The organism is Xanthomonas sp. NCPPB 1826 (assembly GCF_056725285.1).
In genome coordinates this window covers 343558-400150 of the sequence record NZ_CM161521.1, presented here as the reverse complement: position 1 = coordinate 400150, position 56593 = coordinate 343558, and the positions used below count along the sequence as shown (strand labels likewise).

Annotated in this window: 51 protein-coding genes (2 of these 51 running past the window's edge); 31 read left to right on the top strand and 20 right to left on the bottom strand. The window is 66.9% G+C overall.

The annotated features are described in order from the left end of the window. On the bottom strand, positions 1 to 211 hold the 5' portion of the coding sequence (locus tag AC1PLA_RS01715; RefSeq protein ID WP_481105447.1) for an MFS transporter. The gene continues 1079 nt to the left of window position 1, outside the view; only the first 211 of its 1290 coding nucleotides appear in the window; its start codon is at positions 209 to 211; its stop codon lies beyond the left edge, outside the window. Between the two features lie 97 nt (positions 212 to 308). Here AC1PLA_RS01715 and AC1PLA_RS01710 point away from each other — a divergent pair, with 97 nt between their 5' ends. Continuing rightward, complete coding sequence (locus AC1PLA_RS01710; protein ID WP_481105446.1) at positions 309 to 1196, top strand: LysR family transcriptional regulator; 888 nt, start codon at positions 309 to 311, stop codon at positions 1194 to 1196. Positions 1197 to 2094: 898 nt separating this feature from the next. Further along, positions 2095 to 2760, top strand: a complete 666-nt coding sequence (locus AC1PLA_RS01705; protein ID WP_481105445.1) for a VOC family protein — start codon at positions 2095 to 2097, stop codon at positions 2758 to 2760. 18 nt (positions 2761 to 2778) lie between these two features. On the opposite strand, the gene AC1PLA_RS01700 is transcribed toward AC1PLA_RS01705, so the two are convergent. Together AC1PLA_RS01700 and AC1PLA_RS01695 are read right to left on the bottom strand one after the other, a co-directional pair. Then, the gene (locus AC1PLA_RS01700) at positions 2779 to 3585 is read right to left on the bottom strand and encodes a TatD family hydrolase (RefSeq protein ID WP_179464405.1); all 807 of its coding nucleotides are present in this window, start codon (positions 3583 to 3585) and stop codon (positions 2779 to 2781) included. Positions 3586 to 3817: 232 nt separating this feature from the next. Continuing rightward, on the bottom strand, positions 3818 to 4735 hold the full coding sequence (locus AC1PLA_RS01695; RefSeq protein WP_349780189.1) for a LysR family transcriptional regulator: 918 nt from the start codon (positions 4733 to 4735) through the stop codon (positions 3818 to 3820). A 127-nt stretch (positions 4736 to 4862) separates the two neighbouring features. Between AC1PLA_RS01695 and AC1PLA_RS01690 the strand changes: the two genes are divergently transcribed. The 7 genes from AC1PLA_RS01690 to gvpU all read left to right on the top strand — a co-directional run bounded on the left by AC1PLA_RS01690 (position 4863) and on the right by gvpU (position 14055). Continuing rightward, the gene (locus AC1PLA_RS01690; RefSeq protein WP_184352959.1) at positions 4863 to 5915 is read left to right on the top strand and encodes a Rieske 2Fe-2S domain-containing protein; all 1053 of its coding nucleotides are present in this window, start codon (positions 4863 to 4865) and stop codon (positions 5913 to 5915) included. Between the two features lie 17 nt (positions 5916 to 5932). Then, the gene (locus AC1PLA_RS01685; protein WP_481105444.1) at positions 5933 to 6892 is read left to right on the top strand and encodes a PDR/VanB family oxidoreductase; all 960 of its coding nucleotides are present in this window, start codon (positions 5933 to 5935) and stop codon (positions 6890 to 6892) included. 501 nt (positions 6893 to 7393) lie between these two features. After that, positions 7394 to 8965 carry an adenosine deaminase family protein gene (locus AC1PLA_RS01680; RefSeq protein WP_481105443.1) on the top strand — a complete coding sequence of 524 codons (1572 nt, stop codon included), beginning with the start codon at positions 7394 to 7396 and terminating at the stop codon, positions 8963 to 8965. Between the two features lie 86 nt (positions 8966 to 9051). Beyond that, positions 9052 to 10233 (top strand): nucleoside hydrolase, encoded by a 1182-nt coding sequence (locus AC1PLA_RS01675; RefSeq protein WP_481105442.1) that lies wholly within the window; start codon positions 9052 to 9054, stop codon positions 10231 to 10233. 4 nt (positions 10234 to 10237) lie between these two features. Next, positions 10238 to 11698, top strand: coding sequence for an AtzE family amidohydrolase (locus AC1PLA_RS01670; RefSeq protein WP_481105441.1), 1461 nt, complete (start codon positions 10238 to 10240; stop codon positions 11696 to 11698). Further along, the gene (ggt, locus tag AC1PLA_RS01665; RefSeq protein ID WP_481105440.1) at positions 11698 to 13278 is read left to right on the top strand and encodes a gamma-glutamyltransferase; all 1581 of its coding nucleotides are present in this window, start codon (positions 11698 to 11700) and stop codon (positions 13276 to 13278) included. Before AC1PLA_RS01670 ends, ggt begins: the two co-directional genes overlap by 1 nt. 321 nt (positions 13279 to 13599) lie before the next feature. Continuing rightward, a complete protein-coding gene (gvpU, locus tag AC1PLA_RS01660; protein ID WP_115510227.1) occupies positions 13600 to 14055 on the top strand; it encodes a gas vesicle accessory protein GvpU in 456 nt (151 codons plus the stop codon). Positions 14056 to 14358: 303 nt separating this feature from the next. On the opposite strand, the gene AC1PLA_RS01655 is transcribed toward gvpU, so the two are convergent. Together AC1PLA_RS01655 and AC1PLA_RS01650 are read right to left on the bottom strand one after the other, a co-directional pair. Then, positions 14359 to 16920: a S9 family peptidase gene (locus AC1PLA_RS01655; protein ID WP_481105439.1), complete on the bottom strand. Its 2562-nt coding sequence runs from the start codon at positions 16918 to 16920 to the stop codon at positions 14359 to 14361. A gap of 123 nt (positions 16921 to 17043) precedes the next feature. Then, a complete protein-coding gene (locus AC1PLA_RS01650; RefSeq protein ID WP_481106140.1) occupies positions 17044 to 17931 on the bottom strand; it encodes an alpha/beta fold hydrolase in 888 nt (295 codons plus the stop codon). 392 nt (positions 17932 to 18323) lie between these two features. Here AC1PLA_RS01650 and AC1PLA_RS01645 point away from each other — a divergent pair, with 392 nt between their 5' ends. Next, positions 18324 to 19223: a LysR family transcriptional regulator gene (locus AC1PLA_RS01645; RefSeq protein ID WP_184609868.1), complete on the top strand. Its 900-nt coding sequence runs from the start codon at positions 18324 to 18326 to the stop codon at positions 19221 to 19223. On the opposite strand, the gene AC1PLA_RS01640 is transcribed toward AC1PLA_RS01645, so the two are convergent. Both AC1PLA_RS01640 and AC1PLA_RS01635 read right to left on the bottom strand, forming a co-directional pair. After that, entirely contained in the window at positions 19212 to 20411 is a 1200-nt protein-coding gene (locus AC1PLA_RS01640; RefSeq protein ID WP_104561711.1) for an MFS transporter, read from the bottom strand. The two genes, AC1PLA_RS01645 and AC1PLA_RS01640, sit on opposite strands and share 12 nt — an antisense overlap. A 316-nt stretch (positions 20412 to 20727) precedes the next feature. Next, on the bottom strand, positions 20728 to 21621 hold the full coding sequence (locus AC1PLA_RS01635; protein WP_481105438.1) for a LysR family transcriptional regulator: 894 nt from the start codon (positions 21619 to 21621) through the stop codon (positions 20728 to 20730). A 433-nt stretch (positions 21622 to 22054) separates the two neighbouring features. Between AC1PLA_RS01635 and AC1PLA_RS01630 the strand changes: the two genes are divergently transcribed. The 8 genes from AC1PLA_RS01630 to AC1PLA_RS01595 all read left to right on the top strand — a co-directional run bounded on the left by AC1PLA_RS01630 (position 22055) and on the right by AC1PLA_RS01595 (position 28664). Further along, positions 22055 to 23326 carry an allantoate amidohydrolase gene (locus tag AC1PLA_RS01630; protein WP_481105437.1) on the top strand — a complete coding sequence of 424 codons (1272 nt, stop codon included), beginning with the start codon at positions 22055 to 22057 and terminating at the stop codon, positions 23324 to 23326. After that, a complete protein-coding gene (locus tag AC1PLA_RS01625) occupies positions 23316 to 24572 on the top strand; it encodes a pyridoxal-phosphate-dependent aminotransferase family protein (protein WP_481105436.1) in 1257 nt (418 codons plus the stop codon). The genes AC1PLA_RS01630 and AC1PLA_RS01625 overlap by 11 nt, the downstream gene beginning before the upstream one ends. After that, on the top strand, positions 24569 to 25459 hold the full coding sequence (gene puuE, locus AC1PLA_RS01620; protein WP_481105435.1) for an allantoinase PuuE: 891 nt from the start codon (positions 24569 to 24571) through the stop codon (positions 25457 to 25459). Before AC1PLA_RS01625 ends, puuE begins: the two co-directional genes overlap by 4 nt. Beyond that, positions 25456 to 25851 (top strand): oxalurate catabolism protein HpxZ, encoded by a 396-nt coding sequence (hpxZ, locus tag AC1PLA_RS01615; protein WP_481105434.1) that lies wholly within the window; start codon positions 25456 to 25458, stop codon positions 25849 to 25851. Before puuE ends, hpxZ begins: the two co-directional genes overlap by 4 nt. After that, entirely contained in the window at positions 25848 to 26339 is a 492-nt protein-coding gene (gene uraD / locus AC1PLA_RS01610; protein ID WP_016901424.1) for a 2-oxo-4-hydroxy-4-carboxy-5-ureidoimidazoline decarboxylase, read from the top strand. Before hpxZ ends, uraD begins: the two co-directional genes overlap by 4 nt. Then, a complete protein-coding gene (gene hpyO, locus AC1PLA_RS01605; RefSeq protein WP_481105433.1) occupies positions 26336 to 27757 on the top strand; it encodes an FAD-dependent urate hydroxylase HpyO in 1422 nt (473 codons plus the stop codon). The genes uraD and hpyO overlap by 4 nt, the downstream gene beginning before the upstream one ends. Then, complete coding sequence (gene uraH, locus AC1PLA_RS01600) at positions 27727 to 28086, top strand: hydroxyisourate hydrolase (protein ID WP_016901422.1); 360 nt, start codon at positions 27727 to 27729, stop codon at positions 28084 to 28086. The genes hpyO and uraH overlap by 31 nt, the downstream gene beginning before the upstream one ends. A 104-nt stretch (positions 28087 to 28190) precedes the next feature. Next, positions 28191 to 28664 (top strand): YehS family protein, encoded by a 474-nt coding sequence (locus AC1PLA_RS01595; RefSeq protein WP_016901421.1) that lies wholly within the window; start codon positions 28191 to 28193, stop codon positions 28662 to 28664. 623 nt (positions 28665 to 29287) lie between these two features. Here AC1PLA_RS01595 and AC1PLA_RS01590 read toward each other — a convergent pair. Beyond that, the gene (locus tag AC1PLA_RS01590; RefSeq protein ID WP_481105432.1) at positions 29288 to 31405 is read right to left on the bottom strand and encodes a methyl-accepting chemotaxis protein; all 2118 of its coding nucleotides are present in this window, start codon (positions 31403 to 31405) and stop codon (positions 29288 to 29290) included. A gap of 182 nt (positions 31406 to 31587) precedes the next feature. Here AC1PLA_RS01590 and hrpB point away from each other — a divergent pair, with 182 nt between their 5' ends. Together hrpB and AC1PLA_RS01580 are read left to right on the top strand one after the other, a co-directional pair. Further along, positions 31588 to 34089, top strand: coding sequence for an ATP-dependent helicase HrpB (gene hrpB / locus AC1PLA_RS01585; protein ID WP_481105431.1), 2502 nt, complete (start codon positions 31588 to 31590; stop codon positions 34087 to 34089). Between the two features lie 332 nt (positions 34090 to 34421). Beyond that, complete coding sequence (locus AC1PLA_RS01580; RefSeq protein WP_481105430.1) at positions 34422 to 34853, top strand: hypothetical protein; 432 nt, start codon at positions 34422 to 34424, stop codon at positions 34851 to 34853. Positions 34854 to 35259: 406 nt separating this feature from the next. Here AC1PLA_RS01580 and AC1PLA_RS01575 read toward each other — a convergent pair whose 3' ends face one another. Then, positions 35260 to 35832, bottom strand: a complete 573-nt coding sequence (locus AC1PLA_RS01575) for a pseudouridine synthase (RefSeq protein ID WP_166769441.1) — start codon at positions 35830 to 35832, stop codon at positions 35260 to 35262. 358 nt (positions 35833 to 36190) lie between these two features. After that, positions 36191 to 37045, bottom strand: coding sequence for a class I SAM-dependent methyltransferase (locus tag AC1PLA_RS01570; protein WP_481105429.1), 855 nt, complete (start codon positions 37043 to 37045; stop codon positions 36191 to 36193). Positions 37046 to 37277: 232 nt separating this feature from the next. On the opposite strand from AC1PLA_RS01570, the gene AC1PLA_RS01565 reads away from it, so the two are divergent. From AC1PLA_RS01565 to AC1PLA_RS01550, 4 genes are all read left to right on the top strand, one after another. Further along, positions 37278 to 38249, top strand: coding sequence for an aldo/keto reductase (locus tag AC1PLA_RS01565; RefSeq protein ID WP_104561038.1), 972 nt, complete (start codon positions 37278 to 37280; stop codon positions 38247 to 38249). A 116-nt stretch (positions 38250 to 38365) separates the two neighbouring features. Next, positions 38366 to 39394 carry an NADP-dependent oxidoreductase gene (locus AC1PLA_RS01560; protein ID WP_102253179.1) on the top strand — a complete coding sequence of 343 codons (1029 nt, stop codon included), beginning with the start codon at positions 38366 to 38368 and terminating at the stop codon, positions 39392 to 39394. Positions 39395 to 39467: 73 nt separating this feature from the next. Then, a complete protein-coding gene (dkgB, locus tag AC1PLA_RS01555) occupies positions 39468 to 40271 on the top strand; it encodes a 2,5-didehydrogluconate reductase DkgB (RefSeq protein ID WP_104561040.1) in 804 nt (267 codons plus the stop codon). 144 nt (positions 40272 to 40415) lie between these two features. Continuing rightward, positions 40416 to 40718 (top strand): hypothetical protein, encoded by a 303-nt coding sequence (locus AC1PLA_RS01550; RefSeq protein ID WP_039517581.1) that lies wholly within the window; start codon positions 40416 to 40418, stop codon positions 40716 to 40718. Between the two features lie 77 nt (positions 40719 to 40795). Here AC1PLA_RS01550 and AC1PLA_RS01545 read toward each other — a convergent pair whose 3' ends face one another. Beyond that, on the bottom strand, positions 40796 to 41200 hold the full coding sequence (locus AC1PLA_RS01545) for a hypothetical protein (RefSeq protein WP_039528967.1): 405 nt from the start codon (positions 41198 to 41200) through the stop codon (positions 40796 to 40798). Between the two features lie 218 nt (positions 41201 to 41418). Between AC1PLA_RS01545 and AC1PLA_RS01540 the strand changes: the two genes are divergently transcribed. Next, a complete protein-coding gene (locus tag AC1PLA_RS01540; protein WP_374151331.1) occupies positions 41419 to 42228 on the top strand; it encodes a DUF2884 family protein in 810 nt (269 codons plus the stop codon). A 253-nt stretch (positions 42229 to 42481) separates the two neighbouring features. Here AC1PLA_RS01540 and AC1PLA_RS01535 read toward each other — a convergent pair whose 3' ends face one another. From AC1PLA_RS01535 to AC1PLA_RS01510, 6 genes are all read right to left on the bottom strand, one after another. Next, the gene (locus AC1PLA_RS01535) at positions 42482 to 43183 is read right to left on the bottom strand and encodes an alpha/beta fold hydrolase (protein ID WP_349780171.1); all 702 of its coding nucleotides are present in this window, start codon (positions 43181 to 43183) and stop codon (positions 42482 to 42484) included. A gap of 283 nt (positions 43184 to 43466) precedes the next feature. Beyond that, on the bottom strand, positions 43467 to 43895 hold the full coding sequence (locus AC1PLA_RS01530) for an organic hydroperoxide resistance protein (protein ID WP_039515670.1): 429 nt from the start codon (positions 43893 to 43895) through the stop codon (positions 43467 to 43469). Positions 43896 to 44000: 105 nt separating this feature from the next. After that, positions 44001 to 44462: a MarR family winged helix-turn-helix transcriptional regulator gene (locus AC1PLA_RS01525; protein ID WP_047127839.1), complete on the bottom strand. Its 462-nt coding sequence runs from the start codon at positions 44460 to 44462 to the stop codon at positions 44001 to 44003. Between the two features lie 109 nt (positions 44463 to 44571). Then, the gene (locus tag AC1PLA_RS01520; protein ID WP_481105428.1) at positions 44572 to 45228 is read right to left on the bottom strand and encodes a hypothetical protein; all 657 of its coding nucleotides are present in this window, start codon (positions 45226 to 45228) and stop codon (positions 44572 to 44574) included. Between the two features lie 26 nt (positions 45229 to 45254). Continuing rightward, positions 45255 to 46349: a cell division protein ZapE gene (gene zapE / locus AC1PLA_RS01515; RefSeq protein WP_026064606.1), complete on the bottom strand. Its 1095-nt coding sequence runs from the start codon at positions 46347 to 46349 to the stop codon at positions 45255 to 45257. Between the two features lie 78 nt (positions 46350 to 46427). Further along, positions 46428 to 47090, bottom strand: coding sequence for an alpha/beta hydrolase (locus tag AC1PLA_RS01510; RefSeq protein ID WP_228880296.1), 663 nt, complete (start codon positions 47088 to 47090; stop codon positions 46428 to 46430). Positions 47091 to 47156: 66 nt separating this feature from the next. Between AC1PLA_RS01510 and AC1PLA_RS01505 the strand changes: the two genes are divergently transcribed. Continuing rightward, the gene (locus AC1PLA_RS01505) at positions 47157 to 48032 is read left to right on the top strand and encodes an EamA family transporter (RefSeq protein ID WP_014509391.1); all 876 of its coding nucleotides are present in this window, start codon (positions 47157 to 47159) and stop codon (positions 48030 to 48032) included. Between the two features lie 97 nt (positions 48033 to 48129). Further along, entirely contained in the window at positions 48130 to 49365 is a 1236-nt protein-coding gene (gene xopR / locus AC1PLA_RS01500) for a type III secretion system effector protein XopR (protein ID WP_481105427.1), read from the top strand. A 177-nt stretch (positions 49366 to 49542) separates the two neighbouring features. On the opposite strand, the gene AC1PLA_RS01495 is transcribed toward xopR, so the two are convergent. Further along, positions 49543 to 50868 (bottom strand): GTP-binding protein, encoded by a 1326-nt coding sequence (locus AC1PLA_RS01495; protein WP_481105426.1) that lies wholly within the window; start codon positions 50866 to 50868, stop codon positions 49543 to 49545. Between the two features lie 61 nt (positions 50869 to 50929). Here AC1PLA_RS01495 and AC1PLA_RS01490 point away from each other — a divergent pair, with 61 nt between their 5' ends. Further along, entirely contained in the window at positions 50930 to 51316 is a 387-nt protein-coding gene (locus tag AC1PLA_RS01490; protein WP_054592074.1) for a MerC domain-containing protein, read from the top strand. A 4-nt stretch (positions 51317 to 51320) separates the two neighbouring features. Here the strand turns inward: AC1PLA_RS01490 and AC1PLA_RS01485 are convergent, their stop codons facing one another. Together AC1PLA_RS01485 and AC1PLA_RS01480 are read right to left on the bottom strand one after the other, a co-directional pair. Beyond that, positions 51321 to 53039, bottom strand: coding sequence for an ExeM/NucH family extracellular endonuclease (locus AC1PLA_RS01485; protein WP_481105425.1), 1719 nt, complete (start codon positions 53037 to 53039; stop codon positions 51321 to 51323). Between the two features lie 395 nt (positions 53040 to 53434). Further along, positions 53435 to 53953 carry a c-type cytochrome gene (locus tag AC1PLA_RS01480; protein ID WP_016902056.1) on the bottom strand — a complete coding sequence of 173 codons (519 nt, stop codon included), beginning with the start codon at positions 53951 to 53953 and terminating at the stop codon, positions 53435 to 53437. A 281-nt stretch (positions 53954 to 54234) separates the two neighbouring features. On the opposite strand from AC1PLA_RS01480, the gene AC1PLA_RS01475 reads away from it, so the two are divergent. The 3 genes in view from AC1PLA_RS01475 to AC1PLA_RS01465 are tightly spaced (at most 25 nt apart) and all read left to right on the top strand, a layout consistent with a single transcriptional unit that may run on beyond the window. Next, positions 54235 to 54879 (top strand): DUF4198 domain-containing protein, encoded by a 645-nt coding sequence (locus AC1PLA_RS01475; RefSeq protein WP_481105424.1) that lies wholly within the window; start codon positions 54235 to 54237, stop codon positions 54877 to 54879. A 25-nt stretch (positions 54880 to 54904) separates the two neighbouring features. Beyond that, a complete protein-coding gene (locus tag AC1PLA_RS01470; protein WP_024939006.1) occupies positions 54905 to 55216 on the top strand; it encodes a DUF3649 domain-containing protein in 312 nt (103 codons plus the stop codon). Continuing rightward, positions 55213 to 56593, top strand: partial view of a PepSY-associated TM helix domain-containing protein gene (locus tag AC1PLA_RS01465; protein ID WP_481105423.1) — the 5' portion only. It continues 236 nt past the right edge of the window; 1381 of the gene's 1617 nt are visible here — the first part of the coding sequence; the start codon lies at positions 55213 to 55215; the stop codon falls past the right edge of the window. The genes AC1PLA_RS01470 and AC1PLA_RS01465 overlap by 4 nt, the downstream gene beginning before the upstream one ends.

The following is a 56593-nucleotide window of genomic DNA, read 5'->3' as shown; positions in this document are numbered from 1 at the left end:
GCGAGGCGGTGGCCGCGTCCACGCCAAAAGAGCGCGCAAACTCCGGCAGCACCGGCTGCACGCTGTACAGCAGCGAGAAGGTGGCAAAGCCGGCCAGGAACAGGGCCAGGCGGATGCGGCCGCTGGCCGGCGCATCGGCGGCGGCGGCGTTGTCGGCAAGGCCGGCGGTGGCGCCCGGCAGGCTGCCGGTGCGGCGATCAGGAGAGGACACAGGCGTAGCATCGAGACTTGGGACGGCGAGTATTCGCCTGCGCTGACCCCCTGTCCAATATATGATCCTGGCAGTTGCCATATGCAGAACAGATAGCATGGAACTTCGCCACCTGCGCTACTTCCTGGCTGTCGCCGAGGAGGGCAACTTCACCCGCGCCGCAGCGCGGGTCGGCATCGGCCAGCCGCCGTTGAGCCAGCAGATCCAGGCGCTGGAGCGTGATCTGGGCACGCCGCTGTTTCGGCGCACCCACAGTGGCGCCGAGCTGACCCCGGCCGGCGAGGCCTTCCTGGTCGAGGTACGCCGCGTGCTCGCCGATGTGGAGCGCGCCGCGGAAACCGCACGGCGGGTGGCGCGCGGCGAATCCGGCCGGCTGCGGCTGGGCTTCACCGCCTCGGCCGCGTTCAACCCGGTGGTGCCGCACCTGATCCGCGACTTTCGCCGGCAATGGCCGCAGGTCGAGCTGTTGCTGGAAGAAACCAACACTGCGGGGCTGCTGCTGGCCCTGGCCGATGGCCGCCTGGACGCGGCCTTCGTGCGCTACGGCCTGAGCACGCCGCCCGACCTGCAACTGCTGCGCTTTGCCAACGAACCGATGAAGATCGCCGTGCCCGCCGCGCATCGCCTGGCCGCCCGCAACAGCGCACCACTGGCCGCGCTGGCGGGCGAACCGTTCATCCTGTTCCCGCGCAGCTTCGGGTCCAGCCTGTACGACGAGATTCTCGCCGCCTGCCGCGCATCCGGCGTGACCTTGCGCATCACCCAGGACGCGCCGCAGATGTCGTCCATCGTCAACCTGGTCGCCGCCGAACTGGGCGTGTCGGTGGTGCCCGCCTCCACCGCGCAGCTGCAGCTGCCCGGCGTGCGCTATCTGGATATCGAAGGCCAGATGCCGCTGGCCCGGCTGGCCCTGGCAGTCGCGCCGGGCGCCCTGGACACCGCGCCACTGGTCCAGCATCTGTGGGCGCTGGCGGAAGTGCTGTGAGCCAGGCTGATCTCGAGCCGACAGCACCAAGGTTTTTGTAGGAGCGCACCCGTGCGCGATGTGGCTCTACCGGTAACGCCCTCGCGCACAAGTGCGCTCCTACACCTGCCAACAGATGGCCAGATGCCACTGGCCAGGCTGGCCCTGGCGGAAGTGCTGTGAGCCAGGCTGGTCTCGAGCCGAAAACACCACGGTTGTTGTAGGAGCGCACTTGTGCGCGATGTGGCTCTACCGGTAAGGCCCTCGCGCACAGGTGCGCTCCTACCGGCCAACAGAGGGCCAGACGCCGCTGGCCAGGCTGGCCCTGGCGGAAGTGCTGTGAGCCCGGCTGGTCTCGAGCCGACAGCACCACGGTTTTTGTAGGAGCGCACCCGTGCGCGATGTGGCTCTCCCGGTAACGCCCTCGCGCACAAGTGCGCTCCTACACCTGCCAACAGATGGCCAGATGCCGCTGGCCAGGCTGGCGCTGGCGGAAGTGCTGTGAGCCCGGCTGATCTTGAGCCGAGAGCACCAAGGTTGTTGTAGGAGCGCACCCGTGCGCGATGTGGCTCTACCGGTAAGGCCCTCGCGCACAGGTGCGCTCCTACACCTGCCCGGGCTGAAAGATGTTGGATTGGGTTGCCTGCCACCAGCGATGGCGCTGGTTCTCTTGAGCCGAGGTCTGATCCACGCGCCCTCCGCCGCACCCGAAGCCATCGATCCTGTGGAAGCACGCATGCCCGCAATGCTGTTTGCATGGCGACATCATCGCGGCCAGGGCCTTCGCTGCAGACAGCATGCACGTTGCCGACGCGCGCACGTGCCCTGCCGAATCCAGGTAACACCATCCGGGAACCGCTTGACCTCAACCGCGATTGAGGTCGTTCAATGCCTGCACCTTCCATCACCTGCGCCCGTCATGCATCTTCGCCATCTGTTGCTGCCCTGCCTGGACCCCGACCTCAGCCTGCGCTTCTATCGCGAGGTACTGCAGCTGCCGCAGCACGGCAACAGCATCCGCATCGGCTGGAGCAGCCTGGAATGCGTGCAGGCGCAGCAGCCGGTGGGCAGCGTGCATCTGGCGTTCAACGTGGCGCCGTCGCGCTTCGACGCCGCTGCGCAGTGGATCGGCGCACGCAGCAAGCTGCTTGCCGATCCACATGGCCGCCGGCAGTTTCAATTGGATGGCGTATGGCAGTCGCGATCGGTGTATTTCGCCGGCCCCGATGGCGCGGTACTCGAGTTGATCGCGCGTCGGGCGGTGCAGGTGGCCACCGGCGACGGCGCGTTCCACGGTGACGAGTTGCTGTGCGTGAGCGAGATCGGCTTACCCAGCAACGATGTCGCGGTGGTGACCAGCAGTGTCGCCCACCACTTCGGCGTGCGGCCGTTTGCGCCGGCGCTCGAGGGCTTTGCCGCGCTGGGCGACGATGATGGCTTGTTGATCGTGGTCGATCAGGCGCGGCGCTGGTTTCCGCAGCAGCGGCAGCTGCCGTGGGCAAGCGGCGTGCGGGTCAGCGTGGATGCACCGCAACCGGGGCTGCGCTTGCGCGATGCGCAGGGCTGGGAGTTGCTGGCGGCGTGATCGCCCACGCCGCGCAGGTCATGCCGCCGCTGCAGGCGCGGGCAGACGGAAGAACGCCCGCGCCGCCGCGGTGCTGTTGGCCGCGGTCAGCGCCACCTCCTCGCCACGATCGCGCGCGAGTTCTTCGACGATATGCGACAGGAACATCGGCTCGTTGCGGCGGTCCTTGGGCATCGGCTTGAGCGTGCGCGGCAGCAGGTACGGCGCGTCGGTTTCGATCATCAAGCGGTTGGCCGGGATGTTGCGCACCAGCTCGCGCAGATGCAGGCCGCGGCGCTCGTCGCACAGCCAGCCGGTGATGCCGATGTAGTAATCGCGGTCCAGGTAGTCGAACAGTTCTTCGCGGCTGCCGGTGAAGCAATGCACCACCGCCGGGCCGAGGCGGCCATCGAAGCTGCGCATGATCGACAGGAAATCGTCGTGCGCCTCACGCTGATGCAGGAACAGCGGCTTGCCGTTGTCGGCAGCCAGTTGCAGCTGGCGCTCGAAGGCCTTGTGCTGGGCCGGACGCGGGGCGAAATCGCGGAAATAATCCAGCCCGCATTCGCCCACCGCCACCACCTGCGGGTGCGCCTGCAGCGTGCGCATTTCGGCCTCGCATTCGGCGGTGAACTCCACCGCGTGGTGCGGGTGCACGCCGGCGGTGGCGTAGAGGAATCCGGGATGCTGCTGGGCCAGCTGCAAGGCCAGCGGCGAATGCTCGCGGCTGGCACCGGTGATCACCAATTGCGCAACGCCTGCGTCGCGTGCGCGTTGCAGCACGGCGTCGCGGTCGCGGTCGAAGGAGTCGTGGGTGAGGTTGGCGCCGATATCGATCAACTGCATGCTGCGGTGTCGTGTGGGGAGAGCCGGGCAAGTGTAACGAGTGGGGATTGTGTGCGCTTAGCGCTTCGCGTCCCTTCTCCCGCCGGGAGAAGCTGGCGCGCAGGACCGGATGCGGGTGCGAGCGGAGCCTCGCATGACCCACCACCCAATGTGGCGTCGCCCCGTCCCCTCACCCCAACCGCTCTCCCGCAGGAGAGGGGCTTTGCTCCCTTCTTCCAGGAGAGAGAGGGATTCAACCCACCACCGGCACCACCATCGCATCGATCTTCGCCGCCAGCGCCTGGATCGTCAGCAGCGCCGAGCGCGACAGCTGCCGCTGCGGGGCCACGCACAGCGCCAGCGTCATCGGCTTGGTCAGGTGGCGGCGGAACGGCACGAATGCCAGGCGGCCGTCGGCCACATCCGGCGCGGCATCCAGCCACGACATCAGGCCCACGCCGGCACCGGCGCGCACCAGCCCGCGCAGCGTGCGCACATCGTTGCAGTGGGTCAGCCGCTTCACGTCGATGTGCTGGCGTTGGTACAGCACCTTGGCATGCTCGCCGACGATCAGCGGGGCGGCCGGCAGCAGCAGGCGGTGTTCCAGCGTTTCGCTCAGCTGCAGCTCGGTGCGGGTGCTGAGCGGGTGGCCGACCGGCATCGCAATCCCCAACGGGATGTCGGCAAAGGCGCGCACCTCCAGGTCCACGCTGCTCACCGGGTCCAGCAGCAGGCCGATATCCACATCGGCCGAGGTCACTATTTCCATCACCCGCTGGTTGCGCGCGGTGGACAGGTTGAAGGTGATGCCGGGGTACTCCTGCACCAGCGCCGCCACCGCCTCCGGCACCACGCCCTCGCTGAGCGCGTCGATCATGGCGATCTCCACATGCCCGCGGCGCAGCCCCTTGAGCTCGTCGAAGCGCTCCAGGGTGCGGGCATAGGCCTTCTCCCAGCCGCGTACGTCCACCAGCAGCAGCTCGCCGGCGGCGGTCAGCCGCAGCCGCCCGGGCAGGCGCTCGAACAGCTGCGCGCCCAGCTCCTCCTCGGCCTTGAGGATCTGCCGGTCGATCGCCGAGGCCGACACGTGCAGCACGTCGGAAGCCTTGCGGATGCTGCCGCAGCGGGCCACTTCGATGAAGTAACGGGTGAAGCGGGAAAAGGTCAGCATGCGGCGGGGCTCGGTTGGCGTTGCATTTTTTGCAATGGCTTGGCTGAAAATCGATGTTTGATAACACACCCCCAGCTTCCTAGAGTCAATCCGGCACCGCTCCCGCCCTACGCCAGAGACTGGACCCATGGATGTCGCCGTCCCCGCCCTGCCACTGCACTGCACCTTCGAGGCCGCCGACTGGCAGCGCCTGGCCCAGCACTGGCACGCGGTGGCGCTGAGCAGCGAGGTCGGGCAGGCGCCGTTCAAGGCCACCCTGCTGGACGAGCCGCTGGTGCTGTACCGGCTGGGCGACGAATTGGTGGCCGCGCGCGATGTCTGCCCGCACCGCGGTGTGCCGCTGAGCATGGGCACCGCCGATGGCGGCGGCGTGGTCTGCGCCTACCACGGGCTGCGCTTCGGCTCGGGCGGGCGCTGCAACCACATCCCCGCCAGTCCCAGCCAGAACATCCCGGCCAAGATGCGCCTGCACACCTACGCGGTGGCCGAGCGCTACGGGTTGATCTGGGTGTGCCTGGCCAAACCGGCCGGCGTCAGCGCGGCCGAGGTGCAGATTCCGCCGATGCCCGGCTGGGACGAGGATGGCTTCCAGCAGATCGTCTGCCCGGCCTTCGACATCGGCGGCAGTGCCGCGCGCCAGCTGGAGGGTTTCATCGACGTGGCCCATTTCGCCTTCGTGCACACCGCCACCTTTGCCCAGCCGGACAAGCGCGAGGTGCCGGCCTACACCACCACCGAGACGCCGACCGGCTTCAATGCCGACTATCTGAGTTCGGTGGCCAATTATTCGGTGGACATGCCGCTGCCGGACGTGGACCCGGATTTCCAGTGGCTGCGCCATTTCGAGGTGCATCTGCCGTTCACCGCCACCCTCACCATCCACTTCCCGGTGCCGGGCAAGCGGCTGGTGATCATGAACGCGGCCAGCCCGGTGTCCAAGCACAAGACGCGCCTGCTGGTGCCGATCGCGCGCAACTTCGACACCCATCTGCCAGTGGAGGACGTGCACGCCTTCAACCTGCGCGTGTTCGAGGAAGACCGCGCCATGGTCGAGGCGCAGCGCCCGGAATACCTGCCGCTGGACCCGCTGCTGGAGGTGCATATCCCGGCCGACCGCAGTTCCATCGCCTATCGCCGTGGCCTGCGCAGCCAGGGCTATAGCGACTTCTTCCTGCGCTGACCGCCAAGGAGCACGCCATGCAGTTGCACGAGGTCCGCGTTGCCGAGGTCTTCGACCAGGGCCATCGCCAGCGCGCGATCCGGCTGGAGCCGGTCGGCGCGGAATTGCCGGCCTTCGAGGCCGGCGCGCATGTGGACCTGCATCTGCCCGACGGCATGATCCGCCAGTACTCGATCGCCAGCGCGCCGCATGTGCGTGACCACTATCTGCTGTGCGTGAAGCTCGCCGACGCCTCGCGCGGCGGCTCGCGGCATCTGTGCGAGCAGCTGAGCACCGGTGATCGCCTGCGCATCTCCACACCGCGCAACCTGTTTCCGCTGCATCCGGGCGAGCGCCACGTGCTGCTGGCCGCCGGCATCGGCATCACCCCGCTGCTGTCGATGGCCGAAGCGCTGGAAGCGCGCGGCGAACCCTTCGTGCTGCACTATTACGCGCGCCGGCACGCCGACGTGGCGTTCGGGCAGCGGCTGCAGCAGGGCTTCGCGCATGGCCAGGTACAGGTGCATCTAAGCGATGGCGGCGAAAGCCCGCGCGTGCATGTGCCCGAAGAATTGGGCCAGGCGCGTGCGCGCGACCAGCTGTACCTGTGCGGGCCGGCCGCCTTCATGGACCACTTCACGCTGCTTGCCAGGGCGCACGGCTGGACGACGGAGCAGCTGCACCGCGAACACTTCGCCGCCGCCGAGCCCGGCATCGCCCACGATGCCGACAGCGCCTTCGAAGTGGAGCTGGCCGCCAGCGGCCGCGTGGTGCAGGTGCCGGCCGACTGCAGCATCGCCAGTGCCTTGCTGGACGCCGGCATCGAGGTACCGCTGTCCTGCGAGCAGGGCATGTGCGGCGCCTGCCTGACCGGCGTCCTGGCGGGCACCCCCGATCACCGCGACAGTCTGCTCAGCGACAGCGAACACGCGCAGAACCGGCAGATCACGCTGTGTTGTTCGCGTAGCCGCTCGCCGCGGCTGGTGCTGGATCTTTGAGGCGGCCTGTGTGTGGCAGATGCCTGTGCAGCGCTGCTGCGAGTGCGGCTATTCACCCATGCCGATGGTCCCGCCGATGCGATCGCTAGGCACCGCAGATGACGATGCGTTGTGCCGCCGATCGTCATGACCTGCACGCCGCCGCAGTGCATCACCCGTACATCGCGTACCCGCTGCCGGAAAAGGCCTGGTCGCTGCAGCGCGCTTGTCTGCGCTGCGCTGGTGTGCAGCGTCAGGCCTGGTGTGCCGATGTGCAGAACGCTGCGGGAGATCCACAAGCGACGAAGCAGCGCTTGTCGATCCGCAGGCATTGATGGTGGCGCGGTGCCTCATGTAGCACCAAGGAGCCTTGCAACCTCACCCAGGCGTCCACCCAACAACACGAGCGTCAGCACCAGCAAAAAACCACTCCAGTGCTGGCCGTCCACCACGCATGCAAGGCATGCTTCGCATCTACCGGCGTGATTGCGCCATTGCCGTTCTTTCCGAGCTTTCCATCGCATGTCCATCGTTCATCGCAGTCTGATTGTGGCGCTATGCCTGTTGTTGCCCACCGCCGCACCGGCACGCAGCCAAGCCACCCCTGCACAGCAACGCGAGCAGCAGGTGGCGCAGCTGCTGCGCACCGCCGCCGATCAGCCTGCGCAGCTGCGTGCCTGGCTGCAGGCGATGCCCAAGGGCGGCGACCTGCATAACCATCTGTCCGGCTCGGTGTATGCCGAGGACTACCTGCAGTGGGCCAGCGAGGATGGCGCCTGCGTGCAGCTGGACGACCTGAGCCTGCGCGCGCCGCCGTGTGGCAACGGCCAGGAGCCTGCACGCGACCTGGCAACACGCAACGCCGCGCTGTATGGACGGGTGGTGGATGCCTTGTCGATGCGCAAGTTCCTGCCCAGCCCGTCGCAACCCACCGGACACGATCAGTTCTTCGGCACCTTCGGCAAGTTCGACGCGGTGGTGCGCGCGCGCGTTGCCGACACCGTGGCCGCAGTGCTGGAACAGGCCGCACGCGACCGCGTGCCCTATGTGGAAATCATCGCCAACCCGCCGCAGATGGATGAGGCAGCCAAACAGATGCAGTCCTTGCCCTGGAAGGGCGACGACGACGCGGCCAACCTGCGCGCCTTGCAGGATGCCTTGCCGCCGCTGGTGCAGGCCGCACAACGCGCGCTTGCCGACACCGATGCCCAGGTGCGCCGCGTGCTGCACTGCGACCAGCCCGATGCACGTCCCGGCTGCCAGGTCACCTACCGCTACGTGCCTTACGTGCTGCGCGTGTTGCCGCAGCCGATGGTGTTCGGGCAGATGGCGCTGGCGCATGCGCTGATCACCGCCGGCGGCAGCCGCGCGGTGGCGTTGAACATCGTCGCGCCCGAAGACAACCCGGTGGCGCTGGCCGATTACGCGCGGCACATGGCGATGTTCCGCTTCTTCGCCGCGCGCTACCCCGACGTGCCGCTGTCCCTGCACGCCGGCGAACTTGCCCTGGGCCTGGTGCCGCCGGCGCAACTGCGCTCGCACATCCGCCAGGCGGTGGATGCCGGTGCGCGCCGCATCGGTCATGGCGTGGACCTGCCTTATGAAGACGACGCCGACGGCCTGCTGCAGCGCATGCGCCGCCAGCAGATTGCGGTGGAGATCAACCTCACCAGCAACGATGTGATTCTCGGCGTCAAAGGCGCGGCACATCCGCTGGCGATGTATCTGCGCGCCGGTGTGCCGGTGGTGCTGTCCACCGACGATGCCGGCGTCTCGCGCGCGGACATGACCCACGAATATCAACGCGCGATGCAGGAACAAGGCATCGATTACCCCACCCTCAAGCAGCTCGCCCGCAATGGCCTCACCTATAGCTTCCTGCCGGGCACCAGCCTGTGGGATGCCGACGGTAACGCTGCGCAGGCCTGCGCCACCGCGTTGCAGCGCGAAACCGATGATGCTGCCTGTCGCGCATTCCGCCAGGGCAGCGAGAAGGCCCGGCTGCAATGGCAGCTGGAAACCGACCTGGCCCAGTACGAGCGCACGCTGCTGCAGGTAGGAGCGCGCCCGAGCGCGAACGGGCTTTACCGGTAACCCCCCGTCGCGCGCAGGCACGCTCCTACCAACGCCCTCGATCCATCGCCGCTGCAATGCCTTCAACCTTCCACGACAAAAACGCAATGACCGACCCGCACGCCACCACATCCAGACGCCGCGTCATTCTCGAAGACGACATCGACGGCTTCACACCCGCGCAGCTGCTGCTGTTGCAGTCGCCCGAGGTCGAGGTGCTGGGCATCAGCGCGGTCAGCGGCAACATCTGGCGCGACGAAGTGCTGGCGCATAGCTGCCGCCTGCTGGAATTGGCCGGTCACCCCGGCATCCCGGTGCTGCCCGGCCCGGTGCATCCGCTGCTCAACAGCGAACTGGCCACCGAGCGCTGGGAAGCGCTCTACGGCAAGCTGGTCTGGAAAGGTGCCTGGACCAGGCACTGGGTGGATGGCGACACCGTGCAAAGCGCGCCGCGTTATCACGCCCACGACGTGGTGCCCGACCTGCCGTTGGGCAATCCCAGCGTGGTGCGCGCGTCCGACGAGCCGGCCGCATTGTTCATGCTGCGCATGGTGCGCCAGTATCCGGGCGAGGTGAGCATCATTGCCACCGGCCCGTTAACCAATCTGGCGCTTGCGCAATCGCTGGATCCGGCCTTCGCCACGCTGGCACGCGAGCTGGTCTACATGGGCGGCAGCCTCAACCCGCGGCAGCAACGCAACAGCGTCAGCGCGCAGCAATTCGCACGCGAGTTCGTCAACTCGCCACGCCGCGAATTCAATATCCGCTGGGATCCGGAAGCGGCCAGCATCGTCATGCGCGCCCCCTGGCGCAAGATCACCATGGTGCCGGTGGACCCATCGACCGCGACCGAACTCACGCCCGACCTGCTGGCGCGCATGAGCGCGGCCGACACCACCATCGGCCATGCCTTGCGCCGCCGCGAACCGGGCTTTCCGATGTGGGACGAACTGGCCACCGCGGTATGGCTGCGGCCCGAACTGGCAACACGGACCGAGACGCTCTACGTCGACACCAACACCGCCTTCGATGCCGGCTACGGCGACATCCTGTCGTGGGCACCCGGCTATCAACCGGGTCTGGGCGAGCAGGCACAGACGGTGGTGCACGCGGTGGATATCGAGCCGTTCGAACAGCTGCTGGTAGACCATCTCACCGCGCCGCAACCACCAGCAGTCGGCTTGCCGCTCCCCCTTGTCCCCTCGGGAGAAGCTGCCCGATGCGCGGGTGAGGCTGCGGCACCCCAATCCCGACTCCCAACGAGCGAATCCCCGCTCCCAACCAGGTGACCCCATGCAACTCCCAGCGCAGTGGCAGGCCGGCATCGATCGCAATACCGAGGTCCTGCGTGGCCACGCGCAGCTGCTCGCCAGCTTCAACGCACCGCGCCCCGCAGCGCCGGACACCACCACGCCGCGCGGGCTAATCGGCTCCATCGTCAGCACCACCCGCAGCCAGCCCACCCTGGCCGCACGCCTTGCCACCCAGACGCTCACGCGCATCAACCAGGCCAACGACAGCCTGCGCGCGATCACCCGCCCGCTGCCCGCACGCGCCGCCGCCGATGCCGCGCGCGTGCAGGCCGCGCTGGCCGGCGGCAGCGACGGCGGTGCGTTGGCCGGCGTGCCGTTCGTGGTCAAGGATCTGTTCGACGTCGCTGGCCAGGTCACCACCGCTGGCGCCGTCATGCGCGCGCAGTGCGCGCCCGCCAGCCGCGATGCGGCCGTGGTGCAACGGCTGAGCGACGCCGGCGCGGTGCTGGTCGGCACCGCCAACATGGACGAATTCGCCTACGGCTTCGCCACCGTCAACGCGCACTACGGCACCACCGCCAACCCGCACGATCACCGCCATCTGGCCGGTGGCTCGTCGGGCGGCTCGGCCGCCGCGGTGGCCGCCGGGCTGGTGCCGTTCGCGCTGGGCTCGGACACCAACGGCTCCATCCGCGTCCCGGCCGCGCTATGCGGCGTGTATGGCCTGCGCCCCACGCACGGCGCGTTGCCGCTGGATGGCGTGTTCGGCTTCGTCGATGCGCTGGATGTGGTCGGCCCGTTCGCCAGCTCAATCGCCGACCTGCGCCGCGTCCATGAAGTCATGCTCGGTCACCCATTGGCATCGTGCAATGCTGGCAGCCTGCGCATCGCCCGCCTGGGCGGCTGGTTCCAGCGCAACCTCGACCCCGAGCTGGATGCCGGCCTCGGCACATTGCTGACCGCTTGCAACAGCAGCACCCTCATCGAATTACCCGAAGCAGAACGCGCCCGCGCCGCCGCCTTCGTGCTCACCGCCGCCGAGGGCGGCCACCGCCATCGCGCCGGCCTGAGCACGCAGGCCGAGCAGTTCGACCCGGCCACCCGCGACCGCCTGCTCGCCGGCCTGCAACTGCCCGCCAGCGCGGTGGCCGATGCGCACCGCTTCGCGCAGTGGTTTGGCGCCGCCATGCAGCGCCTCTGGGACGAGGTGGATGTGTTGATCGCCCCGGCCACACCCTGCGTGGCGCCGCGCATTGACCAGGACACCATCCAGATCGACGGCCTGCCGGTGTACGTGCGCGCCAACCTGGGAATCTTCACCCAGCCGCTCGGCCTGGCCGCCTGCCCGGTGCTGGCCGCGCCGTTGCCGCGCCCCGGTCGCCTGCCGCTGGGCGTGCAGCTGATTGCCGCACCCGGCCGCGAAGACCGCCTGTTCGCGCTCGCCGCGCAACTCGAACGCGACGGCCTGCTCGCCTTCAGCCCACCGGCGGAGACGCGCTGATGCTGCACACCTTGCGCGCACGCCGCGGCATGGTCGTGGCCCCGCACCATCTGGCCGCACAGGCCGGGCGCGATGTGCTGCGCGACGGCGGCAATGCCATTGAAGCCGCCGTCGCCACTGCCGCCTGCCTGGCCGTGGTCTACCCGCACATGACCGGTATCGGTGGCGACGGCTTCTGGCTGATCCACGATCCCGACGGCCGCGTGCACGCCATCGACGCCTGCGGCCGTGCCGCACAGGCTGCAACACTGGAGTTCTATCGCGGCCACAGCAGCATTCCGTGGCGCGGCCCGGGCGCGGCCAATACCGTCGCCGGCACCGTCGCCGGCTGGGCGCTTGCCCTGCAGCACGCAGGCGGCGGCCTGTCGCTGCAGCGCCTGTTGCATGACGCCATCCACCACGCCAGCGCCGGCGTGCCGGTGACGCTGGGCGGTGCGCACATCGCCACCAGCAAGGGGGCCGAGCTGCGCGTGCAACCCGGTGCCTACGCGGACATCTTCGAACCGCGTGGCACGCCGCTGCACGAAGGCGCACTGCTGTATCAGGCGCAGCTCGCACATACCCTGCAACGGCTGGCCGACCACGGCCTGGACAGTTTCTATCGCGGCGCACTGGCCGACGACATCGCCGCCGACCTGCAGGCGCTCGGCAGCCCGCTGCGCGCGCACGATCTCGCAAGCCACCGTGCCGACGCCAGCGTACCGCTCTCGGTCGCCATTCGTGGTGCGCGCCTCTACAACCACGCACCGCCCACGCAAGGCCTGGCCTCGCTGCTGATCCTTGCCTTGTTCGATCGCTTGCAGGTCGCACAGCCCGACAGCTATGCGCACCTCCACGGCCTGGTCGAAGCCAGCAAACAGGCCTTCCTGATCCGCGACGCACACCTTGGCGACCCCGACTGGATGACGCTGGACGCACAGGCGCTGCTCGATGACAGTGGCGCACTCGATGCGCTCGCTGCACGCATCGACATGCACAGCGCACTGCCCTGGCCGCAGCCCTCGCAGGCCGGCGACACCGTCTGGTTCGGCGCCATCGACGCGCACGGCCGCGCGGTCAGTTGCATCCAGTCCACCTATTTCGAATTCGGCTCCGGCCTGGTGCTGCCACGCACCGGCATCACCTGGCAAAACCGCGGCTGCAGTTTCCGCCTCGCCCCCGACGGCTGGAACGCACTCGCCCCGGGCCGCAAACCCTTCCACACCCTCAACCCGGCGCTGGCCACCTTCGACGATGGCCGCGTCATGGCCTACGGCACCATGGGTGGCGAAGGCCAACCCCAGACCCAGGCGGCGATCTTCTCCCGCTACGCGCGTTTCGGCGTGCCGCTGCAACAGGCCATCACCGCACCACGCTGGCTATTGGGACGCACCTGGGGCGAAGAGAGCACATCACTCAAGCTGGAAGACCGCTTTGATCCGGCACTGGTGCAGGCACTGCGCGATGCCGGGCATGCGGTGGACCTGTTGCCCGCCTACAGCTCGGCGATGGGACACGCAGGCGCGCTGGTGCGCGAGGCCGATGGCGTGATCAGCGGGGCAAGCGATCCACGATCCGATGGTGCGGTGGCTGGGTGGTGATGGTTGGGGCGTGATGATGATTGCTGCGCCTGCGTGGTGACGGGCAGACATCCCTGCCCGCCAATCAGGCGATCGGGTCAGAGCGTGCTTGCACCCCAGCACCGGCTAGCACGCAGGACCGAGAGTCCAGCCAGTTGCAGGCCGACAAGGTGAACATGTCATAGACTCTGGGCATGCTCTCCAAGGCGACGATGGCGGACTCAACCACGCCGTTCACCGGACAGGACGCACCTGCTTTCTTGGGCATGCATGGCGATGGGTAAGCTACGTCGCCGTGCTTATTTCGACAGACGCATCAACCCTTCCACCAAGGAGAGCCATATGACAGAGCAAGAAGACAACCAACCGAGCCTGGAAGACGTCAAGCTGGCGTTCGACGGCCAGAGCCTGGATTGGTATCTGCAAAAGCTGGTCGCAACCGTCAACAGCTCGAACGTGCAGTTCGGCATCACGCTGTTTGTCGAGGGCATCATCGTGTCCGGCCAGCTGGTCAGCGGAAAACAGTACTTCGAGGCGTTTGCGCAGGAATTCTCTGCCGCCTACCCCGGCGATGCCGAGGAAAAAGAGGATATCCGTCGTGCGTTTGCCAGCCACGCCAGCATCTACGACACCGAGGACGATGCGCAAAGCAGCCGGCCGCCGCAGTTCATTCACCTGATCGACTCGCGTTGCTTCTCGCCCGGCGGCCAGCCCCTGCCCAGCAACCGTGGCGTGCTCTGGCGCGGCAAGGTCAATGCCGTGTCCGGCTTCACCCTGGGATCGCTGTCGGCCGATTGAGCCTGACAAGTTCCGCGTTGGTGTGAGGTGCTCGTCATCTCACATCGGGTCAACGCGCTAGCGCAGCTGCGTCGCTGGAACATTGCCTCCGATAGCACGACGGGCAATCCTAACGGGCAGAGTAATGCCGATATGGTGCGTAGGTTGGCGTAAAGCGTGCACCGCAATGTGGCGGCCACTGCAGCCACTTGCCAAGCGGGGCCGGAGCGCGTTTTACCAAACATCATCTGCTTGCAAAGAACGCTCCAACCCCAAGCTGATGCCAATGCCAGCGTGAACTAACACGCTGCATTGGCACACCACTTACTGCTTTGGCTTGCTGCCCGCATCGCGCGGCGGCGCGTTTTTCACGTAGTGGTCGAACCACTCCAGCATCTCGGCCACCACGTCTTCAGTGGATTCGAGCGCGGTATACCAATGCGGTTCGAACGGCAGCAGCACCAGCCGCGCAGTGCCGCCGTTGCCGCGGATCGCCTGGAACAACCGCGGTGCCTGTGTGGTTTCGGTACCGGGGTTGGCGTCGTCCATGCCATGCACGATCAACAACGGTTCGTTGATCTTGTCGGCGTGGAAGAACGCGGACGCCTGTGCGTAGACCTCCGGTGCGGCCCAGAACGAGCGGCGCTCGTTCTGGAAGCCGAACGGCGTCAGCGTCTTGTTGTAGCTGCCGCTGGTGGCAGCGCCGGCGCGGAACAGATCGGTCTGTGCGAGCAGGTTGGCGGTCATCAACGCGCCATGGCTATGCCCGGTGACACCGATCCGCTGGCGATCCACCACGCCCAGTTCCACCGCCTTGTCCACCGCAGCGGTGGCGTCGTCCACCAGTTGCTGCAGGTAGGTGTCGTAAGCGGTCTTGGGGTCGCCCACGATCGGGAAGGCGGCATTGTCGATGATCGCGTAACCGGCCAGCAACAGCAGTTGGTAGGAGCGCAGGCGGGTGAAGTCGCGCTCGCTGGCGCCACTGACCTGACCGGCCTTGGAGGGATCGGCATAGTCCAGCGGATAGGCGTTCAGGATCGCCGGTACGCGCGTGCCTTCGGTGTAGCCGGGCGGCGTGTACAGGGCGTTCAGGATCGCCGGTACGCGCGTGCCTTCGGTGTAGCCGGGCGGCGTGTACAGGGTGAACGATAGCTCCACGCCGTCCTTGCGCTTGTAGGTCACCAGGCGCTTCTTGATCTGCCGCACCAGCGGGGTCGGATCCGGAAAATGCGTGACCGGCGTGGCGGTGGAGGCAAGGATCGCCTCACCCCTCGCCGCCGTCGGCAGCGCTTGGCCCAGCGTGCGCAGGTATAAATTGGGCGGGTCGGTCAGCGACTGGTGCCAGGTCAGCAGGCGCGAGGCATCGTCGCCGGCAAAACCGAAAAACAGCTCGTCTACGTTGGCATCGCTGCGGAACAGCCGCTGGCTCTTGCCGGTGGCCAGCGTATAGCGATCCAGAAACGGCCGATCGCCTGCCGGCGAGCCGCCCCGCCCGCTCAGGAACACCGCGCCCTGTTCTTCGCGCAACACGGACTGGCCGTTGGCCAGCATACGCAGCTGCGGCACGCCGGAATAGGCGTACAGGTCGTCGGTGGACAGATCGAACAACACCCGTCCGGCAGTGCCGGGGCGGTCGACATCCAACAAGGTGGTGCGACGCCAGTGGCGGTTTTCGTCGTACTCGTCCAACAGCGCCCGACCGCCTGCGGCAAACCACGACAAGCCGGCATAACGCCGCTGCACGCGGGTGACGTCACGCGGCTTGGCGGTGAACGGTGCCGCCAGCGACATCAACTTGTCGCGCGCGGGCACATCGGTTTTCCAGTCGCCGCCATCCAGCGCCTCGGCCCAGACCAGCGTGGCCGGTTGGTTGGCACGCCAGGAATAGGCACGTGGACCGACAGGCACACCTTGCACTGGCACCCGGTCGGCAACCGGCAGATCGGCCAGCACGCGCTCGCTGCCGTTGGCCAGATCCAGCACCGCCACGTCGTGGGCGAAACGCGCATAGGTGGTGACGTAGGAATACGGCTGCTTCAACCGCTCCACCAGCACGTGGCGACCATCGGGCGCACCATCCACGTTGCTGTAGACCGCAGGCGAACCAAGCTTGCGCTGACTGCCGGTGGCCGCATCCACCGTGAGCAGCTGTGAGGTGGCGTAGTAGCTAAACAGGGCCTCGTCTTCAGGGCTGGAAAGCGTGTCGCGCGCCTCATAGGTGCTGCTTTCGCCCTTGCCCTGAATGGTTTCCTTGACCTCGGGGCCGGGCGGCACCGCAGCCTTGCGCGGGGCGGCACCCAGGTCTTGCGGCACAGTCTTCAGCAGCAGCGTGTCGCTGCCGCCCAGCCACTGGATCTCGCCGCCCAGCACCGGGTTGAGTTGCACACCCTCGACCTTGCGCACGTTGCCGGTGGCCACCTCGCCCACCCATAGCTCGACGCGGTCGGCTGCAGTGTTGTTGAAGGCAAAGCGGCGCCCGTCCGGCGACCACACCGGCGACGCCGGACAGGCGCCGGCCGGCAAGCTCACGGCGGTCTGCTTGCCGCTTGCAATATCCACCAGGCTGAAGCCTTGCAGACAGGAACGAATGCCATAGCCATTGGACATGTCGTGGCGGCTATGCGTACGCGGCTCCACACGTACGCCGGCCAGCTTCAGATACGGCTCGGCCACGCGCGCGATCGGCGGGTACTGCGTGCGCTGCACCAGCAACAAGGTCTTGCCGGTTGGGTCCAACCGCGGCGACGGATTGAGCGGCGCGCGTAACACGCTCAACAATGGTTCCGGTGGCTGCCGGTAACCGCCATCGGGCGTGCCGGCCATGGCAGACACCGGCAAAAGGCTGGCAAGCACCAGCAGTCCGCTCCATCGGTACGCGGTCAGCATCTCGGCATTTCTCTGGGGGAATGACCGCGGCAACCTAGCACGTTCATGCACTCCCACTCCCACTCCCGCGCTCGCACGCAGCCCTGTCGCCGCGCCCGCAGCGTGGCCGTGCAGACGCGCGAGTCACGCCGCTGGCTTGAGCGTACGCGACAGAAAATCGCGGATGTACTGTGCAATCTCGACCGCATGCGTTTCCAGCGCGAAGTGTCCGGCATCCAGCAGATGCACTTCGGCGTTCGGCAGGTCCTTGCGATAGGCCTGCGCACCGGGCGGGATGAAGGCGGGATCGTACCTGCCCCACACCGCCAGCAGTGGCGGCTGATGGGTGCGGAAATACGCTTGGAAGCTGGGATAGGCCGCCACATTGCTGCGGTAGTCGAGAATCAGATCCAGCTGGATCTCTTCGGCGCCCGGGCGGGCCATGTACGCGATATCCAGGGTGTAGCCATCGGGCGACAGCCTGCTTGGGTCGGCACCGGTCGCGTACTGCCAGTCGCGAATGGTCTGCGGCGACAGCGAGTCACGGCAGGCGTCGCGGTTGGCTGCAGTCGGCTCACGCCAGTACGCCTGCCACGGACCCCATTGGTCGCTGAAACCCTCCAGATAGGCGTTGCCGTTCTGGCTGATGATGGCGCTCACCTTGTGCGGGTTTGCCACAGCCAGGCGAAAGCCCACCGGCGCGCCGTAATCGAACACGTACACGCTGTAGCTGGCCAGTCCCAATGCCTCGGTGAAGCCTTCGACGACTTTGTACAGATTCTCGAACGTGTAATCGAACTGCCCGCGCGGTGGCGCCTTGGTGTTGCCGAAGCCGGGCAGATCAGGCGCGATCAGGCGGTACTGGCTTGCCAGCAGCGGCATCAGATCGCGGAACATATGGCTGGCACTGGGGAAGCCGTGCAGCAGCAACAGCACCGGCGCATCCTTGCGCCCGGCCTGGCGATAGAACACCTCGATATCGCCGACCTGTTGCGTGTGGAAGCTGACGCGGAATGCTTCATCGTTCGGCATGGTGTCCTCTTTGAGTGCAATCGTGGTACTGGAAAGGTCGGCGGCGTCGAGCGCACCGGCGCCCAGTGCGAATGCGGTGCCTATGCACGACGCCCGCAGCAGGTTGCGGCGGCCGATATCTGTGCTGGCGTGAGCGATGTTGTCCGCGATGGGCGCATCGGAATGCTTCATGGAAATCCCAGATCGACGAAGTGGCGGCCATGCTAGGTGCGCAGGCAGATGCCGGGAACCACCAGGGAGGTCAATTCACCATTGCCGTTGCTGCAATGCTGCGCGCAGCTTCGCAACCGCGTGCGATCGCCAGGCCGTGGTGTGTCGCGCAAGGTGCATCGGCAGGCTGTTAGGCTGCTGCCACATCCATCTCTGAGACGCACGTGGACCGCATTCAGGAAATGACGCTGTTTGCCGCATTGGCAGGGCAGGCAAACTTTGCCGGCGTTGCGCGGCGTCTTGGCATTTCCACCGCAACGGTCACCCGCACCGTCGCGCAGCTGGAAAGCCGCCTGGGCGTGCTGCTGGTCATGCGCAGCACGCGCAAGATGCGGCTTACCGTGGCCGGGCAGCAGTACGCCATCGACTGCCGACGCCTGCTTGCCGATTTGGAGGATGTCGAAAACAGGGCGGCCGGCTTGCACGCACTTCCCAGCGGCTTGCTGACCGTGACGGCGCCGCAGATGTTCGGCGCATTGCATGTCACCCCGGTGGTGACGCGTTTTCTCAGCAAATATCCGTCGATGACCGCGCGCGCCATCCTGGTCGACCGCGTGCTGCCGCTACTGGACGAGGGCATCGATGTCGCCGTGCGCATTGGCGCCCTGCCGGACTCATCACTGACCGCGATCCCGGTCGGCAGCGTGCGTCGCATGGTCTGCGCCTCGCCCGGCTACCTGGCAGCACACGGCACTCCGCAACAGCCGGACGACCTGCCGCAGCACGCCACCATCTCCACCGCACCGTCCGAGCGCCCACCCAAGTGGCCGTTCCGCATCAATGGGCGCGAACATCTGGTCGATGTCGCCTCGCGGCTGAGCGTGACCTCGTTCAATGCCGCCATCACCGCCGCAGTACAGGGTTGGGGACTGACGCAGGTGCCGGCGTACCAGATCCGCGAACACCTCCAGAGCGGCAAGCTCACCTGCATCCTCGACACGTTCGAAATTGCACCGGAGCCGGTGCACGTGGTCTACGTGGAAGGCCGTCGCAGCTCATCCAAGGTACGTACGTTTGTCGACTATTGCGTGGATGCCCTGCGCCAGGATCTGGATTTTCATCACCATCCCTCACGGCTGTAAACGATCGCCACGCCCTGCAACCAGTGACGCGGCCAGCAGCAACATGCTGGCACCGACAAAGGTGGCGCCGATCGACACATGATCCAGCAGCACGCCGCCCGCGGCACCACCCAGCATGATGGAGAGCTGGATTGCGGCAACCATCAGGCCGCCGCCGCTTTCCGGTGCGTCCTTGACGCAGCGGCTCAACCAGGTGGACCAGGCCACCGGCATCGCCGAGTTGAGCGTGCCCCAGGCAATCATCGCCACGGCCACGGCCCACACCAGGTGACCGGCCAGCAGCATGCTAATGGTCGCCACACCCAGCGCGACCGGCAGCACGCTGAGCAGGGTGAACAAGCGCTTCGGCACCAACGCGGTGGCGGCATAGGTACCGACGAAGCCGGCCAGGCCCAGGCCGAGCAGCAGCAACGACAGTTGCGACACATCGACCTGCGCAACGGTTTCCAGAAACGGGCGGAAGTAGGTGAACGCAGAAAACGCACCGGCAAATCCGAGCATCACCGCGAGCATGGCGCGCGCCACATAGCGACGCTTCAACAAGGTGACGATGCCACCCAGCGAAGTTGTGCCTTGCGCAGGCATCGATGGCAGGCTGCGCCATTGCCAGAGGATGGTCAGCGCCACCAACGGCAACATGCCCCAGAACACCCCGCGCCAGCCGATGGTGGCGCCCAGATAGCTGCCCAATGGCGCGGCGAATGCAGCAGCGACTGCGTTACCGATAAATATGATGCCCAAGGCCTTGGGCACCGCATGCTCGGGCATGATGCGCATCACCGTGGCAGTGGACAATGCCCAGAAGCCGCCGATGGTGATGCCGAGCAACGCGCGCGCCACCATCAACATGCCGAAGCTGTGCGCATTGGCGATCAACAGCAGCGATAACAGCATCACCCCGGTCAGGGCAATCAACACATGGCGCCGGTTGAAGCGCGACGACAGCGGTGCGATCAGCAGGCTGGCGACCACCGCGAACAGGCCGGAGATCGAGATCGCCTGGCCGGCCATGCCGGCACTGGCGTGCAGATCGGCGGCGATCGGCGTGAGCAGGCTGACCGGCATGAACTCGGAGGCGATCAACAGCGCAACGCAGAGCGACATCGAGCCGACCGCGCTCCAGGTCTGGCGGGTTGCGACGGCTGCGGCGCGCGAGGATGGATCGGTAGCGAGCGAACTGGCTTGCATGTGGGGTCCTTGTGCGAAGTGGAATGCGAGACGAACGCCACGCCGCAAGCGCGCTGACGCCGCGCTCGATAGCGAACCTGGTGTTCGGAAGGGATGCGCTGCAGGCAGCGATGCACTGCATCGACCTGCCAGCGCAGCGACGCACGACGGGCGCAATGCAGCAACGGATGCTGCGGCTCGGGCGTGCGCGTGTCTGGATGTGCTGCAGCTTACGCAGGCAGTGGGCAGCGATAAAGATGGCGGATGCGCACGGGCTTATGAAGCCCGCTCATCAACCACTTACCTGCGTCGAGCGCCTCTCCCTGGCGCGGATCCCTCAGCCCTTGTAGCGCAGCGCATCCACGACGAGGTTGAAGGCGGACGAGGAATGGCGACGGCTGGGATAGAACGCGTGCAAGCCCGGCCAGGTCGGCGACCAGTCCTTCATCACCCAGCGCAGCCGTCCGGCCTTGATATGCGGGCGCGCCAGATCCTCCTGCACGAACGCGATGCCGAAGCCGTCCAGCGCCGCATCCAGCGCTTCGTAGGTGCCGTTGAAGGTCAGCTGGCCATCCACGCGCACGATGACTTCGCGGCCATCCTTTTCCAGCTCCCAGGCGTAGATGCCACCGGCGGTTTTCATGCGCAGGTTGATGCAGCTGTGCGCGGTGAGGTCCTGCGGCGTCTTGGGGATGGGCCGACGCGCGAAATAGGACGGCGCGGCGACGATGGCCATGCGCATGTCCGGCGCGATACGCGCGGCGATCATGTCCTTTTCCACCTGGTCGCCCAGCCGTACGCCCAGGTCGTAACGGTCGGCGACGATGTCGGTCAGGCCGTTGTCGACCACGATCTCGACCTTGATCTCCGGGTAGTCGCGCAGCAGCCTGGACAGCTTGGGCCACAGGATCGCGCGCGCGGCGTAGTCGGTGGCGGTGATGCGCACGGTGCCTGCGGGCGTGTCGCGCATTTCGCCGAGCGCAGACAGCGCCTCCTCGATTTCGGCAAAGCGCGGTGCCACCGTCTGGATCAGCCGCTCGCCGGCTTCGGTGGGCGCCACGCTGCGCGTGGTGCGGGTCAGCAGGCGCAGACCCAGCGTCGCTTCCAGCCCGCGAATGGTGTGACTCAGCGCCGACTGCGAAACGCCCAGCTTGGCGGCAGCGCGGGTAAAGCTGCCCTCGCGAACGATGGCGATCAGCGCCAGCAGGTCCTTGAAGTTGTCGCGCGCCATTGGTGAATCTCTTTCATGGAATCCACATGACTGTAGCAGCCGATGAAAAAGGAATCCCAAAGCCCCTCTCCTGCGGGAGCGGGGTTGGGGTGAGGGTACGGCTGCTCAGCTACCTTGATGCTGCAGCACCCGCATCCGCCCTGCTGGCACCTTCTCTCGGTGGGAGAAGGACAAAGCCAGCCACAAGCCGCCTGTCGCATTTTTTGCAACGCCCAGCCCTAAAAAAACCGCTTTGGGGTGACGGGGCCGGTTCGTATAGTCGATTCGACGGCCGCCGCCTGCCGCGCAAGCACCTGATGCCATTGCTGCGAGGCGACCAACGTCGGCGATATCCGCCTCTTTCCCACACCGCCTGCGGAGGCTCCATGCATCAGTCCCTGTCGCATCGCGGTCCTGGCAGCTGCGTTAAAACAACACCCCCGCACGGCACCCCATGCTGAGGGCGCAACGCCGCTCACCCGTCCACAGCTCGGGCGCACGCGCGGTCGACCGCTGCGACGCACTGGGTGTTCCGCCCTACAGCGACACACCCGGCAGGCTGTTCCGCGCCTGGCTCAGCCCGGCGCATCGCGCCGCCGTCGCACAGGTGGGCGAATGGATGCGCCAGGCCGGCATGCAGGTGCGTCTGGACGCAGCGGCCAACCTGATCGGGCGCTACGAAGGCGCGCATGCCGACGCTCCGGCGCTGCTGATCGGCAGCCACCTGGACAGCGTGCGCGATGCCGGGCGCTATGACGGCCCACTCGGCATCCTGCTCGGCATCGAATGCGTCGCCGCGCTGCATGCCCAGGGCCGGCGCCTGCCGTTCGCGATCGAGGTGATCGCTTTCGGCGACGAGGAAGGGTCGCGCTTTCCCGCCTCGATGTTCTGCAGCCGCGCAGTCGCCGGCACGCTCGACCCCGCCACGCTGGCGGTCACCGACGCGGCCGGCACCGACGTGGCCAGCGCGCTGGCCGACTGGGACCTGGACATCGCGCACCTACAACACGCCGCACGCGCGCCCGGCAGCGTGCTGGCCTATCTGGAAACCCATATCGAACAAGGCCCGGTGCTGGAAGCCGAAGGCCTGCCGGTCGGCATCGTCACCGCGATCGCCGCGCAGCGGCGCTTTGCCCTGCGCTTCGACGGCCGCGCCGGCCACGCCGGCACCACCACCATGGCCTTGCGTCGCGATGCATTGAGCGCCGCTGCCGAGGCCCTGTTGGCGATCGAAGGGATTGCACGCGCCGGCAGCGACGACCTGGTCGCCACGGTCGGCAAGCTGCAGGTCGCACCCGGCGCCACCAACGTGGTGCCCGGCCGGGTGGACTGCACGCTGGACGTGCGTGCCGGCGACGATGCGACGCGCGATGCGGCAGTGCTGGAGATCGAACGCGCACTGGCCCGTATCAGCAAAACCCGCAACATCGCCATCGCCATCGACCCGTTGCAGACGCTGGCCGCCAGCCCCTGCGCACCGGCACTGATGACCCGTTTGCAACACGCAGTCGCCGCACAAGGCATCGCGCCGCGCCAGTTGGTGTCCGGCGCCGGCCACGATGCGATGGTGATGGCCGCGCTCTGCCCCATCGCGATGCTGTTCGTGCGCTGCGCCGGCGGCATCAGCCATCATCCGGACGAACACGTGGCCCCGGCCGATGCCGAGATCGCACTGGCAGTCATGCGCCACTTCATCGAACACCTGGGAGATCCCCTTGTCACCTGATCTGCGTCACCTGCACACCTTCGGCGAGCTCGATCCCCCGCAACGGCTGTTGATGGGCCCGGGTCCGGTCAATGCGCATCCGCGCGTGCTGCGCGCGATGGCCGCCGATCTGCTCGGCCAGTTCGATCCGGAAATGACCACCTACATGAACGAGGTGATGGCGCTATACCGGCCGCTGTTCGGCACCGAGAATCGCTGGACGTTTCTGGTCGACGGCACCGCGCGCGCCGGCATCGAAGCGGCGCTGGTGTCGTTGGTCAGCCGGGGCGACCGCGTGCTGGTGATTAACTTCGGCCGCTTCGGCCTGCTGCTCACCGAGATCCTGGGCCGGCTCGGTGCCGACGTGCACACCGTGGATGCGCCCTGGGGCGAGGTGGTGCCGCTTGCTGCAATCGCCGAGGCGATCGAGCGCGTGGCACCCAAATTGGTCGCTACCGTGCACGGCGACACCTCCACCACCATGGCCCAGCCGCTGGATGGCCTCGGCGCGCTGTGCCGCGCGGCCGGCGCGCTGAGTTACGTCGATGCCACTGCCACCATCGGCGGCATGCCCATCGCCAGCGATCGCTGGGACGTGGATGTGGTCACCGGCGGCCTGCAGAAATGCCTGGGTGGGCCGTCCGGCTCGGCGCCGATCACCGTCTCCGACGCGGCGGCCGAGGCGATCTTCGCGCGTCGCCATGTCGAGCGCGGCATCGTGCGCGAGGACATCGTCAACGGCAGCGGGCCGCGCATCGCCTCGAATTATTTCGATCTGGCGATGATCATGGATTACTGGTCGGACAAGCGCCTCAACCACCACACCGAAGCCACCACCATGTTGTACGGCGCGCGCGAATGCGCACGCGTGGCGCTGCAGGAAGGCCTGGACGCCCGCTTCGCCCGCCACGCCGCCGCCGGGCGTGCGGTGAGTGCCGGCATCCGCGCGCTGGGGCTGGAGGTGTTCGGCGACGATGCGCATCGCATGACCAATGTCACCGGCGTGGTGATTCCGCACGGCATCGACAGCGATGCGGTGCGCCGTCGCATGCGCGAGGATTTCGAGATCGAGATCGGCACCGCGTTCGGGCCGTTGCAGGGCAGGATCTGGCGCATCGGCGCGATGGGCTACAACGCGATGAAACACAAGGTGCTGATCACCCTGGCCGCACTGGAAGCGGTGCTGCGCGCCGAAGGCTACGCCTGCACACCAGGGCTGGCGGTGGAAGCCGCACTGGCGGCCTGGCACGCGGAGCCGCAGGCATGAACACGGCGCGCGACCTGGTCGGCTATGGCGCCACCCCGCCTGCAGCGCAGTGGCCCGGTGGCGCGCGCATCGCGGTGCAGTTCGTCATCAATTACGAAGAGGGCGCGGAAAACTGCGTGCTCAACGGCGATGCCGGCTCGGAAGCCTTCCTGTCGGAGATGGTCGGCACGCAAGCGCAGCCCGGTGCGCGTGCCATGGCGATGGAGAGCCTGTACGAATACGGCAGCCGTGCCGGCTTCTGGCGGCTGCATCGGTTGTTCACTGCGCGCAATGTGCCGGTGACCGTATTCGGCGTGGCGCAGGCACTGGCCTCCAATCCCGAAGCGGTCGCCGCGATGCAGGCCGCCGACTGGGAGATCGCCAGCCACGGCCTGCGCTGGATCGATTACCAGCATGTGGATGAAGCCACCGAGCGTGCGCATATCGCCGAAGCCATCGCCGTGCACACCCGCGCCGCCGGCAGCCGCCCACTGGGCTGGTACCAGGGCCGCACCAGCCCCAACACCGCGCGGCTGGTCGCCGAGGAAGGCGGCTTTGTCTACGACGCCGACAGCTACGCCGACGATGTGCCGTACTACGACCACCGGCACGGCCGTGCGCAGTTGATCGTGCCGTACACGCTGGACGCCAACGACATGAAATTCGTCGCCTACAACGGCTTTGCCGACGGCGAGCCGTTCTTCCGCTATCTGCGCGATGGCTTCGAGCAACTGCGCAGCGAAGGCGGGCGCATGCTGTCGGTCGGCCTGCACGGGCGCATCGTCGGCAAGCCGGCGCGCGCGGCGGCCCTGGCACGTTTCGTCGATCACGTGCTGGCCAGCGGCGATGCCTGGATTGCACGCCGCATCGATATTGCGCGGCATTGGCTGCAGGTCCATCCCGCATGAGCATCGACACCGCCGACATCGACCTGCCCGAGGTGATCGCGCAAGTGACCGCCGCCTTTCATGCCTACGAACAGGCCCTGATGGACGACGACATCGCCGCAATGGATGCGCTGTTCCACCCCGCACCCAGCACGGTGCGTTACGGCGTGGGCGAGGTGCTGTACGGCATCGAGGCGATCCGCGCCTTCCGCATCGGCCGCGGCGGCTCGCCGCAACGCCGGCCTGTGCATGTGCAGGTGCATGGCTTCGGCCACGACTTCGCCACCACGCACGCAGAATTCATCCGCGACGGCAGCAGCGCGCGCGGGCGCCAGAGCCAGAGCTGGGTGCGTTTTGCAGACGGCTGGAAAGTGGTGGCCGCGCATGTCTCGCTGCAGGGGACGCATGCATGAGCGTGATCGACGATAGCGTGCTGGACGATGCCGCCTTCGTGGCGCGCTACCGCGAGCTGTTCGAGCATTCGCCGTGGGTGGTCGAACGCGCTGCGCGGCGGCGCCCGTTCGCCGATGTGTACCGCGGGCTGATGCAGGTGGTGTTCGATGCGTCGCAGGAAGACCAGGTCGCGTTGATCCGCGCGCATCCGGAGCTGGCCGGCAAGGCGGCGATCGACCGCACGCTCACCGCCGCGTCGGCCGCCGAACAGGCCTCGGCCGGGTTGGACCGGCTCAGCGAAGCCGAATTCAAGCGCTTCCACGCGCTCAATCAGGCCTATCGCCATCGCTTCGGATTTCCGTTCGTGATCTGCGTACGGCTGCACGACAAGGCCGGCATCCTCGCCGCGCTGGAACGCCGGCTGGATGCCTCGCGCAGCGAAGAACTGTCCACCGCCCTCGCCGAGATCGGCAAGATCGTGCAACTGCGCCTGGAGGCACTGCCATGAGCCTGGCCCAACTCGAACGCGAGCTCCACCATGACCTGCAACGCCTGGCCCACGGCGGCGATGCCTGGACGCAGCCGCGCGTGCATCCGGCAGGGCATGTGTACGACGTGGTCATCGTCGGCGCCGGCCAGAGCGGCCTGGGCGCGGCGTTCGCACTGCAGCGCGAGCGCGTGCACAACCTGCTGGTCATCGATGAGAACCCAGCCGGGCAGGAAGGCCCGTGGGTGACCTACGCGCGCATGCAGACCTTGCGCACGCCCAAGCAGATCACCTCGATCGACCTGGGCGTGCCGTCGCTGACCTTCCGCGCCTGGTGGGAGGCGCAACACGGCAGCGCCGGCTGGGACGCGCTGGACAAGATCCCGCGCGGCAGCTGGATGGACTACCTGCGCTGGTACCGCGCGGTGCTGCGCCTGCCGGTGCGCAACGCCACGCGGCTGGCGCGGGTGGAGCCGGACGTGGCGCCAGGCATCCACTGCCTGCATCTGGCGATGGGCGCGCCGCTGCTGACGCGCAAACTGATCCTGGCCACCGGCATCCAGGGCGGCGGCCAGTGGATGGTGCCGGACTGGATCAGCCGCGCCCTGCCCGCACAGCGCTATGCGCATACCTCCGGCTACATCGACTTCACCGCGCTGGCCGGCAAGCGCGTGGGCATCCTGGGCGGTGGCGCCTCCGCGTTCGACAACGCCTGTTTCGCGCTGGATCAAGGCGTCGCCAGTGCCGAGGTGTTCGTGCGCCGCAGCGCATTGCCGCGCATCAATCCATTCCGCCACATGGAACAGGCCGGCATCATTCCGCGCTTTCTGACGCTGCCGGATGCGGACAAGTACCGGATGATGGCCAGCTTCTTCGCACACAACCAGCCGCCGACCAACGACACCTTCCAGCGTGCCTGCGCGCACGCCGGCTTCGCGCTGCACCTGGGCGCGCCATGGCTGGAGGTGGCCGAGCGCGATGGCGAGGTGGTGGTGTGCACGCCGCAGGGCGAGCACCGCTTCGATTTTCTGGCCGTTGCCACCGGCCTGGTCACCGACCCGCAACTGCGCCCGGAACTGGCCGCGCTGTCCGGGCGCATCGCCTGCTGGGGCGACCGCTACCAGCCGCCGCCGGGCCAGGCCAATCCGGTGCTGGATGCGCACCCCTACCTGGGGCCGGGCTTCGAACTGCTGCCGCGCACGCCCGACGATGCCGCACTGCTGCACGGCTTGTTCGCCTTCAACTATTCGGCGCTGATCAACCACGGCCCGTCGGCCGCGGCGCTGTCCGGGCTCAAGGTCGCGCTGCCGCGGCTGGCCCGCGCGGTGGCCGACCAGCTGTTCCTGGACGACCGCCAGGCCATCGTCGACAGCTATCTGGCTTACGACCAGCCCGAGTTCGTCGGCCAATGGCCGCAACCGACCCAGGCGGTGGCATGAGCACGCTGTCCACCCATGTGCTGGATACGGCCACGGGCCGCCCCGCCGCCGGCATCGCCTTGCGCCTGTTCGCCGGCGCCACGCTGCATTTCGACGGGGTCACCAACCAGGACGGGCGCTGCCCCGAACTGGCCGCACTCACGCTGCAACCCGGCCGCTACCGGCTGGAATTTGAGGTGGCCGGCTACTGGCGGGCGGCCGGAACCGCACTGCCCGACCCGCCCTTCCTGGAACAGGTGCCGATCGCGTTCGGCATTGCCGACGACGGCCATTACCACGTGCCGCTGCTGCTCTCGCCGTACGGGTATTCCACCTATCGCGGCAGCTGAGCGGCAGCCGGTTCGGCAACGGATCGGTGGGGCACACGCCGCGTTCCGCGTCGGCCCCGTAGAATGGCGCCTTTCCGGCGACAGGCCGGGGCCCCGGAATTGTCATGATCCACAACGATGTACTGCGCAGCATCCGCTACATGCTCGACCTCAGCGACGACAAGGTGGTGGAGATCACCCACCTGGCCGACCCGGAGTTCGCGCTCGACAAGCCGCAGGTACAGGCCTGGCTGAAGAAGGAAGACGAGCCCGGTTTCGAGCCCTGCACCGACGCAATGCTGGCGCGCTTCCTCGATGGCCTGGTGCTGCGTTTTCGCGGCCGCGACGAGAGCCAGCCGGTGCGCCCGCTGGAAACCCGCGTCGGCAACAACCTGGTGCTGAAGAAACTGCGCGTGGCCTTCGAGCTGAAAGACGTGGACATGCACGCCATCTTCGCCAGCGCCGGCTTCCCGCTGTCCAAGCCGGAACTGTCCGCGCTGTTCCGCCAGCCCGGCCACAAGAATTTTCGCCCTTGCGGCGACCAGTTGCTGCGCGCCTTCCTCAAGGGCCTGACCGCGCGGATGCGCGAAGCGGGTTGATGACCGAGTGCTGAGTTTGGCCTGGCTTGGTCGTCCAAAGACGCTGCGACTGGAATTCGCAGGTTTTTAGCGCAGTTTTCGTGTGTCTCGAAGTGACTGGATGGTGCGGATAGAGCGGTCGTGGAGTGGTCGATCTGGAGCGGTCGATCTGCGGCTTGGTTGCAGGGCCCTTGCCCGCCCACCCTCGCAGGACACGCCGCAAGTACGTCCTTGTAGGCTCTTACGCGGCATCCATGCCGCGTAAGGTCCCGCGACGGTAGGCGGGCAAGGACCAAGCGAGATGGTCGGTGTGCTTGGTGCAAGCAATGCACGATGTGCGTTGTTCGGATTGTGGGAGTCCAGTTAGCCCCTCAATCGAATTCGAGCAACAGGCAAGCCTTGAACGAAGCGATCTCAAACTTCTCGGCACCCCAAAGCAAAACCAGGTTTTCACGCGACCATCGACCAAAGCTCGGTGCGGCGTCCCCGCCGCTTGCGGGACCCTTGGCGGCATGAATGCCGCCAAGGAGCCTACACGGACGGATGCATGACGTGTCCCGCAAGTGGTGAGGGCACCGCGCCCTCGACGCACCGGGTTTTTGATTCAAGCATCTGCACCTAGGCCGCTACAACGCCTCACGCAATCAAGCCGCAGCCGCCAGGCTTGGCCGGCGTGCGTCCAGGCGGAACACCGATACCGCTTCGCTCAGTTCCACCGCCTGCTCTTCCATTGCACGTGCCGCCGCGGAGGCTTCTTCCACCAATGCGGCATTGCGCTGGGTGGTTTCGTCCATGTCGTTGACGGTGCGGGCGACCTGCTCGATGCCGGAGGACTGTTCGCGCGATGCGGCGGAAATCTCCCCAATCAACGTGGTCACCTGCTGCACCGACTGCACGATCTGCTGCATCGTCTGCCCGGCCTGATCCACGCGCGCGCTGCCGCGCTCCACGCTGTCCACCGAGGCGTCGATCAGCTGCTTGACCTCCTTGGCCGCGCCGGCCGAACGCTGCGCCAGCTCACGCACTTCCGAGGCGACCACGGCAAAGCCGCGGCCCTGTTCGCCGGCACGCGCCGCTTCCACTGCCGCGTTCAAGGCCAGGATGTTGGTCTGGAACGCGATGCCGTCGATGACGCTGATGATCTCGGCGATCTTCTTGGACGACACCTCGATCTCGCCCATGGTGTCGACCACGCTGGCCACCATCTCGCCGCCACGGCCGGCGATCTCCGCGGCCGCCTGCGCGCCGCGGCTGGCCTGCTGCGCGGTGTCGGCGTTCTGGCGCACGGTGGAGGTGAGTTCTTCCATCGAGGCGGCGGTTTCTTCCAGGTTGGCAGCCTGCTGTTCGGTGCGCTGCGCCAGGTCGTTGTTGCCGGCGGCAATCTCTGCCGAGGCGGTGCGAATGGTCTGCGCGGCCACGGTGATGTCGCCGACGATATCGGTCAGGCGCTGCACGGTGGCATTGGCATCGTCGCGCATGCGTGCGAACACGCCTTGCTGGTTGCCGTGCATGCGCGCGGTCAGGTCGCCATCGGCGATCGCCTTGAGCAGCTGCGACAGCTCGGCCAGATTCTGGTCCACGTTCTGCATCAGGCCGTTGACGCCGTTGACCATGGCGCGGAATTCGAACTGGTAGGCCTCGGCATTGCCGCGCGTGGCGAAGTCGCCGGCCGCAGCTGCGTCGACCAGGCCACGGATTTCGCCATTGATCGCCGCCAGGTTGCGCTTGGTGGTGTCCATCGCCTCGGTGATCTGCGCCTTCTCACCCGGCAGGCGCGGCATGTCCACCGACATGTCGCCGACCGCGTAATGCTGCATCACCTGCAGCATGTCGCCGATCAGACCGACCTGCGCGCCGATCAAGCCATTGGTGTCGTCGACCATGCGGCCGTACGCGCCCGGGAAGGCCTGCGCGTCCATGCGGTAACTCATCTGCCCGGCTTCGTGTCGCTGTGCCATGTCGGCCTGTGCGGTGGAGACGTCGGTGAGCGTGTTGACCACCTGGCCCATGGCCTGGCCGAGCAGACCGATTTCATCGCGTGTGCTGACCGCTGCACGCGCCGACAGATCGCCGGCCGCCACCTGGCGTGCCGCACGCGCGACGTTTTCGATCGGGCGCACGATCGAGCGACGGATCCACCAGCCCAGCACTGCCACCAGACACAGCGCCGCAGCGATCGTGGCCACCGCCGACAGCACCAGCTTGTGCTGCGCCGATTGCGAACTGGCCAGCACCGCGGCATCGGCCAGGGTCTTGCTGCGCTTCACCAGTTCTTCGAGGGTGTGGCTGGGCGCGCGGTCCTGGCCCTTGACCAGCTGGTCGCCCACCTGGGTGTCGTAGCCGGCCTCGGCAAACTTGCCCAGCGCCGCTTCGTAATTGCGCTGCAGACCCAGATGCGCCTTGGCAAAGTCCTGCGCCAGCGTGCGCGCCTGCGGGTCATGGGTAGCCTTGGCCAGCGCCTCGGTGCTGGCCTGCACCTTCCTGCCCTGCTCGCGGAAGGCGCTGAGGTGCTTGTCCAGCAGCGCCGGATCGCGCCCGCGGATCAGCACGTTCTTCCATTCCTGCACCTGCAGGCGGAAATCGCGGGTGATCTCTTCGCTGCTGGAGGCCTGCGCCACCTCCGGCGGCACCTTGCCGGACAGACTCAGCCACGCCGTGCCCAAACCGCCCAGGGCACACAGCAGGATGACCGACAGACCCAGCGCGAGCGCGCCGAGCAGCTTGCTTTGCAGGCTGACGAATTTCGGGGTGACAGCAGACATGGGGCGTCCAAATCAGGGAGTACAGCGGTTATCGACAGGTACGCTGCCGGCCTGAAGCAGCGCCGGCGCCAAAGTCAGCCTTGAATGCCTAAAAGGTAATAGCACTTCCGGATTCCCCGACAGGCTTCACCCGACGGCCCGACCGTCGCGCCATTTGTGACGTGCCCGTATCCTTCCCGCGCATGACCGAGCCTGCCTTTCCGATCTCCCCCCTGCTGCCGCAGCTGTGCGACAGCCTGGCCGCCCATCCGCGGCTGGTGCTGGAAGCCCCGCCCGGCGCCGGCAAGACCACCCAGGTACCGCTGGCCTTGCTGGACGCACCCTGGCTGGCCGGTCGCAAGATCGTGATGCTGGAACCGCGGCGCGTGGCCGCCCGCAGCGCCGCCGTGTTCATGGCGCGCCAGTTGGGCGAGCCGATCGGCGAGACGGTGGGCTACCGCATCCGCTTCGAGAACAAGACCTCCGCGCGTACCCGCATCGAGGTCGTCACCGAGGGCATCCTGACCCGGCTGATTCAGGACGACCCGATGCTGGAGAGCGTCGGCGCGCTGCTGTTCGACGAATTCCACGAACGCCATCTGGCAGGCGACCTTGGCCTGGCGCTGGCGCTGGACGTGCAGGCGCAGGTACGCGATGACCTGCGCATCGTGGCGATGTCGGCCACGCTGGATGGCGAGCGCCTGGCCGGTTTTCTCGACGCACCGCGCCTGAGCAGCGCCGGGCGCAGTTTCCCGGTGGAGATCGCGCACTTTCCCGCGCGCCGCGACGAAGCACTGGAGCCGCAGACCCGGCGCGCGGTGGAACACGCCTTGTCCACCCATCCGGGCGATGTGCTGGTGTTCCTGCCCGGCCAGCGCGAGATCGCACGCGTGCACAGCGCGCTGCAGGACGTGCTGGACCCGGCGGTGCAGGTGCTGCCGCTGCATGGCGAGCTGTCGGTCGAGGCGCAAAGCCAGGTGCTGCAACCCGACCCGTCCGGCCGCCGCCGCGTGGTGCTGGCGACCAACGTCGCCGAGTCCTCGGTCACCCTGCCCGGCGTGCGCGTGGTCATCGACAGCGGGCTGGCGCGCGAGCCGCATTACGATCCCAACAGCGGTTTCTCGCGCCTGGACATCACCACCATCGCGCAGGCCTCGGCCGACCAGCGCGCCGGCCGCGCGGGGCGTGTGGCCAGCGGCTGGGCGTACCGGCTGTGGCCGCAATCGCAGCGGCTGGAACCGCAGCGGCGCGCGGAGATCACCCAGGTGGAGCTGGCCGGCCTGGCGCTGGAACTGGCCGCCTGGGGCAGCGCCGCGCTGCGCTTCGTCGATGCCCCGCCGGCCGGTGCGCTGGCCGCCGCGCACGAATTGCTGCAGCGGCTGGGCGCGCTCACCGGCAGCGGCGGCATCACCGCGCTGGGCCGGCGCATGCTCGCGCTGGGCACCCATCCGCGCCTGGCCGCGATGCTGGCGCAAGCTGGCGACGCGACACGCGTGGCGCTGGCCTGCGACCTGGCCGCCTTGCTGGAAGCGCGCGACCCGCTGCGTCAGGGCGGCGATGGACTGGCTGCGCGCTGGCGCGCACTGGCCGCATTCCGCCAAGGCCGCAGCGCGCACGATGCCAACCGCGGCGGCTTGGCCGCGATCGACAGCGCCGCCAAACAATGGCGCCGCCGGCTGCGCTGCGACAGCGCTCCGCCGGCCAGCGTGGAGGCGCACGCGCTCGGCGACCTGCTCTCGCACGCCTTCCCCGACCGCATTGCCGCACGCCATCCCAACGACCCGTTGCGCTACCTGCTGGCCAACGGCCGCAGCGCGCGCCTGTTCGACCACAGCGACCTGCGCGGCGAACCCTGGCTGGTTGCCAGCGAGCTGCGTTACGAAGCCAAGGACGCGCTGCTGTTGCGCGCCGCGCCGGTGGACGAAGGCTATCTGCGCCGCAGCGTGCCCGAGCGCTTCGTGCAGCAGGATCTGGTGCAGTGGGACGCGGACAAGCGCGCCCTGGTCGCGCGTCGGCAATCCAGCTTCGACCGCATCGTGCTCGACAGCCGCCCGGCCGGCCGCGTCGATCCGGCGCAGGCCGCCGGCGCCCTGACCGAGGCGGTGCGGCAGCTTGGCCTGGATGCCTTGCCGTGGACCGACGGCCTGCGCCAATGGCGGGCCCGCCTGCAGTCGTTGCGTGCCTGGATGCCCGAGCTTGCACTGCCCGACCTGTCCGACGCCGCGTTGCTGGAGACACTGGACACTTGGCTGCGCCCGGCCTTCGCCGGCAAGACCCGCCTGGATGCGCTGGACGAGGCCAATCTGGGCGAAGCGCTCAAGGCCGCCCTGCCGTGGGACCGCCGCCAGCTGATCGACCGCCACGCGCCCACCCGCATCAGCGTGCCCTCGGGCATGGAGCGGCAGATCGTCTACGCCCTCGACCACGCCGGGCAACCGTTGCCGCCGGTGCTGGCGGTCAAGCTGCAGGAACTGTTCGGCCTGGCCGAAACCCCGCGCATCGCCGACGGCCGCATCCCGCTGACCCTGCATCTGCTCTCGCCCGGCGGACGCCCGTTGCAGGTGACGCAGGATTTGAAGAGCTTCTGGGTCACAACCTATCCGGATGTCAGGAAGGAAATGAAGGGGCGGTATCCCAGACATCCGTGGCCGGAAGATCCATGGACCGCGACTGCAACCCATCGGGCAAAACCGCGAGGTACCTGATATGAGCCCCTCTCCCCTCGGGAGAGGGGTTGGGGTGAGGGTACGGGGGCGAAGCCCTCGTTGTAATTACAACTGCACGTGGCTTCGCCCGTACCCTCATCCGACCCTGCAGGGCACCTTCTCCCGGCCGGAGAAGGGAGTCGACGTCGACACCGGCCAGGGCAGGCTTCTGTCGCACCCAGGTAACTACCGAAGCCAGGTAAGCACCGATTACAGCGTCGCCTAACCTCATTACTTAACCGCAACCCAAACAAGCCCTACCACCGCTAACACCGTCTATACGCAGCAGCCCACACACTGCGGCCCACGTACTCAGAAAGGAAACGCCTCCAATGAGCAAGCTGACTGTGATCACCGAACGCGCCCTGGAGCGTGCCCTGGAACTGGCTGGCAATGCTGGCGACCACCTGCGTCACGCCGCTTCCAATGCCGGCGATCAGGCCCGTCATGCAGGCAGCAGCCTGCGTCATTTCGGTCCGGGCGCCAGCGAATGGCTGAAGACCGGTGCTGCCCTGGGTGCCGTGCGCACCGGCGGCAAGGTCGTTGGCAAAGTGGTCAAGCGCAACCCGGCCGTCACCGTGGCTGCTGCCGTCGCCGGCCTGGGCCTGATCGGTTATGCCGTGTATCGCAAGCGCCAGCGTGACCAGCAGGTGCTTGGCGGCAACGTCCACCGTCTGGACCGCGAACACGCCAGCAACGCCAGCGCACGTCGCGCCGCCTACCAGCGTCGCGGTGCAGTGACTCCGAGCGACGGCATCGAATAAGCCGTCGTTCCAGGCAGAAAACATGACGCCACGGCCCTGCGCCGTGGCGTTTTTGTTTGTGGACCACGATCGATGCCACCGTTAAATCGCCAAGTCATCGATACCCACTTGCGTGCTCGAAGAATGCGGCACTACATGTGCAGGTCCGGAGCGATTAGCGATCGCGTGTGATCGCGCTGCTTGCCCCTAGTCGCGCCCTTGTCATTACCGCGCTTGCCCTGACCCGCGCTGTATTGCCGCATCGCAGGGTGGATCGGCCACGCAGACACGCAACCGCTGCATCTGTGCTCGCGTTACCAATCCTGCTGCTCATGCCGCATGAGCGGTTCTGTGGAAGCAGCGCCGTCCAAGATGCATCGAGCTCAGCACCGCATGCGGTGCAGCGACCGCTGTACCGGATGCAGGATCAGCGTCGCGTCCTGCCAGGGCGCGCGCCATGCGTGTGTTCGATGCGCCACTGGCCCGGCGCGAGCGCATCCAGGGTCCAGTCGCCGATCGCCACGCGGATCAGACGCAAGGTCGGAAGGCCCACCGAGGCAGTCATGCGCCGCACCTGGCGATTGCGCCCTTCGGTGATCTGCAGCTCCAGCCAGGCATCGGGCACGGTCTTGCGCACGCGCACCGGCGGATCGCGCGGCCACAGCTGCGGTGCCGGATCGAGCCTGCGCACTCCAGCCGGGCGGGTCGGGCCGTCGTTGAGCAGCACGCCATCGCGCAAGGCCTGCAGTTGCGCAGGTTCCGGGTCGCCTTCCACCTGCACCCAGTAAGTCTTGGGTTGCTTGTGGCGCGGGTCGGTCAAGCGATGCGCCAATGCGCCGTCGTCGGTCAGCAGCAACAGGCCTTCGCTGTCGTGATCCAGGCGACCGGCTGCATAGACGTCGGCCGGCAGGCCGAATTCGGCCAGCGTGCGCTTGGGCGGCTGCGAGCGGTCGCTGAATTGCGACAGCACGCCATAGGGTTTGTTCAACAACACCAACATGCCAATCCTGTTGCGCAAGGTCGTTGCAGGCCCCGCGCGTGGCGCGTGAGTCGTGCACCGGGTTGAAGAGGTCGCGCTACCAGCGGCAAGCGGTGCGCTGCTGCCCGCAACCGCGTTGCACGCTGACGCCGCCGGCATCGCTACGCGGGGCGGTTCTGCATCAGTGGCCTGCCGCATGCAAACCAGCGCAGCGTTGGTCCAACTGGCCATCGTTGCGCTGTCCGCGCCGTCCTTACGGTCGTGCAGCCGATTGCGCAGTCATCGCATGCCGCGCGCCATGCCAGCATCGACGCACCACAGCGTGCAGCACCCAAGACCTGCATGCCGACGCGCGGTGCGTCGGCATGCTGGCCGCGTCTCACTGCTTGACGAACTTCAAGGTCATGCGGTCGCTCTCGCCGATCGCCTTGTACTTGGCATCGTCGGCCTTGTCGTGGTTGTTGCTCGGCGGCAGGGTCCACACGCCACCGGCATAGTCCTTGGTGTCGCGCGGATTGGCGTTGACCTCGCTCTTGCCGGCGAGCTTGAATCCGGCCGCTTCGGCCATCGCGATCAATTGCGCCTGGCCGACATAGCCGCTCTTGTCGTCGGCCGGCACGTCGGCCTTGGCACGGTGCTCGACCACGCCGAGCACGCCGCCGGGCTTGAGCACCTTGTAGAAGCCGGCAAACATCGCCTCGGCATTGCCGGCCATGCGCCAGTTGTGCACGTTGCGGAAGGTCAGCACCAGATCGGCCGAGTTGTCCACGCCGAACGACGGCGTCTTGGGCACATAGGAAACGAACGACGGCTTGCCGTACACCTCCGGCTTTGCGGCAAACTTCTTCTCCAGCTCGTCGCGCCCACGTTGTGCCGAATCGCGGCCGCGCCCCTCCGGCACCGCCGCCGGGTCGACCACCGCAGCAACATACTTGCCCTTGTCGCGCAGGTACGGCGCCAGGATTTCCGAATACCAGCCGCCGCCCGGCGTGATTTCGACGACGGTCTGGGTCGGCTTGATGCCGAAGAACGCCAGCGTCTGGCCGGGATGACGATAGACATCGCGCTGCACGTAGACGCGATCGCGCCAGTTGCCGTCGATGGCTTTTTGCAGCGCCGCATCGGGCGCCGGCAAGCTGGCGCTATCGGCCGGTTTTATTGCCATTGCCAGTGGCGCGCTCATCGCCACTGCCATCCCCACCACACATGCACACACCAGCTTGTTGCGGATCATCGCAGCGCCCTTTGCGGGAAAAAGTAGCGCGAGCCTAGCATGCGGCCCGAAGCCTGCCATGTGCATGGATCCGTGCGCCGCATGACGCGCCGCACCAGGCGCGGCGGGCCACATGTTCAGACGACGTGAGTCGATGAGGGCGATCTGCGGAACGCTGAATCCACGCAGGTGTCACACGCAACATCGGCACGCATGACTATCCTGTCGGCAGTTCGAATCAGGAGCAACCACGATGACCCACTCCCGCGCGCTAGGCCGCTCCGGCCTGCAGGTTCAACCGATCGTGTTCGGTGGCAATGTGTTTGGCTGGAGCGCCGACGAGGCAACCTCGTTCGCGTTGCTCGATGCCTTCGTCGATGCCGGTTTCAATCTGATCGACACCGCCGATGCGTACTCCGGCTGGGTGCCGGGCAATCGCGGTGGCGAGTCGGAAACCATCATCGGGCGCTGGCTCGCACGCAGCGGCAAGCGCGACAAGGTGCTGATCGCCACCAAGGTGGCCAAATGGAGCGAGCATCCGGGCCTGTCGCCGGAGAACATCGCCGCTGCGGTGGAAGATTCGCTCACCCGCCTGCAGACCGATGTGATCGATCTGTACCAGGCGCACGAAGACGACGAATCGATTCCGCTGGAAGCCACGCTGGCCGCGTTCGGCCGCTTGATCGAACAGGGCAAGGTGCGCGCGATCGGCGCGTCCAACTACAGCGCCGCACGCCTGCGCGATGCCCTGGATATCTCCGAGCAGTACAAGCTGCCGCGTTACGAAAGCCTGCAACCGGAATACAACCTCTACGATCGCGCCGGCTACGAGGCCGAGCTGGAGCCGCTGGTGCGCGAACGCGAGCTCGGCGTGATCAGCTACTACTCGCTGGCCAGCGGCTTTCTGACCGGCAAGTACCGCAGCGCCGACGACGCCGGCAAGAGCAGCGCGCGCGGTGCCTCGGTGGTCAAGCAATACGTCAATCCGCGCGGCCTGCGCATCCTGCAGGCGCTGGACGATCTGGCGGCCACCCACCGCTCCACGCCAACACAGATCGCATTAGCCTGGTTGATCGCACGCCCGGGCCTGACCGCACCGATCGTCAGTGCCACCAGTGTGACCCAATTGCACGATGTGCTCGCCGCCGCGCAGCTGTCGCTGAGCGCCGATCAGATTGCACAGCTCGATGCCGCAAGCGCCCCCGAGCCAGCCGACGCAGCCTGACGCATCGGCCTGCATCACGTACGCAGTCGACCACGCGTGTCTTTCCGCGCGCAGCCGCCATTGCGGCTGCGCTCCCCCGGTCGCGTACGCGCGGCCCTTTCCGCAAGGAATCCCCCATGACATCGATCACCAATCGCCGCATCGTGCTGGCCTCACGCCCGCACGGCGAGCCGAGCGCCGACAACTTCCGCAGTGAAGACGTCGCCTTGCCGCCCACTGGGCACGACCAGATCCTGGTACGCAACCGCTTCCTGTCGCTGGACCCGTACATGCGCGGACGCATGGACGAAGGCCCGTCCTACGCCGCACCGGTGGAGATCGACGCGGTGATGGAAGGCGGCACCGTCGGCGAAGTGCTCGAGTCGCACCATGCCGGCTATCAGCCCGGCGACCTGCTGGTGCTGCCCGGCGGTTGGCAGAGCCATAGCCTGTTCACGCCCACCGCGCCGTTGCGCAAGCTGCCCAAGGACGATGCCCTGCCGCTGAGCACCGCGCTCGGCGTGTACGGCATGCCCGGCTTCACCGCCTACGCCGGCCTGCACGAAATCGGCAAGCCGCAGGCCGGCGAAACGCTGGTGGTGGCGGCAGCCAGTGGGCCGGTCGGCGCCACCGTGGCCCAGCTGGCGCGTCTGCAGGGATTGCGCGTGGTGGCCATTGCCGGTGGCGAGGAAAAGGTGCGGTATCTGCGCGAGGTGCTGCGCGTGGATGTGGCGCTGGACCATCGCGCCGACGACTTTGCCGAACAGCTGCGCGCGGCCACTCCGGACGGGATCGACATCTATTTCGAGAACGTCGGCGGCAAGGTCTTCGACGCGGTATTGCCGCAATTGAACGACTTCGCGCGCATCCCGGTGTGCGGCGTGATCGCCACCTACAACAGCCGCGGCCAGGCCTTGCCGGGGCCGGATCGGCTGCCGGAGTTCATGGGCCAGGTGCTGCGTAAGCGGCTGACCGTGCGCGGCTTCATCCAGCACGATTTCATCCGCCTGATGCCCGCCTTCCTGCGCGAGATGGGCCAGTGGCTGCGCGACGGCCAGATCCAGTACCGCGAACACGTCCTGCACGGCCTGGACAGCGCCCCGCAGGGCCTGATCAGCCTGCTGCGCGGCGAGAACTTCGGCAAGGCCGTCGTCGCACTGGACTAATGGCTCGCAGCGCCCCCACGACATCAGCTTTTGCGATGCACGATTCCCCATTCCCGATTACCAAAGGAACACAATGACAGTCCCCGCATTCGGCCTCGGCACCTTCCGTCTCAAGGACCAGGTCGTTATCGACTCGGTGCGCAGTGCACTGGAGTTGGGCTACCGCGCCGTCGATACCGCGCAGATCTATGACAACGAAGAACAGGTCGGCCAGGCCATCGCTGCATCCGGCCTGCCGCGCGATCAGCTGTATCTGACCACCAAGATCTGGGTCGACAAGTTCGACCGCGGCGCCTTGTTGCCCAGCCTGCAGGAAAGCCTGCGCAAACTGGGCACCGACCATGTCGACCTGACCCTGATCCACTGGCCTTCGCCCAAGGATCAGGTGCCGATGCGCGACTACCTGGAAGCCTTGAACGAGGCCCGGCAACAGGGCCTGACCCGCGCGATCGGCGTCTCCAACTTCACCATCGCGCTGATCAAGCAGGCCATCGAGATCCTGGGCGCCGAGGCCATCGCCACCAATCAGATCGAAGTGCATCCGTACCTGCAGAACCGCAGCCTGATCGCGTTCCTGCGCGAGCAAGGCATCCATGTCACCTCGTACATGACGCTGGCGGTGGGCGAGGTGCTGAAGGACCCGGTGATCCAGGCGATTGCCGCGCGCCACGACGCCACCCCGGCGCAGGTCACCCTGGCTTGGGCACTGCAGCAGGGGTATTCGGTGATTCCGTCCTCGACCAAGCGCGACAATCTGGAGAGCAATCTCAAGGCGCAGACGCTGCGGCTGAGCGAGCAGGACATGGCCGAGATCGCCGCACTGGACCGCGGGCAACGGCTGGCCAATCCGAAAGCCATCGCTCCCGACTGGGATTGAGATCCCGGCTGCCACGGGTCGGCACTGTCCGGCCCGTGGCGCAACCACCGCGATGACCGCTCGTCGTCGCGTGCTGGTTGCACGCGGCAGGCGCTGCTACGGTGCCGGACACAGGGGGGTAGTCTCGGCAACGGAGTCCTACCCATGCACAGCGCATCCGTCTTGACCCGCCGCAGCGTCGATCTCGACACCGAGATCGCCTACTGGCGCGATGTCCACGCCGAAGGCCATCTGGGTGGTTACGCCTTTGCCGATTACGCCCGGCTACTCACGCTTGGCTACGACATCTATCTGGCCTATCCGCGCGCGACCGAGGCGCAGCTGTATCGCGTGCTGCAGGACGGCTATTACCACTATCAACCGCTGCTGTCGGTGCCCTGGGACCAGGCGCGCTGGATCGTGCGGCATGCCTGGCGGCATCTGGAAGAGGCCGCCGTCCGGCATTGAAGCAAGCATGTTGACGTGAAGCGACCGTTCGGAAGCCGGCGCAGCGCTTGCGGCCGCGTAGCGCTGTCAGCTCACTGTCACAGTGCCATCGCCTGGCGGTCGATGCGGTGCTTGTCGGCCAGTGCCTGCATGCCCTGCAGGGTGGCGGCGATCAGGCTCGCATAGCGCAGCCGCCACAGCGTGGCGCGGTCGTTGTCGTCATGCGTATTGCCTAGGCCATCGAGCACCTGCGGGAGACGGCGGTCGGCCAACGCGGAGGGGGCCAGATAAGGCTTCTCGGGTGCGATCACATCCACCGGCGCGCGCCAGTCGTTGGCAACCTGCTGGGAAATACCCGCCAGGTGCGAGAGCTGGTGCATGCCGATCAGCGTCTCGTGCAGCATCTCGCGGCACGCCCACTGCCACAGCGCCACCTTCTCCGATGGGTCCTTGGCAATCTCGGTGAGTGCCAGATCAACCTTTTCGATGCGTGAGTCGAGCATTGCTGAGCTCCGATGCTGCTGTGCAACATAATTCACACCATACACCGTGAGAATCAAGTGAGCCAAACGTTTGCAGGATGTCGGCGCAACGATGCTCGACCCGGTTCACGCTTTGCGCCGTCGAGGCCAAGACGCCGCTGCGGCACCCTGACTTCCTGCCCATGGCAGGCGTGCAGCTACGCGCCATGCTGCCGCATCACCACTCCCGGGCATCCGCCATGCGCATCCGCACCGTCCTGGCCCCGCTCCTGCTGCTGGCGGCCTGTAGCGCACAGGCCGCAACCGCCAGGCCGCAGGTGTCCGCACAGCAATGTGACGTCAGCACCTCCTACGACGTGCTGGCCGACAGCGGTGGCATCTGGCTGCGTCGCAAGCAAGGCGTACCGCGCGAGATTTTCTTCCACGGTGGCGAACTCAACATCGATCGCCAACCGCAAGCGGTCAGCGCTGCCGACGCGCAACGCCTGCGCGAACTCGAGCAGGGTGCCCGCGCACTGATGCCGGCCGTGACCGCCATTGCCCGCTCGGTGGTCGACATCAGCTTCGACGCACTGGCCGGCGTGGTGCAGATGCTGACCGACAGCACGCGCCAGGAGCGCAAGGTGGAGCGGCTGCGCGGCACCGCACTCGCGCAGGTCGATGCCACGCTGGGGCGTGGGCGCTGGGAGCAGGCGCTGTTCGACGAACGTTTCGAAGCCAGTGTCGAACGCGCAGCCGACGACCTCGCCGGCAGCCTGACCCGCAGCGTGATGTGGACGGTGATGACCGGACGCGCTGCGCAGCTGGAGCGACGCGGCGAGCAGCTGGATGCGCGCATGGAGCAGCAGATGCAGGTACGCAGCCAGGCGCTGGAAGCACAGGCACAGACGCTGTGCACGCAGGCGCAGGCCCTGTATGGGGTGCAGCAGGCACTGGAGTATCGCTTTCAGGGCCAGCCGCTGCAGATGCTGGAACTCCACACGCATCAGCAGAAAGACGACGCCGATGGGCCGGTATCCAACAGCGTTGTGGCGACGGCCGCGCGGTGACGGCGGCGGTGTAGCGCAGGCGAACTTGACGCCTTGTGGCAGCCCAACGAGTGACTTCGGCCAGATGGCTGCCGTGACTGCGTATGACGCCTTGCATGCATGAATGCAGGCATTGCGTAGCAGCCGACGGCGCACTGATCGTCTTCCCAAGACCGCTGGTTCAGAGCCCCTCATCGCGCACTGGTTGATGCCATCTCGCCGCATGGGATCGCACGGCGGCAGGCCTGGCTGGGTCGGCTCGGTCGTCGCGGGATCAGGCGAGCAGCCATTGCCGCAGTGCATCCGACACCGCCTGCGGCTGTTCCAGCGGCGACAGATGGCCACACGCAGGCACTTGCACCAGGCGCGCCTGCACTGCGAGTGCGGCCATTTCCTCGTGCAATGCGGGCGGGGTGATCGCATCGTCCTGGCCGCACAGCACCAGCAGCGGGCCGACATAGGCGCGCAGCAGCGCGCAACCGTCTTCCCGCTCCAGCCGGTTCTGCCGCAGGAACACCTCCACGCCCAGGCGCTGGGTCATGCCACGCACCCGCTCCAGCAAGGCCTCGTCCTGCCAGCGCGAGGGATGCACGTAGTGCCGCAGCAGCCGTTCGCCGAATCCGTGGAAGGCACTGGCACCACGCACGCTCGCTTCCTGCGCGCGCCGTTGCGCCGCACGCTCGGGCGAATCGGCACGTGCAGAGGTATCCAGCAAGGCCAGCCGCTCCACGCGCTCCGGCGCGATACGCAGGATTTCCTGCGCGACGTAGCCACCCAAGGAAAATCCTGCCAGTGCAAACCGCGGCGGCATCTGCGCCAGCAGCTGTGTCGCCAGCGCGCGCATGCTCTCACCCTGGGTGATGTCGCCGACCACGCAGTCGGCAAGCTCGGCCAGGGCCACGCGCTGTGCCTGCCACAACTGCGCATCGTTGAGCAGACCGGGGAGCAGCAACAAGGTGGGACGCGTTGCGCTCATGCGCAGCAAAGTCCGATCGGGGTCGCAGAAGCAGGCACTGTCATCGCAACAGTGTGCCGCGCGGTAACGCGCATCGCCAGCGCGTGCGTGCGCACCCGGACGCGGGTGCATCGACTCGTTGGCGTGTCTTGCGTCCATGCCAGGTCGCGCTGACACAGCGACGCCGGCTGCCTGTGTTCTTCAGGGCAGCGCTCCTGCTGCTGCAACAAAAAAAACGGCCCGACGCAGGCGCCGGGCCGTTGTTGACTCCACCACGTGTGACGCGTGGTGGTGCTGGCGTGGATCAGGCCAGGGTCAGGGTGACGTCGATGTTGCCGCGGGTCGCGTTGGAGTACGGGCAGACCTGGTGGGCCTTGTCGACCAGCGCCTGCAGTTCGGCCTGGTCCATGCCCGGCACTGCGATGCGCAGTTCCACGGCAATGCCGAAGCCGCCCGGAATCTGGCCGATGCCGACGCTGCTGTCGATGCTCACTTCGCCCGGCAGCTTGAGCTTGTCCTGCGCCGCGACAGCCTTCATCGCGCCGATGAAGCAGGCTGCGTAGCCGGCAGCGAACAGCTGCTCCGGGTTGGTACCGTCGCCGCCGGCGCCGCCCAGCTCGCGCGGGGTGGACAGTTTGGCATCCAGCGCCTTGTCGGAAGACACGGCGCGGCCTTCGCGACCACCGGTGGCAGTGGCGTGGGCGGTGTAGAGGACTTTTTCAGGTGAGGCCATGGTGGTTCTCCAGAATGAGCGCTGTCAGCGCGTGATGTAGCTGAGTAGTTGACGATTAAATCGTGTACGACATGTTGCAGAAAGTGTGGGTCATGCAAAATCCGCTCACCCCGTGCCTAGGTTTGAGCGCAGCGTTTCCAGCTGCTGCTTGAGTTGACGCAATTCGTCCAACGAACACGCTGAGGCGCACAACACCTGCTCCGGCACCGCCCCGGCCTTGGCGCGCAGTGCGCGGCCGGTGTCGGTCAGCGCAATGATCACCTGACGCTCGTCGCTGGCAGCACGCGTGCGGGTGACCAGTCCGGCAGCCTGCAGCCGCTTGAGCAGCGGGGTCAGCGTGGCCGAGTCCAGGTACAGCCGCTCGCCGATCTCCGACACGCTGCGGCCATCGGTTTCCCACAGCACCAGCAGCACCAGGTATTGCGGATAGGTCAGGTCCAGCGTCTTCAGCAGTCCGCGGTAGAGCTTGTGCATCGCCAGGTTGGCCGAATACAGCGCAAAGCACAGCTGGTTGTCGAGCTGCAGCAGCGCGTTGGTCCGGGCATCAGTGGCTGTGGCGGTGTCCATGGCTGCAATTTACATAGCGCACTATTTAATTGCAAGCGATTTTTGATCTGTCGCTTTTGCGGGACTGGTGGCTGTATCACGGCCGCGCGCGACTGCACGGCACGAGGACTCAGGTGAACTGGATGAAGAAATGTCCCGCCGCAACGCCGTCGCCCAGCTTCCTGGCGCGCTGGTCTGCAAATAGATAACCGGTGCCGTCACCGAACAGGCCGGCGTAGCCGGGATCGACCCGGCCCAATTCCGCCTCTACAAACTGGGCAAGAAAGTAGTAGCGCGGGCTCGTATAGATCGGGTCCTGCAACCAGCATGGTCGGCCGAGTTGTTTGCTCATTCCTGCGCCGCTGTCTTCATCTTCCAGCTCTTCGGCCATGTCGTGGTCGCCAAATGGCTGCAGCCCGATGAAATGACGCCCGAGCAACCGCGCACTGTCACCGACGCACACCTCCTGCGCGGCACGTCGATGCAGCAGCACCTTGCTGTGGCCCTGCGCGAGCTTGTCGAACTCACCTTGCTGGTTGACGGCGAGCCTACGCAGCGACGACCGGCCATCCGCGCCGCCGGGCCGCTCTATCGAGGCGAAGACCGTCAGCACCCTATCGTCGGGCAGATAGGCCGTAGGTAGAAACAAGCCGGTGAGCATGACGATGGGCAGCATCGGTCGGCCGGTCAATGGATCCATTGGCCAGAGCGCTGCATCGTGCAGCCAGGCACCGCCGCCAAACTGGCCCAGGCCGCCGTCCTGATCGGTCACAACGATCTTGTGCAATCCGGGGCCGGGCCGCGTCTGCATGTCTAGGCCCGATGTGCGGTCGCCAGATACTCGGCACTCTGCATCTCGATCAGGCGCGAGGCGGTGCGCTCGAAGGCGCCGGCCAGGCGCTGGCCGCTGTACAACGCGGGCGGAGCGTCCTGCGCGGTGCAGACCAGGTTGACGTGGCGATCGTACAGCTCGTCGATCAGATTGACGAAGCGGCGCGCAGCATCCTCGTTCATGCGATCGAAGTGCGGGATGCCGCCCAGCAACACGGTGGTGAATTCACGCGCGATCTCGATGTAATCGCCCGGGCCACGCGGGCCCTCGCACAGCGCGGCGAAATCGAACCAGGCGATGCTCTTGCCGCGCGCACGCACGGCAATCTTGCGCGCCTCGATTTCGATGTTGCCGCTGCGCGGCTCCGAGTTTCCGCTCAGCTCGCCCCAGCGCTGCGTCAGCCACGCGTCGGCCTGCGCATCCAGGGGCGCGCGATACACCGGTGAGCGCGTCAGCGCGCGCATGCGGTAATCCTCGGTGCCTTCGGCATAGAGTTCCACGCAGAATTTCTGCAGCAGACCGATCGCCGGCATGAAGCTGTCGCGCTGCAGGCCATTGGCGTAGAGGTTTTCCGGCGCGGTGTTGGAGGTGGTCACCAGGGTCACGCCTTCGGCGAACAGGCGTTCTAGCAGGCGCGCCAGCAACATCGCATCGCCGATGTCGGTGACGAAGAATTCGTCCAGCACCAGCACGCGCAGATTCTCGCGCCATTGCTGCGCGATCTTGGCCAGCGGATCGCTTTGCCCGGCGTGCTCGCGCAGTTGCTCGTGCACCCCGCGCATGAAGCGATGGAAGTGCGTGCGGTACTTCTGCTTGATCGGCAACCCGTCGTAGAACAGGTCGACCAGGAAGGTCTTGCCGCGCCCCACTCCACCCCAGAAATACAGGCCGCGCACCGGCTCGGGCTTTTTCCAGAACGCCGACAGCCGATCCAGCCAGCCGTCCTGCGCGCTGTCCACCAATGCCTCGTGGATACGGTCCAGTTCCGCCAGGGCCGCCTGCTGCGCGGGGTCGGCGCGCCAGTCGCCGCGTTGTACGCCGGCGGCGTAGCGCTGCGACGGGGTCATCTCACTCATCGTGTTCTCCGCGGGCCGGCTGCTGCCTTGCCCGCTCAACGGCGCATCGCCGGGCGATACGCATGGGCCCTGCCGCGGTCAGACGGCGGCCGGCAACCAGCGCCGGACACCATGCTGGATTGCACCGCGCAGGTCGATCAATTTGCGGTGGAAGAAGTGGCTGGTGTCGGGCATGCGTACCAGCTCGGGCTGCTGCTCCAGGGTCTCCAGCCAGTCATACACCGCCTGCGGGTCGACGATTTCGTCGGCATCGCCCTGCACCACCAGCCACTGTGCCGGCGGCTGCATGTCGCTGAAATCCCAGCGCCCGGCCGGCGGCGCGATCGAGATGAGCACCTGCGGTGCGAGCGAGCCGGCGGCGCGCAACGACACATACGCCCCGAAGCTGAAACCGGCCAGCCACAGCGTGTCGCCCGGGCGCTGGCTGCGCACCCATGCGGCGATCGCACGCAGGTCGTCCTGCTCGCCTTCGCCATGATCGAACGCACCGGCCGAGTTGCCGACACTGCGGAAATTGAAGCGCACTACGGTGATCCCCAACTCGCGCAGCGCGCGCGCAGCCATGGTGACGACCTTGTTGTGCATGCTGCCGCCCTCGGTGGAGAGCGGGTGGCAGACGATGGCGGTGACCGGTTGCACGGCAACGTCCGGCTCGGGCAGATCGACCGCGACATCGAGCGGGCCGACCGGCCCGTCCAACGTCAGTGCAGCCGATTCGGTGGGGAATAAGGGATTGGACATACCGTCATAATAGCCGCCCCGCCGGCCGCGTTCATCGCCCTGCCTGCACACTTCGTTGCGTTGCCCATGCATTTTCTGCTGTTTGCCGTCGTTTGCAGTGTCCTGGTGTCGGTGGTTCTCAAGCTGCTGCCGCGCTATCGCCTGGACGCTGCGCAGGCGATCACCTGGAACTACGCCACTGCCGCGCTGCTTGCGTGGCTGACCCTGCATCCGTCACTGGACACGCTGCGCGCGCCGACCACGCCCTGGCTGGCACTGTTTGCATTGGCGGTGGCGCTGCCGTCGATCTTCATGCTGCTGGCACGCGCGGTCGCCACCGCCGGCATCGTCCGTACCGACATTGCCCAACGCCTGTCGCTCCTGCTCTCGCTGGCGGCGGCGTTCACGCTCTTTGGTGAACCGGTCAATGCCTGGAAGCTGGCGGGACTGGGTCTGGGTCTGCTGGCCATCGTCTGCATCCTGCAACGGCCACGTCAGGCCGCCGGTGCGGATTCAGCGCCGGCCTCGATCGGCTGGCCATGGCTGGCAGGCGTGTGGCTGGGCTTTGCCCTGATCGATCTGTTGCTCAAGCACATCGCACAGGCCGGTACGCCGTCGCTGACGTCGTTGACGCTGTGCTTTGCGCTGGCAGGTGTGCTGATGCTTGGCCTGCAGGTTGTTCGCCGGGGCGGTGTTGCGCGCCTGAGCTTTCGCAACCTGCTCGCCGGCGTGCTGCTTGGCGCGCTCAATTTCGGCAACATCCTGTGTTACGTGCGCGCCCATCAGCTACTGCCGCATAGCCCGGCCACCGTCTTCGCCAGCATGAACCTGGGCGTGGTCATCCTGGGAGCACTCGTCGGCAAGCTGGCATTTGGCGAGCGCATCGGCCGCCGCGGCTGGTTGGGGCTGTTGCTGGCGGCGCCGGCAATCGCAGCGATCGCCTGGGGCATGCGGTTGGGCTGATGGCGGCATTCGGCCGGCGCGACGCCGGTTCGCAACTCGCCTTGAGGGGGATGCAGCGCTGGCTATCATGCGTGCAAACGACCCAAGGGAGTGTGTGATGCGCCTGAGTCAGTTGTTTAACAGCCGCCATCGCGTCGCCCCGGAACCGCACGGCGCCAATCCGAACAAGACGACGCCGTTGATTCCAGGTGCGTCACCGCAGCACCCGCTCTCTCAGGCTCCCAAGTCAACAACATCACAGGGCGCGTCGAAATCCCATCGCGGCATGCTCGCCTCGGCGCGTAAATCGCTGGCATCGTTACGCAAGCAGTTGCCGTTGACGTGCATGGGCTCTTCTCCAACGCTTGAAACAGTGGAAAGCCCACCTGCGCACACGGCAGCCGTGACGCCCGGTCGCACGCAACAACAGCACGGAACGCAGGCCCGCGTCGATCAGCGTTGGCAGCCACCGGTGCCCAACGCAACGGATCATGAGCGGGTGCAGCGACCGCAACCGCAACCGCAACAGACCCCGCCCACAAGACAGTCGATGTCGGTTCCGCCCAAGCCAGCGCGTGCGCAGCAACTGCACGGGCCGCAACGCCCCGTCGATCCGAGAATGCAACCGCCCATTCCCGAAAGAATGCGCCGTGACGAGGGCCAGCCGCCGCAGCACGACAAGCCGGCATCGCCCCCGGTGCCGATCACGCCCGCGCAATCGTCGCTGCCCTCCCCACGTCCCCAGCCCGGACGGCAGCCCTCGTTGCGCCGCCTGGATCTGCAACTGGAAGAGATCACCAGGCAGTGCAGCGATATTCAAAAGCAGCTGTTCATGGAGGACCGCGAGGCAACTCCACAGGAGCAACACCTGCTCAAGACACGGGCGGCCCTGATCGAGTGGCGCAACGAGGTCCGCGATAGTCAGCTCGAGGCACTGCTGGTCGCACTGGCACCGATGGAAGACATCCGCGCACCGCGCACCACGAGCAGCGGCCTGGCCATGGTGCAGATGGACGCCATGCAGCACAACCGGCGCGAAGTACTCAAGGCACGGCGTAAATCCGTCGACAGAGCCGCCCTGGCCAGAAACTACGCACGCGCGCAGCGGCGCCTGGAGTCATTGAAGCAAGGCGACGCACCCAAGGAGCAGATACGGCGCCTGCAACGCATGATGCAGGGCTACCAGAACATGCTTGCGTTGGAACAGATCGTCAGAAGCACCGACGACCAGCTGGAAAGGTTGGGAGCGCCGCGCCTGATGTCAGGCATCCCCACCACCGCCGAACAGCGTCGACAGTCTTTCGAAAAAGAAAGAGATGCCCATCAAGAGGCAATCGACAACGGCTACTACTGAAGATCCTGGCAGCGCAGCTTGCACGTGCACGTGCACGCCGCGCGGCAGCCACTGGTGAGGCATGCGACGCCGCCCAGTGCGGCGCATTCGCACGCCGCACTGAAGGATACAAGCCCGCTTCCGATTGCATCCGTAACCAAGGGCGAACGGATGTCGACAGCGTGATGCAATCCACCATCAACGCTTCCAGTGCGGAAACGGATCGTCCAGCAGTTGCCATTGCGCCGGGCCCTGGCGTAGCTCGTGATCGCTGAGCAGGCAGGCATCCAGCGCAGCGCGCGTGCGCGGCGCATCCATGTCCACGCCGATCACCGCCAGCTCCTGGCGACGGTCGCCCCATAGCGGGTGCCACAGCCGCTGCATCGCGGCGTATTCGCTGGCATCGCCAACCTCGTGCAGTTGCGGCAGCGGCGCGGTCCAGCATTGCGTCTGCTGACGCTGCCAGCCGATATCGGTATACGGCAGCGGCGTGATGCTGGTCTGCAGCGGCTCGCCGATGGCATGCGCATCCACGCGATGGCGTGCGGCAAACCAGAAGCCCGCTGCGTTGGTCTGGGTCGCGCCACCCACGCTGGACAATTCGCCGACCCAATCCATGCGGCTGGCCAACCAGAAAAATCCCTTGCTGCGAATCACCTGCGGCAGCCCGCCTTGCACCATGCGCGCAAAACGCTGCGGATGAAACGGCCTGCGTGCACGATAGACGAAGCTGCTGATGCCGTATTCCTCGGTTTCCGGCGTGTGCTGGCCGCGCAGTTCCTGCATCCAGCCCGGCGCCAGCTGCGCACGGGTGAAATCGAAGCGGCCGGTGTCGAGCAACTGGCGCAGCGGCACCTCGCCATGCACCGCGTCGACGATCGCCGCCTCGCGATTGAGCGCACGCAACACCGCACGCAGGCGTTGCAGCTGCTGTGCATCGATCTGATCGCACTTGCTGATCACCAGCACGTCGGCGAATTCCACCTGTTCGCCCAGCAGCTGCACCAGCCCGCGGCTATCGTCCGGGCCGGCTTGCTGGCCGAGTTCGGCCAGCGTGGCGGCCGAGCCGAAGTCCTGCAGGAAGCGGCTGCCGTCCACCACCGTCACCATGGTGTCGAGACGGGTGATATCGGCCAGGCTGAAGCCGTCGGCATCGCGCACCGCGAAGGTGGCCGCCACCGGCATCGGCTCGGCGATGCCGGTCGATTCGATCAGCAAATAGTCGTAGCGCTTCTGTTCGGCCAGCTTGCGTACCTCCTGCAGCAGATCGTCGCGCAGCGTGCAGCAGATGCAGCCGTTGCTGAATTCCACCAGCGTCTCTTCGGTGCGTCGCAAGGCCGCGCCGCCCTCGCGCAGCAGCTGCGCGTCGATGTTGACCTCGCTCATGTCGTTGACGATCACCGCCACGCGCAAGCCGTCGCGGTTATGCAGGATGCGGTTGAGCAAGGTGGTCTTGCCGGCGCCGAGAAAGCCGGACAACACGGTGACGGGGAGGCGTGAATCGCGCTTGGGGGACAGGGACATCCTGAGGGCCTGGCTGGAGTGAAGTGTTACTATATAACACTCGCTCGACAGGACACCCCCGATGCGCGTTACCGCTTCCGTGCTGGACAACTCGGCCATCGCCTTATCCAGCCTGTGCCTGCTGCACTGCCTGGCGCTGCCATTGCTGGCCGCTGCACTGCCGCTGCTGGGTGCCTGGAGCCGGGCCGAATGGGTGCATGTGGTGTTCGCCACGGCTGCCGTGCCGCTGAGCGGCTACGCGCTGTGGAGCAGCCATCGCCGGCATGCGCTGCCCGCGCCGGTGTGGGCGCTGGCGGTCTTCGGCCTGGCCGGACTGGTGCTGGGCGCCAGCGGGGTTGCCGGCGGCAGCTGGGAAACCCCGATCACGGTGACCGGCAGCCTGCTGCTGGCCAGCACGCACCTGCTCAACCTGCGGCTGCGCCGCCGCGCCGGGACGTGCGCCAGCTAGCGCGTTATAGCGAAAAACCCAGCAGCACCGGGTCGTGGTCGGAACTGCGCCACGGGCCGGGCAGGTTGCGCCTGGCATAGCCGGCATCGTCCATGACATCGGCGTTGATATGCCATTCCACCGCGCCGCGCAGTTGCCTGGCCATCGCCGGGCTGAGCAGGGCGTGGTCCAGCCGCCCGCTCATGCCATCGTAGACGTAGCTATAGGGCTGCTTCACGCCGGCCACCGCAAAGGCGTCCTGCCAGCCGCTGGCGCGCAGGCTGCGCATCGGCGTTTCCATCGCGTAGGCGTTGAAATCGCCCAGCAATACGGCCAGCTTGGTCTGCGCGCCGGTGGGGTCGGTCTGCAGCCACTGGTGCAGGCGCTTGGCCGATTCGGTGCGGATGGCGTTCCAGCAGGCCTGGCCGTCGCGCTGGTCGGCATCGGCGCCGCTAGCGCTGCCGCAGCCCTTGGACTTGAAGTGATTGGCGACCACCACGAAGGTTGCCCCGCGGGTGCTGCGAAACGCCTGCGCCAGCGGCACCCGGCTGTGGCTGTCGAACGGTCCGCCGGTCAGCGTGGCCGGCTTGCCGACCGGCGTGACCTGCGAACTGCGGTAAACGATGCCGACCCGGATCGCGTCATCGCCCGGGCCGCTGCCGGTGTCGACGAACTGCCAGTCCTTGTCCTTGTCGGCCGCGTTGAGCGCGGCGACCAGTTGCGCCACCGCCGCATCGGCGCCATTGCCGTCGTTTTCCAGCTCCATCAACGCGGCCACATCGGCGCGCAACGGCACGATGGTGGACACCAGCTTGGTCAGCTGCGCCTGGAACTGCTCCTGCGTGCGCGCACCGCGCTTGGTCGGAAAGCCACCGCCGCGGCCATTGCCGTTGAAGAAGTTCTCCAGATTGAACGAGGCGATACGCAGGTCACCGCCAACCTGCGGCGCCACCGCGGTCGGCATGGCCGGCAGCGTCAACGGACTCAGCACCTGGATGCGGTAGTTGCCGTCGTAGCGCTGGTCGACGATGCCGTCGACCGACTTGAGCAGGCTGCCACTGCGCAGCACCGGATCGGCCGGCAGATAGGCCACCGTCTTGGGGCTGCGGCCATTGCGCGCGTCGTCCAGCAACACCTGGCGACGGGCGTTGTCGGCCTGCACCTGCGCGAAGGCCGGGGTGCCGGCGGCAGCCACTTCGCTGGGCTGCCACAAGCGCCCGCCGAACGCGGCGACCAACTCGCCATAGGTGTCCAGACGATCGCTGCCGTTGAGCGTCAGCGCAGCGATGCGTACGTGCTCGCCTTCCAGCGCTTCCCAGTTGGCCGGCGGCCCGCTGAGCATGCGCACCGGCACCGGCTGGCCGCTGGCGAGGCGCTCGATGCTGCTGGCATCCACCGTGGTCAGGCTCGCCTCGCCGCCGGCCGACACCTCGCGCACGGTGCCGACGATGCGCACGCGGTCGCCCACCGCCACCTCGGCATTGCCGGCACCGGTGACGAACAGGCCATGCGAGCGCCGCGGCTCGAAGCCGGGCTGCTGCACGAACAGCCCGGCCAGGCCGGTACGCGTATCGGCGGTGACGATGCCCTCCACGTCGACCACACGGCCGTCGTAGGGGCTACGGGTGTCTTCGCCCTGCACGTCGGCGATCGACAGACGTTGCGGCGCGCCCTCGGCGGCACTGCCCAGCAGTGGCGCCAACAGACCGATCACACCGAGCACAACCAGCGAGCAACGCGACATCGACACACTCCAGAAAGACGTAGACCACATGCAAGCGCCGCCCCGAAGGCGGCGCGCGAGAACCGCGACAGGCTAGCAAAACGTTGCGAGTGGCGACCAGCTGCTGCGTGGGCAACCTGGCCGCTGCGCAGGTGCAGGCAGCTACGGGCATTTCCCGAAGCAATTGCACTGGCGTGGGTGACCAAGGCTGACGTCAGCTTGCAAGCACGTCGTGCAGCGAGTGCAAACGCTCGCGCAGTGGCTGCCGCGCTACAAAAGCAAAGCGTGCTCAAGCGCGCGCAAGCCTCGCGATTGACCAGCCGACACACCCGCGCACGGCAGGCGCTGCAACCTGGCCGCACCCCGACCGCTTGTGTCAGTCGCTTGTTGCGAACGCTTGCTACTGCTGCAGGCGCTTACTTCAGATTGCTCAGCATCCAGTCGACCGTGGCCCGCACCTGCTCTTCGGTCAACGCCGGGTTGCCGCCCTTGGGCGGCATGATGCCGCCATCCGGGCCGGTGTAGCCCTCGATCGCATGCTTGTACAAGGTGTCCTTGCCCTGGGCGATGCGCGCGTCCCAGTGCGCGTGGTCCAGCGTCGGCGCCTTGCCCACGCCGGTGGTGTGGCAGGCGGTGCACAGGTTGTCGAAGATGGTCTTGCCGTCGGTGCTGCCGCCGTAGGCAGACTGCGACGCGGCCTTGGCCAGCGCTGCCGCCTGGGCTGCGGCCTGTGCGGACGCGCCGGTGGTGCCGGCATAGACCGCGCCGGCCGGGGCGATGCGTTGCTGCACGCGTTTGGCCGCGGTGGGCGAGACTTCGTCGGGAATGGCGCGTTGCAAATAGGCTGCCAGGGCAATCAGGCCCAGGGTGATCACTACCAGTAGTCCGATCACCATCGAGAATTTCTTCAGGAACTCGAGGTCGTAATTCCGCACGCGCTCACCCCTGGCTGTTGGTCGAAGACCTCTGCTAGCGCCGGAGTATAGAGCACAGTTCGCGCCCGTCTGGCCACTGTGCATGACAGTGATTGCAGCGGTGTGCGCTGCGCCCTGGCGCGCTATGGGTCTTGCAGGCACGCCGGTCTGCGCAGCCCGATGAATTGCCGCAATGCCGCATGAGACGTTGGTCTCGCTTGAGGGAATTGCGTATCATTCCCATCAATCCACGGTGACGCGGTTCTCGCCTCGCCCGGTCCCGCTTATGAGGAGTCGCCGCGATGAAGTCCTTCCTGCTGTCCTGCCTGGCCTTGGCCAGCATCAGTCTGTCTGCCCAGGCCCACGAGATCTGGATCGAGCGCGACGGCAGCGGCCCGGTGCGCATCTACTTCGGCGAGCCGGCACAGGAGGCCCTGGATCACGGCGAGGACGAGATCAAGCGTGTGGTCAAGCCGACCGTGTTCGGCAATGCCGGCAAGGCCGGTGCCCTGCAGCGCGGCAGCGAATTCCTCACCGCGCCGTTGTCCGGCACCGGCGATGCCTGGCTGAGCGATGACAGCGTGTTCGAGCCGTGGAAGGGCGAGGCCGGCGGCTTTGAGACCGTGAGCTATTACGCACGTACCGGACGCGCCACGCCCTCGGCCAAGCTCGATTTCGAACTGGTGCCCACCGCCGCCGACAGCAGCACGCTGACCGTGCTCTATCGCAACAAGCCGCTGCCCAAGGTCGAGGTGACGGTGATCGACCCGCAGAAGTGGCAGAAGACGCTGACCTCCGATGCCAAGGGCCAGGTGACCCTGCCCAAACTGCGCGCCGGCCGGCACATCCTGGTCGCCACCAACAAGGAGCCGGTGAAGCGTGAGATCGCCGGCAAGCAGGTGTCGATGATCCATCACATCAGCACGTTGACCTTCCTGGCCGAGTAAGTCGGCCACACGCCTGGCTGATCCGATGTCCACCGCACCGTCCCTGCCGCTTCCCTGGTTCAGGCGCCCCTGGCTGGGCGTGCTTGGGCGCACGCTGGCGGCGATGTTTGGCGGCTATGCGCTCGCCAGCGCCACCAATCTGCTGCTGGCGCTGGTCCTGCCGATGCCACGCAGCGAGGCGGTGTTGACCAGCATGCTGGTCGGCATCGTGGTGTGCGCCTGCGCGCCGCTATGGGCTTTCGCCACCGCCAGCGTGTGGCGCGCCTGGGCCGGCATCGCGGTGCCGGCGGCGCTGATGTTCGCACTGGCCGCATGGCTGCAACGGGGCGTGGCATGAAGCAGGGATTCCGCCAGTCGATGGCGTGGCTGCACACCTGGACCGGTCTGCTGGTCGGCTGGGTGTTGCTGTTGATCTTCATGGGCGGCACGGCGAGTTATTACCGCGACGAAATCAGCCGCTGGATGCGCCCGGAATTGCCCACCACCACGGTGAGCAACGCAACCGCGCTGCGTAGTGCCGAGCAGTATCTGCAGACGCATGCAGCCGATGCGCAGAGCTGGAACATCACCTTGCCGGACACGCGCAATCCGGTAGTCAGCATGTACTGGCAAAACCCTGCTCCAGCCGATGGCAAACCGGCCAGCCGCCGCGAGATGTACGGCAACGCCATCATCGACCCGGCCACCGGCAAGGAGATCGCCGCACGCGACACCCTGGGCGGCGAATTCTTCTACCGGCTGCATTTCGATCTGCATTATCTGCCGGTGATGTGGTCGCGCTATATCGTCGGTTTCTGCGCGATGTTCATGCTGGTGGCGATCATCAGCGGCGTGATTACGCACAAGAAGATCTTCAAGGATTTCTTCACCTTTCGCCCGGGCAAGGGCCTGCGCTCGTGGCTGGATTTCCACAATGTCAGCGCGGTAACCGCGTTGCCGTACCACGCGATGATCACCTACACCGGCATCGTAACCTTGATGTTCATGTACCTGCCGTGGGGCATCAAGGCGCAGTACCCCGACAACGAAATGCGTTTCTACGAAGAATCCGCCAACCGGGTCGCCGATACGCGAAGCGCCTCCGGCACGCCGGCGCGCATGCTGCCGCTGGAACAATTCGTGGCGCGTGCGCGCAGCGACTGGCGCGGCGGTGAGGTGGGCAATGTGGCGGTGTCGCTTCCCAACGACGCGCATGCGGCGGTCGGCGTCACCCAGCGCGCTGGCAATCTCTCCACCGATGCGCCATCCATCCTGTTCGATGCAATCAATGGACAGCGCCTGCAGCGCAGCGGGCCGCCGGGCGGTGCCAGCCAGACGCGCGGGGTGATGGTGGGCCTGCATATCGCCCACTTCGCCGGGCCGTGGATGCGTGCGCTGTTCTTCGGCTCCGGTTTGCTCGGTTGCCTGATGGTGGCCAGCGGCGTGGTGATGTGGGCAGTGAAGGAACGCCCCAAACACCTAAAGGCCGGGCGCATCGGCTTCGGGCTGCGATTGGTGGATGCGCTCAACATCGGCACGGTCGCCGGCCTGCCGATCGCCTTTGCCAGTTTCTTCTGGGCCAACCGCTTGTTGCCGGTGAGCATGGAGGGGCGCGCGGCGATGGAGGCCAATCTGTTCTTCGTCGCATGGGCCACTGCATTGCTGGCCGCGTTCGTGTGGCCTCGGCGCGCGATGTGGAGCTGGCAGCTGTATCTGGGTGCGGCCCTGTTCGCGT

Bases quoted from the DNA above. Each gene is read 5' to 3' on its own strand.
- AC1PLA_RS01710 (WP_481105446.1), top strand. From the start codon at position 309: ATGGAACTTCGCCACCTGCGCTACTTCCTGGCTGTCGCCGAGGAGGGC.
- AC1PLA_RS01705 (WP_481105445.1), top strand. From the start codon at position 2,095: ATGCATCTTCGCCATCTGTTGCTGCCCTGCCTGGACCCCGACCTCAGC.
- AC1PLA_RS01700 (WP_179464405.1), bottom strand. From the start codon at position 3,585: ATGCAGTTGATCGATATCGGCGCCAACCTCACCCACGACTCCTTCGAC.
- AC1PLA_RS01695 (WP_349780189.1), bottom strand. From the start codon at position 4,735: ATGCTGACCTTTTCCCGCTTCACCCGTTACTTCATCGAAGTGGCCCGC.
- AC1PLA_RS01690 (WP_184352959.1), top strand. From the start codon at position 4,863: ATGGATGTCGCCGTCCCCGCCCTGCCACTGCACTGCACCTTCGAGGCC.
- AC1PLA_RS01685 (WP_481105444.1), top strand. From the start codon at position 5,933: ATGCAGTTGCACGAGGTCCGCGTTGCCGAGGTCTTCGACCAGGGCCAT.
- AC1PLA_RS01680 (WP_481105443.1), top strand. From the start codon at position 7,394: ATGTCCATCGTTCATCGCAGTCTGATTGTGGCGCTATGCCTGTTGTTG.
- AC1PLA_RS01675 (WP_481105442.1), top strand. From the start codon at position 9,052: ATGACCGACCCGCACGCCACCACATCCAGACGCCGCGTCATTCTCGAA.
- AC1PLA_RS01670 (WP_481105441.1), top strand. From the start codon at position 10,238: ATGCAACTCCCAGCGCAGTGGCAGGCCGGCATCGATCGCAATACCGAG.
- ggt (WP_481105440.1), top strand. From the start codon at position 11,698: ATGCTGCACACCTTGCGCGCACGCCGCGGCATGGTCGTGGCCCCGCAC.
- gvpU (WP_115510227.1), top strand. From the start codon at position 13,600: ATGACAGAGCAAGAAGACAACCAACCGAGCCTGGAAGACGTCAAGCTG.
- AC1PLA_RS01655 (WP_481105439.1), bottom strand. From the start codon at position 16,920: ATGCTGACCGCGTACCGATGGAGCGGACTGCTGGTGCTTGCCAGCCTT.
- AC1PLA_RS01650 (WP_481106140.1), bottom strand. From the start codon at position 17,931: ATGCCGAACGATGAAGCATTCCGCGTCAGCTTCCACACGCAACAGGTC.
- AC1PLA_RS01645 (WP_184609868.1), top strand. From the start codon at position 18,324: ATGACGCTGTTTGCCGCATTGGCAGGGCAGGCAAACTTTGCCGGCGTT.
- AC1PLA_RS01640 (WP_104561711.1), bottom strand. From the start codon at position 20,411: ATGCAAGCCAGTTCGCTCGCTACCGATCCATCCTCGCGCGCCGCAGCC.
- AC1PLA_RS01635 (WP_481105438.1), bottom strand. From the start codon at position 21,621: ATGGCGCGCGACAACTTCAAGGACCTGCTGGCGCTGATCGCCATCGTT.
- AC1PLA_RS01630 (WP_481105437.1), top strand. From the start codon at position 22,055: ATGCTGAGGGCGCAACGCCGCTCACCCGTCCACAGCTCGGGCGCACGC.
- puuE (WP_481105435.1), top strand. From the start codon at position 24,569: ATGAACACGGCGCGCGACCTGGTCGGCTATGGCGCCACCCCGCCTGCA.
- hpxZ (WP_481105434.1), top strand. From the start codon at position 25,456: ATGAGCATCGACACCGCCGACATCGACCTGCCCGAGGTGATCGCGCAA.
- uraD (WP_016901424.1), top strand. From the start codon at position 25,848: ATGAGCGTGATCGACGATAGCGTGCTGGACGATGCCGCCTTCGTGGCG.
- hpyO (WP_481105433.1), top strand. From the start codon at position 26,336: ATGAGCCTGGCCCAACTCGAACGCGAGCTCCACCATGACCTGCAACGC.
- uraH (WP_016901422.1), top strand. From the start codon at position 27,727: ATGGCCGCAACCGACCCAGGCGGTGGCATGAGCACGCTGTCCACCCAT.
- AC1PLA_RS01595 (WP_016901421.1), top strand. From the start codon at position 28,191: ATGATCCACAACGATGTACTGCGCAGCATCCGCTACATGCTCGACCTC.
- AC1PLA_RS01590 (WP_481105432.1), bottom strand. From the start codon at position 31,405: ATGTCTGCTGTCACCCCGAAATTCGTCAGCCTGCAAAGCAAGCTGCTC.
- hrpB (WP_481105431.1), top strand. From the start codon at position 31,588: ATGACCGAGCCTGCCTTTCCGATCTCCCCCCTGCTGCCGCAGCTGTGC.
- AC1PLA_RS01580 (WP_481105430.1), top strand. From the start codon at position 34,422: ATGAGCAAGCTGACTGTGATCACCGAACGCGCCCTGGAGCGTGCCCTG.
- AC1PLA_RS01575 (WP_166769441.1), bottom strand. From the start codon at position 35,832: ATGTTGGTGTTGTTGAACAAACCCTATGGCGTGCTGTCGCAATTCAGC.
- AC1PLA_RS01570 (WP_481105429.1), bottom strand. From the start codon at position 37,045: ATGATCCGCAACAAGCTGGTGTGTGCATGTGTGGTGGGGATGGCAGTG.
- AC1PLA_RS01565 (WP_104561038.1), top strand. From the start codon at position 37,278: ATGACCCACTCCCGCGCGCTAGGCCGCTCCGGCCTGCAGGTTCAACCG.
- AC1PLA_RS01560 (WP_102253179.1), top strand. From the start codon at position 38,366: ATGACATCGATCACCAATCGCCGCATCGTGCTGGCCTCACGCCCGCAC.
- dkgB (WP_104561040.1), top strand. From the start codon at position 39,468: ATGACAGTCCCCGCATTCGGCCTCGGCACCTTCCGTCTCAAGGACCAG.
- AC1PLA_RS01550 (WP_039517581.1), top strand. From the start codon at position 40,416: ATGCACAGCGCATCCGTCTTGACCCGCCGCAGCGTCGATCTCGACACC.
- AC1PLA_RS01545 (WP_039528967.1), bottom strand. From the start codon at position 41,200: ATGCTCGACTCACGCATCGAAAAGGTTGATCTGGCACTCACCGAGATT.
- AC1PLA_RS01540 (WP_374151331.1), top strand. From the start codon at position 41,419: ATGCGCATCCGCACCGTCCTGGCCCCGCTCCTGCTGCTGGCGGCCTGT.
- AC1PLA_RS01535 (WP_349780171.1), bottom strand. From the start codon at position 43,183: ATGAGCGCAACGCGTCCCACCTTGTTGCTGCTCCCCGGTCTGCTCAAC.
- AC1PLA_RS01530 (WP_039515670.1), bottom strand. From the start codon at position 43,895: ATGGCCTCACCTGAAAAAGTCCTCTACACCGCCCACGCCACTGCCACC.
- AC1PLA_RS01525 (WP_047127839.1), bottom strand. From the start codon at position 44,462: ATGGACACCGCCACAGCCACTGATGCCCGGACCAACGCGCTGCTGCAG.
- zapE (WP_026064606.1), bottom strand. From the start codon at position 46,349: ATGAGTGAGATGACCCCGTCGCAGCGCTACGCCGCCGGCGTACAACGC.
- AC1PLA_RS01510 (WP_228880296.1), bottom strand. From the start codon at position 47,090: ATGTCCAATCCCTTATTCCCCACCGAATCGGCTGCACTGACGTTGGAC.
- AC1PLA_RS01505 (WP_014509391.1), top strand. From the start codon at position 47,157: ATGCATTTTCTGCTGTTTGCCGTCGTTTGCAGTGTCCTGGTGTCGGTG.
- xopR (WP_481105427.1), top strand. From the start codon at position 48,130: ATGCGCCTGAGTCAGTTGTTTAACAGCCGCCATCGCGTCGCCCCGGAA.
- AC1PLA_RS01495 (WP_481105426.1), bottom strand. From the start codon at position 50,868: ATGTCCCTGTCCCCCAAGCGCGATTCACGCCTCCCCGTCACCGTGTTG.
- AC1PLA_RS01490 (WP_054592074.1), top strand. From the start codon at position 50,930: ATGCGCGTTACCGCTTCCGTGCTGGACAACTCGGCCATCGCCTTATCC.
- AC1PLA_RS01485 (WP_481105425.1), bottom strand. From the start codon at position 53,039: ATGTCGCGTTGCTCGCTGGTTGTGCTCGGTGTGATCGGTCTGTTGGCG.
- AC1PLA_RS01475 (WP_481105424.1), top strand. From the start codon at position 54,235: ATGAAGTCCTTCCTGCTGTCCTGCCTGGCCTTGGCCAGCATCAGTCTG.
- AC1PLA_RS01470 (WP_024939006.1), top strand. From the start codon at position 54,905: ATGTCCACCGCACCGTCCCTGCCGCTTCCCTGGTTCAGGCGCCCCTGG.